General features: G+C 73.4%; 48 protein-coding genes and 1 riboswitch (2 of these 49 running past the window's edge). Of the genes, 25 read left to right on the forward strand and 23 right to left on the reverse strand.

The genetic code is table 11. The features are described from left to right. Nucleotides 1-1,414, forward strand: the 3' portion of a protein-coding gene (locus GA0070623_RS08885; protein ID WP_067303414.1) for a bifunctional cytidylyltransferase/SDR family oxidoreductase. 101 nt of this gene lie to the left of the window's left edge; the window shows 1,414 of its 1,515 coding nt (coding positions 102-1,515); its start codon lies off the left edge, out of view; its stop codon occupies nucleotides 1,412-1,414. Nucleotides 1,415-1,438: 24 nt separating this feature from the next. Then, nucleotides 1,439-3,139, forward strand: coding sequence for a CDP-glycerol glycerophosphotransferase family protein (locus tag GA0070623_RS08890; RefSeq protein WP_089003971.1), 1,701 nt, complete (start codon nucleotides 1,439-1,441; stop codon nucleotides 3,137-3,139). 281 nt (nucleotides 3,140-3,420) lie between these two features. Here the strand turns inward: GA0070623_RS08890 and GA0070623_RS08895 are convergent, their stop codons facing one another. The 4 genes from GA0070623_RS08895 to GA0070623_RS08910 all read right to left on the reverse strand — a co-directional run bounded on the left by GA0070623_RS08895 (nucleotide 3,421) and on the right by GA0070623_RS08910 (nucleotide 7,810). After that, a complete protein-coding gene (locus GA0070623_RS08895) occupies nucleotides 3,421-4,287 on the reverse strand; it encodes a C39 family peptidase (protein ID WP_067311928.1) in 867 nt (288 codons plus the stop codon). 261 nt (nucleotides 4,288-4,548) lie between these two features. Beyond that, nucleotides 4,549-4,692: riboswitch (cyclic di-AMP (ydaO/yuaA leader) on the reverse strand. 413 nt (nucleotides 4,693-5,105) lie between these two features. After that, entirely contained in the window at nucleotides 5,106-5,864 is a 759-nt protein-coding gene (locus GA0070623_RS08900; protein WP_089004288.1) for a hypothetical protein, read from the reverse strand. Nucleotides 5,865-5,990: 126 nt separating this feature from the next. Next, complete coding sequence (locus tag GA0070623_RS08905; protein WP_067311888.1) at nucleotides 5,991-6,389, reverse strand: hypothetical protein; 399 nt, start codon at nucleotides 6,387-6,389, stop codon at nucleotides 5,991-5,993. A gap of 203 nt (nucleotides 6,390-6,592) precedes the next feature. Continuing rightward, nucleotides 6,593-7,810: an acyltransferase family protein gene (locus tag GA0070623_RS08910; RefSeq protein WP_084261456.1), complete on the reverse strand. Its 1,218-nt coding sequence runs from the start codon at nucleotides 7,808-7,810 to the stop codon at nucleotides 6,593-6,595. 182 nt (nucleotides 7,811-7,992) lie between these two features. Between GA0070623_RS08910 and GA0070623_RS08915 the strand changes: the two genes are divergently transcribed. The 3 genes from GA0070623_RS08915 to pseI all read left to right on the forward strand — a co-directional run bounded on the left by GA0070623_RS08915 (nucleotide 7,993) and on the right by pseI (nucleotide 11,884). Further along, nucleotides 7,993-9,318 (forward strand): polysaccharide pyruvyl transferase family protein, encoded by a 1,326-nt coding sequence (locus GA0070623_RS08915; protein WP_067311890.1) that lies wholly within the window; start codon nucleotides 7,993-7,995, stop codon nucleotides 9,316-9,318. Between the two features lie 65 nt (nucleotides 9,319-9,383). Continuing rightward, nucleotides 9,384-10,562 carry a glycosyltransferase family 2 protein gene (locus tag GA0070623_RS08920; protein ID WP_084261457.1) on the forward strand — a complete coding sequence of 393 codons (1,179 nt, stop codon included), beginning with the start codon at nucleotides 9,384-9,386 and terminating at the stop codon, nucleotides 10,560-10,562. 269 nt (nucleotides 10,563-10,831) lie between these two features. Continuing rightward, nucleotides 10,832-11,884 carry a pseudaminic acid synthase gene (pseI, locus tag GA0070623_RS08925; RefSeq protein WP_067311893.1) on the forward strand — a complete coding sequence of 351 codons (1,053 nt, stop codon included), beginning with the start codon at nucleotides 10,832-10,834 and terminating at the stop codon, nucleotides 11,882-11,884. A gap of 267 nt (nucleotides 11,885-12,151) precedes the next feature. Here the strand turns inward: pseI and GA0070623_RS08930 are convergent, their stop codons facing one another. From GA0070623_RS08930 to GA0070623_RS08945, 4 genes are all read right to left on the reverse strand, one after another. Continuing rightward, the gene (locus GA0070623_RS08930; RefSeq protein WP_231932722.1) at nucleotides 12,152-12,571 is read right to left on the reverse strand and encodes a hypothetical protein; all 420 of its coding nucleotides are present in this window, start codon (nucleotides 12,569-12,571) and stop codon (nucleotides 12,152-12,154) included. Between the two features lie 166 nt (nucleotides 12,572-12,737). Continuing rightward, a complete protein-coding gene (locus tag GA0070623_RS08935) occupies nucleotides 12,738-13,484 on the reverse strand; it encodes an SDR family NAD(P)-dependent oxidoreductase (protein ID WP_067311896.1) in 747 nt (248 codons plus the stop codon). Beyond that, entirely contained in the window at nucleotides 13,477-14,916 is a 1,440-nt protein-coding gene (locus GA0070623_RS08940; RefSeq protein WP_067311899.1) for an AMP-binding protein, read from the reverse strand. The genes GA0070623_RS08935 and GA0070623_RS08940 overlap by 8 nt, the downstream gene beginning before the upstream one ends. Beyond that, complete coding sequence (locus GA0070623_RS08945) at nucleotides 14,913-15,164, reverse strand: acyl carrier protein (RefSeq protein WP_067311903.1); 252 nt, start codon at nucleotides 15,162-15,164, stop codon at nucleotides 14,913-14,915. Before GA0070623_RS08945 ends, GA0070623_RS08940 begins: the two co-directional genes overlap by 4 nt. A gap of 89 nt (nucleotides 15,165-15,253) precedes the next feature. Between GA0070623_RS08945 and GA0070623_RS08950 the strand changes: the two genes are divergently transcribed. Next, nucleotides 15,254-15,763, forward strand: coding sequence for a GNAT family N-acetyltransferase (locus tag GA0070623_RS08950; RefSeq protein WP_067311907.1), 510 nt, complete (start codon nucleotides 15,254-15,256; stop codon nucleotides 15,761-15,763). A gap of 74 nt (nucleotides 15,764-15,837) precedes the next feature. On the opposite strand, the gene GA0070623_RS08955 is transcribed toward GA0070623_RS08950, so the two are convergent. Continuing rightward, the gene (locus tag GA0070623_RS08955) at nucleotides 15,838-17,724 is read right to left on the reverse strand and encodes a hypothetical protein (protein WP_067311911.1); all 1,887 of its coding nucleotides are present in this window, start codon (nucleotides 17,722-17,724) and stop codon (nucleotides 15,838-15,840) included. Nucleotides 17,725-18,109: 385 nt separating this feature from the next. On the opposite strand from GA0070623_RS08955, the gene pseB reads away from it, so the two are divergent. The 7 genes from pseB to GA0070623_RS08990 all read left to right on the forward strand — a co-directional run bounded on the left by pseB (nucleotide 18,110) and on the right by GA0070623_RS08990 (nucleotide 25,486). After that, nucleotides 18,110-19,093, forward strand: a complete 984-nt coding sequence (pseB, locus tag GA0070623_RS08960) for a UDP-N-acetylglucosamine 4,6-dehydratase (inverting) (protein ID WP_067311915.1) — start codon at nucleotides 18,110-18,112, stop codon at nucleotides 19,091-19,093. Further along, complete coding sequence (locus GA0070623_RS08965) at nucleotides 19,090-20,247, forward strand: DegT/DnrJ/EryC1/StrS family aminotransferase (RefSeq protein ID WP_067311918.1); 1,158 nt, start codon at nucleotides 19,090-19,092, stop codon at nucleotides 20,245-20,247. The genes pseB and GA0070623_RS08965 overlap by 4 nt, the downstream gene beginning before the upstream one ends. A 12-nt stretch (nucleotides 20,248-20,259) precedes the next feature. Then, a complete protein-coding gene (locus tag GA0070623_RS08970; RefSeq protein WP_067311922.1) occupies nucleotides 20,260-21,096 on the forward strand; it encodes a hypothetical protein in 837 nt (278 codons plus the stop codon). Further along, nucleotides 21,093-22,901 (forward strand): class I SAM-dependent methyltransferase, encoded by a 1,809-nt coding sequence (locus tag GA0070623_RS08975; protein ID WP_407937971.1) that lies wholly within the window; start codon nucleotides 21,093-21,095, stop codon nucleotides 22,899-22,901. The genes GA0070623_RS08970 and GA0070623_RS08975 overlap by 4 nt, the downstream gene beginning before the upstream one ends. A 167-nt stretch (nucleotides 22,902-23,068) precedes the next feature. Continuing rightward, complete coding sequence (locus tag GA0070623_RS08980; RefSeq protein ID WP_067311720.1) at nucleotides 23,069-23,767, forward strand: cytidylyltransferase domain-containing protein; 699 nt, start codon at nucleotides 23,069-23,071, stop codon at nucleotides 23,765-23,767. Continuing rightward, nucleotides 23,764-24,840 (forward strand): PseG/SpsG family protein, encoded by a 1,077-nt coding sequence (locus tag GA0070623_RS08985; protein WP_067311723.1) that lies wholly within the window; start codon nucleotides 23,764-23,766, stop codon nucleotides 24,838-24,840. The genes GA0070623_RS08980 and GA0070623_RS08985 overlap by 4 nt, the downstream gene beginning before the upstream one ends. Before the next feature lie 13 nt (nucleotides 24,841-24,853). Continuing rightward, on the forward strand, nucleotides 24,854-25,486 hold the full coding sequence (locus GA0070623_RS08990; RefSeq protein ID WP_067311678.1) for an alpha-ketoglutarate-dependent dioxygenase AlkB: 633 nt from the start codon (nucleotides 24,854-24,856) through the stop codon (nucleotides 25,484-25,486). A 48-nt stretch (nucleotides 25,487-25,534) separates the two neighbouring features. Here the strand turns inward: GA0070623_RS08990 and GA0070623_RS08995 are convergent, their stop codons facing one another. Both GA0070623_RS08995 and GA0070623_RS09000 read right to left on the reverse strand, forming a co-directional pair. Further along, entirely contained in the window at nucleotides 25,535-28,024 is a 2,490-nt protein-coding gene (locus tag GA0070623_RS08995) for a DNA gyrase/topoisomerase IV subunit A (RefSeq protein WP_067311682.1), read from the reverse strand. Between the two features lie 68 nt (nucleotides 28,025-28,092). Continuing rightward, nucleotides 28,093-30,150, reverse strand: a complete 2,058-nt coding sequence (locus GA0070623_RS09000) for a DNA gyrase/topoisomerase IV subunit B (RefSeq protein WP_067311685.1) — start codon at nucleotides 30,148-30,150, stop codon at nucleotides 28,093-28,095. A 312-nt stretch (nucleotides 30,151-30,462) separates the two neighbouring features. On the opposite strand from GA0070623_RS09000, the gene GA0070623_RS09005 reads away from it, so the two are divergent. Then, the gene (locus GA0070623_RS09005; RefSeq protein ID WP_067311726.1) at nucleotides 30,463-31,719 is read left to right on the forward strand and encodes an SGNH/GDSL hydrolase family protein; all 1,257 of its coding nucleotides are present in this window, start codon (nucleotides 30,463-30,465) and stop codon (nucleotides 31,717-31,719) included. A gap of 100 nt (nucleotides 31,720-31,819) precedes the next feature. Here the strand turns inward: GA0070623_RS09005 and GA0070623_RS09010 are convergent, their stop codons facing one another. Further along, a complete protein-coding gene (locus tag GA0070623_RS09010) occupies nucleotides 31,820-32,260 on the reverse strand; it encodes an RrF2 family transcriptional regulator (protein ID WP_067311688.1) in 441 nt (146 codons plus the stop codon). A gap of 146 nt (nucleotides 32,261-32,406) precedes the next feature. Here GA0070623_RS09010 and GA0070623_RS09015 point away from each other — a divergent pair, with 146 nt between their 5' ends. The 4 genes from GA0070623_RS09015 (at nucleotide 32,407) to GA0070623_RS09030 (ending at nucleotide 36,760) form a co-directional block, all read left to right on the forward strand. Then, nucleotides 32,407-33,627 (forward strand): globin domain-containing protein, encoded by a 1,221-nt coding sequence (locus tag GA0070623_RS09015; protein ID WP_067311691.1) that lies wholly within the window; start codon nucleotides 32,407-32,409, stop codon nucleotides 33,625-33,627. Nucleotides 33,628-33,780: 153 nt separating this feature from the next. Beyond that, nucleotides 33,781-35,025, forward strand: a complete 1,245-nt coding sequence (locus GA0070623_RS09020; RefSeq protein ID WP_067311694.1) for a glycosyltransferase — start codon at nucleotides 33,781-33,783, stop codon at nucleotides 35,023-35,025. Nucleotides 35,026-35,100: 75 nt separating this feature from the next. After that, nucleotides 35,101-35,964 (forward strand): alpha/beta hydrolase family protein, encoded by an 864-nt coding sequence (locus GA0070623_RS09025; RefSeq protein ID WP_067311697.1) that lies wholly within the window; start codon nucleotides 35,101-35,103, stop codon nucleotides 35,962-35,964. Nucleotides 35,965-36,136: 172 nt separating this feature from the next. Beyond that, nucleotides 36,137-36,760, forward strand: a complete 624-nt coding sequence (locus tag GA0070623_RS09030) for a hypothetical protein (protein WP_067311729.1) — start codon at nucleotides 36,137-36,139, stop codon at nucleotides 36,758-36,760. A 104-nt stretch (nucleotides 36,761-36,864) separates the two neighbouring features. On the opposite strand, the gene GA0070623_RS09035 is transcribed toward GA0070623_RS09030, so the two are convergent. Continuing rightward, nucleotides 36,865-37,758, reverse strand: coding sequence for a DUF72 domain-containing protein (locus tag GA0070623_RS09035; RefSeq protein WP_067311700.1), 894 nt, complete (start codon nucleotides 37,756-37,758; stop codon nucleotides 36,865-36,867). 114 nt (nucleotides 37,759-37,872) lie between these two features. On the opposite strand from GA0070623_RS09035, the gene GA0070623_RS09040 reads away from it, so the two are divergent. Next, the gene (locus GA0070623_RS09040; RefSeq protein WP_067311703.1) at nucleotides 37,873-38,379 is read left to right on the forward strand and encodes a DinB family protein; all 507 of its coding nucleotides are present in this window, start codon (nucleotides 37,873-37,875) and stop codon (nucleotides 38,377-38,379) included. 131 nt (nucleotides 38,380-38,510) lie between these two features. Then, a complete protein-coding gene (locus tag GA0070623_RS09045) occupies nucleotides 38,511-38,759 on the forward strand; it encodes a hypothetical protein (protein ID WP_067311706.1) in 249 nt (82 codons plus the stop codon). Between the two features lie 30 nt (nucleotides 38,760-38,789). Here GA0070623_RS09045 and GA0070623_RS09050 read toward each other — a convergent pair whose 3' ends face one another. Then, nucleotides 38,790-39,296 (reverse strand): mycothiol transferase, encoded by a 507-nt coding sequence (locus tag GA0070623_RS09050; protein WP_067311709.1) that lies wholly within the window; start codon nucleotides 39,294-39,296, stop codon nucleotides 38,790-38,792. A gap of 119 nt (nucleotides 39,297-39,415) precedes the next feature. Further along, nucleotides 39,416-39,787, reverse strand: a complete 372-nt coding sequence (locus tag GA0070623_RS09055) for a VOC family protein (RefSeq protein ID WP_089004290.1) — start codon at nucleotides 39,785-39,787, stop codon at nucleotides 39,416-39,418. Between the two features lie 215 nt (nucleotides 39,788-40,002). Here GA0070623_RS09055 and GA0070623_RS09060 point away from each other — a divergent pair, with 215 nt between their 5' ends. Then, nucleotides 40,003-41,421, forward strand: a complete 1,419-nt coding sequence (locus tag GA0070623_RS09060; RefSeq protein ID WP_407937994.1) for an acyl-CoA synthetase — start codon at nucleotides 40,003-40,005, stop codon at nucleotides 41,419-41,421. A 4-nt stretch (nucleotides 41,422-41,425) separates the two neighbouring features. Here GA0070623_RS09060 and GA0070623_RS09065 read toward each other — a convergent pair whose 3' ends face one another. The 4 genes from GA0070623_RS09065 to GA0070623_RS09080 are packed head-to-tail and all read right to left on the reverse strand — an operon-like array spanning nucleotide 41,426 to nucleotide 45,883. Further along, on the reverse strand, nucleotides 41,426-42,265 hold the full coding sequence (locus tag GA0070623_RS09065) for a metallophosphoesterase family protein (protein WP_067311715.1): 840 nt from the start codon (nucleotides 42,263-42,265) through the stop codon (nucleotides 41,426-41,428). A gap of 48 nt (nucleotides 42,266-42,313) precedes the next feature. Continuing rightward, on the reverse strand, nucleotides 42,314-42,952 hold the full coding sequence (locus GA0070623_RS09070) for a 4'-phosphopantetheinyl transferase family protein (RefSeq protein ID WP_067311717.1): 639 nt from the start codon (nucleotides 42,950-42,952) through the stop codon (nucleotides 42,314-42,316). After that, nucleotides 42,949-43,989, reverse strand: coding sequence for a 2-oxoacid:ferredoxin oxidoreductase subunit beta (locus GA0070623_RS09075; RefSeq protein ID WP_089003973.1), 1,041 nt, complete (start codon nucleotides 43,987-43,989; stop codon nucleotides 42,949-42,951). Before GA0070623_RS09075 ends, GA0070623_RS09070 begins: the two co-directional genes overlap by 4 nt. Then, nucleotides 43,982-45,883 carry a 2-oxoacid:acceptor oxidoreductase subunit alpha gene (locus tag GA0070623_RS09080; protein ID WP_089003974.1) on the reverse strand — a complete coding sequence of 634 codons (1,902 nt, stop codon included), beginning with the start codon at nucleotides 45,881-45,883 and terminating at the stop codon, nucleotides 43,982-43,984. The genes GA0070623_RS09075 and GA0070623_RS09080 overlap by 8 nt, the downstream gene beginning before the upstream one ends. A 389-nt stretch (nucleotides 45,884-46,272) precedes the next feature. Between GA0070623_RS09080 and GA0070623_RS09085 the strand changes: the two genes are divergently transcribed. From GA0070623_RS09085 to GA0070623_RS09095, 3 genes are read left to right on the forward strand one after another with little or no spacing between them, the layout of a single operon-like run. Further along, nucleotides 46,273-47,784, forward strand: a complete 1,512-nt coding sequence (locus GA0070623_RS09085; RefSeq protein WP_067311842.1) for a serine/threonine-protein kinase — start codon at nucleotides 46,273-46,275, stop codon at nucleotides 47,782-47,784. Between the two features lie 18 nt (nucleotides 47,785-47,802). After that, nucleotides 47,803-49,107, forward strand: coding sequence for a sensor histidine kinase (locus tag GA0070623_RS09090; RefSeq protein WP_089003975.1), 1,305 nt, complete (start codon nucleotides 47,803-47,805; stop codon nucleotides 49,105-49,107). After that, nucleotides 49,071-49,733 (forward strand): response regulator, encoded by a 663-nt coding sequence (locus tag GA0070623_RS09095; RefSeq protein WP_067311849.1) that lies wholly within the window; start codon nucleotides 49,071-49,073, stop codon nucleotides 49,731-49,733. Before GA0070623_RS09090 ends, GA0070623_RS09095 begins: the two co-directional genes overlap by 37 nt. A gap of 126 nt (nucleotides 49,734-49,859) precedes the next feature. Here the strand turns inward: GA0070623_RS09095 and GA0070623_RS09100 are convergent, their stop codons facing one another. From GA0070623_RS09100 to GA0070623_RS09110, 3 genes are all read right to left on the reverse strand, one after another. Further along, nucleotides 49,860-52,424 carry an FtsX-like permease family protein gene (locus GA0070623_RS09100; RefSeq protein WP_067311853.1) on the reverse strand — a complete coding sequence of 855 codons (2,565 nt, stop codon included), beginning with the start codon at nucleotides 52,422-52,424 and terminating at the stop codon, nucleotides 49,860-49,862. Next, nucleotides 52,424-53,233: an ABC transporter ATP-binding protein gene (locus GA0070623_RS09105; RefSeq protein ID WP_067311856.1), complete on the reverse strand. Its 810-nt coding sequence runs from the start codon at nucleotides 53,231-53,233 to the stop codon at nucleotides 52,424-52,426. Before GA0070623_RS09105 ends, GA0070623_RS09100 begins: the two co-directional genes overlap by 1 nt. Nucleotides 53,234-53,380: 147 nt before the next feature. Beyond that, nucleotides 53,381-56,212, reverse strand: coding sequence for a helix-turn-helix transcriptional regulator (locus GA0070623_RS09110; protein WP_067311860.1), 2,832 nt, complete (start codon nucleotides 56,210-56,212; stop codon nucleotides 53,381-53,383). Between the two features lie 832 nt (nucleotides 56,213-57,044). Here GA0070623_RS09110 and GA0070623_RS09115 point away from each other — a divergent pair. Then, nucleotides 57,045-57,302, forward strand: coding sequence for a DUF5988 family protein (locus GA0070623_RS09115; RefSeq protein WP_067311864.1), 258 nt, complete (start codon nucleotides 57,045-57,047; stop codon nucleotides 57,300-57,302). 58 nt (nucleotides 57,303-57,360) lie between these two features. Here the strand turns inward: GA0070623_RS09115 and GA0070623_RS09120 are convergent, their stop codons facing one another. Beyond that, nucleotides 57,361-57,671, reverse strand: the 3' end of a protein-coding gene (locus tag GA0070623_RS09120) for a thioesterase II family protein (RefSeq protein ID WP_067311868.1). 466 nt of this gene lie beyond the right edge of the window; the window shows 311 of its 777 coding nt (coding positions 467-777); its start codon lies off the right edge, out of view — the gene reads right to left on this strand; it ends in the stop codon at nucleotides 57,361-57,363.

Here is a 57,671-nt window from a genome sequence, read left to right on the forward strand (position 1 = left end):
GACCAGGCTGGGCCTGGGCATCCCGAAGCAGTTGCTGAAGATCGCCGGCAAACCGATCATCGAGCACACCCTGGCCGTCTTCGAGGCCGCCCCGGAGATCGACGAGATCATCGTGCTGATGGCCACCGGCCACGTCGCCGACGCCCAGCAGATCGTCGACAAGGCCGGCTTCCGCAAGGTCAGCAAGGTGATCGAGGGCGGCGACACCCGCAACGCCACCACCCGGATCGCCCTGGACGCGGTCGGCGGCGGCGACGTCAACATCCTCTTCCACGACGCGGTACGCCCGCTGGTCAGCGCCCGGATCGTCCGCGAGTGCGTGAACGCGCTGTGGAGCTACTCCGCCGTCGACGTGGCCATCCCCTCGGCCGACACGATCATCCAGGTCGACGAGGACGAGTGCATCACCGACATCCCGGTCCGGTCCCGGCTGCGCCGGGGGCAGACGCCGCAGGCGTTCCGGTCCGGGACCATCCGGGAGGCGTACCGGCGGGCCGAGGGCGACCCGGACTTCGCCGCCACCGACGACTGCGGCGTGGTGCTGCGCTACCTGCCCGGCACCCCGATCAAGGTGATCGACGGGTCGGACGAGAACATCAAGGTCACCCACCCGGTCGACGTGCACCTCGCCGACAAGCTGTTCCAGCTGGCCGCCGCCCAGGCCCCCCGGCTGTCGCACCGCAGCTACACCGAGGAGCTGGCCGGGCGGACGATCGTCATCTTCGGCGGCAGCTACGGCATCGGGCACGACCTGGCCGAGCTGGCCCGCGGGTACGGCGCGCAGGTCTTCCCGTTCAGCCGCTCCAGCACCGGCACCCACGTCGAGCAGACCGGCGACGTCGAGGCCGCGCTGAAGACCGCCTTCGAGGCCACCGGCCGGATCGACCATGTGGTGGTCACCGCCGGCATCCTGGAGAAGGGCGCGCTGGCCGAGATGGACGAGGAGACCATGGACCGGGTGCTCCAGGTCAACTTCGTCGGGCCGGTGATCGCCGCCCGGCAGTCCCTGCCGTACCTCCAGCAGACCAAGGGTCAGCTGCTGCTCTACACGTCCAGCTCCTACACCCGGGGCCGGGCCCAGTACGCGCTCTACTCGTCGACCAAGGCGGCGCTGGTCAACCTGACCCAGGCGCTCTCCGACGAGTGGGCCGAGTTCGGGGTACGGGTCAACTGCATCAACCCGGAGCGCACCGCCACCCCGATGCGTACCAAGGCGTTCGGCGAGGAGCCGGAGCACACCCTGCTGGCCGCCGAGGCGGTCGCCCAGTCCTCGCTCGACGTGCTGATCTCCGACCTCACCGGCCAGGTGATCGACGTCCGCCGGGCCCCCGGCGAGCCGGCCCCGGCCCCGGTGCCGGCCCAGCCGACCACCGCCGAGCACGACCGGCTGCCCAACGGCGTCGACGCCGGCTGACCCCGAGCCCGGAGACGGTACGACATGCGTGGTGACCTGGTCAGGAAACTGATCGCACGGTGCCTGACCACCGGCCTGGCCGTGGTCGCCTTCCTGGTGGTGGCGCTCACCGGGGCCACCGGCTGGGGTCTGGCCCTGGCGGTGGCCGCGCTGGCCGCCGCCGGCTACGAACGCCGGGTCCGCCCGGACGCCGACATCGTCGCCGAGACGGTGCTGCTGGCCGCCGGCATCCTGGTCGGTCACGCCCGCCGGCTCGACGACGGGTTCGACCCGGTGCTGGCGCTGACCGCGCTGGTGCTGCTGGGCCTGGTGCTGCTGGTGGGGCCGCTGCGCGACGCCGGCAACCTGGAGATCCGGGCGGCGAACCTGCCGGTACGGACGTGGACCCCGCTGGTCGCCGCCCGGCTCGACAGCGTACTGCTGGGGCTGCTCGCCGTGGTGGCGGTGGCCGCCGCGTTCGCGCTGCCCGCCGGGGTCGCGCTGGCCGTCGTCCTGCTGGTGGCGGCCGGCTGTGGCGCGGTCGGCCTGGACCTGGCCCGGCGGCGGTTCCGGCCGTCGGGCGGCGGCGGCCCGGTGACCCGGGCGCTGCGGGCGCACCAGCCGGAGTTCCTGCTCTACTTCTCGGCCCCGCCCGGCTCGGAGTACCAGGTCACCATGTGGCTGCCCTACCTGGAACGGCTGGGCCGACCGTTCCTGGTGCTGCTGCGGGAGCCGGAGTTCCTGCCGACGATTGCCGCCGCCACCCGCGCCCCGGTGGTCTACTGCCCCACCCTCAAGGCGATGGACGAGGCGCTGGTGCCCAGCCTGCGGTTGGCGTTCTACGTCAACCACGGGGCGAAGAACAGCCACTGCATCCGGTTCACCCAGCTCACCCACGTGCAGCTGCACCACGGTGACAGCGACAAGGCCCCCAGCGCCAACCCGGTCTCGGCCATCTTCGACAAGATCTTCGTGGCGGGTTCGGCGGCGATCGAGCGGTACGCGCGGGCCGGCGTGGAGATCCCCGCCGAGAAGTTCGTCGTGGTCGGTCGACCCCAGGTCGAGGGCATCGAGGTACGCCAGGCGGCCCGCCCGCTGACCGCCCCGACCGTGCTCTACACCCCCACCTGGACCGGCCACCACGCCGACGCCAACTACTGCTCGCTGCCGGTGGCCGAGCCGCTGCTACGCCGGCTGCTCGACCGGGGGGCCACGGTGATCCTGCGCGCCCATCCGTACACCGGGCAGAACCCGGCCTCGGCCCGGCAGCTGGCCCGGCTCACCGAACTGCTCGCCGCCGACCGGTCCCGCACCGGCCGCGAGCACCTGTGGGGCGCGGCGGCCAGCCGCGAGCTGAGCCTGACCGACTGCGTCAACCGCTCCGACGCGCTGATCTCCGACGTCTCCGGGGTGATCTCGGACTACCTCTACTCGGGCAAGCCGTACGCGGTGACCGACCTGGGTGTCGACGGGGACGAGTTCGTGGCCCGCTTCCCGCTGGCCGCCTCCGGCTACGTGCTGCGCCGGGACATGGCCAACCTCGACGAGGTGCTGGCCGGGCTGCTGGACACCGACCCGCTGATGGCGGCCCGTTGGCAGACCCGCCGTCGCTACCTGGGTGACTTCCCGGCCGACTCGTACGCCGACGGTTTCCTCGACGCCGCCCGGCGGGAACTGGAGCCGGACTGGAACCCGCCGACCCCCCGGGGCGCGTCGGACACCGCCTCCCTCTCCCCCCGCCCCTGACCCACCCACCCCCGCCCGCCCCCACTCGCGCCCGCCCCTGACCTCCCGCCCGCCCGCGCCCGCCGCTGACCCCCCGCCCGCGCCCGCCCGCCCCCGCGCGCCTTCCTCGGCAAGATCACGCTCGATCCATGGTCGAGTGGCATCGCGAGCGCCGGATGCCACTGGAACATGGATCCGACCTCGTTCGTCCGCCGGCGGGATTGGTCCTGCGACAGCGGACCGCCCCGGTGCCCACGGGCGGGCGGCCGGGGCGGTCCGGTTCGCGGATGCGGGGCGGCCGGTCAGGCCGAGTAGCCCCGGGTGGCGATCCAGTTGGCCAGGGTGGTCACGCCGACCCAGTACGCCGGCAGCGACGGGTCCGCCGAGTCGGCGATCCGCACGGTACGACCGTTGTCCCGGTAGCCGACCACGGCGACGTAGTGGCCGCCGGGGAAGGAGTGCCAGCCACCGTCGAGGTCGGTGACGTCACCGGCCACGTTGGCGACCACGGCCCGCTTGGCGGCGACCGTCTCGACCACGTCGGCCCGCAGCCGCTCGACCTGCGCGTCGCTCGGGGTGCCGGCGAACATCCGGGTCCGGTACGGGTCGCCCTTCACCACGGCGTTGAGCACCCGGGTGGTGTCCTCGGCCGAGTTGGTACCCATCTCGGTGGTGCCCAACTGGGCGGCGAGGTCGTCCTGGCCGCGCTCGATGCCGGCCGCGCTGAGCGCGTTGCGCACCGCAGCCGGACCGCAGTAGTAGTAGGTCGTCTGGGCCTGGTAGTCGTAGCGGAGCAGCTTCGACGACGGCGGCTTCGGGGCCACCACCCGGCGGGCCAGGTCCGGGTCGGCGGGGGGCCGGGCCTTCGCCCGGGTGGCCCGCGGCGACGGTGTGGGGCTCGCCGACGGGCTGGTCGTGGGGGTGGCCGACGGGTTGGTCGGGGCGGGGGCGGCGACCCGGGCCTCAGCCCGGCTGGCGATGTCGTCGAGGCGGGGGGCGGTCCCGGCGACGGCGGTCGTTCGCGGCTGGTCGGTCGGGGCGTCGTCGACGCCGGCAGCCAGCGCGGCGGCACCGGTGGCCAGGACGAGGACCGCGGCCGAACCGACCACCACCTGGTACTGACGCTGGCTGGTCAGGCGGCGTAGCTGACGCTTCATGTGGTGCTTCACGGGGTGTTCCTCCACGGGGCGAAGCGGCGGCACGCCGGACCGGCACGCGGTGGGCTACACCACGCGCGGATCGTCGGATGCGCCGCTCGTGCGGTCGGGACCGCCCGACGGGGGGCCGGACGGATCGGCGGGGGCCGCCCGACGAGGGCCGGGCGGCGGGGCGGACGGCCGGGTCAGCGCATCGGGCGCGACACTCCGGCGGTGCTCCGGCGCCGAGGTGGAGGAACTACCGAGGGGGTGGGGTCATGCTGCACGAGGAGGAACTCCTTCCGCTGCCGCCGACCGGGTTAGCTGACGGATTCGGGCGGGAAGATCGCCCTACCCCGGGCCGTGGCCCGGCGATTCACCCCAGTGGTACGTGTGGGTCCCCGGTTCGTGACTAGCACGATTGAGCGGGTCGGCGCGGCGTCGCCTTCGGCGATCGAAAACCGCACCGGACCGCAGCGACACTACTGGTCGCCTTCCTTCTCGCCAACCCCTGTGAGCTGCGCAAACATGCTCCGATGAGCCCTCCTGCGGGGCACTCGGGCACCGACCTGCCGCGGCGGGTCCGATGGTGCGTCCGGCCCCGTCCGGGCGGCAACCGGACAGGTCGCCGGCAACCACCGATGATCGCCACGCTCGATGTCACCGGGTGTGACCACCTGTCCGGATCCCGGGTCGGGGTGACGCCGGCCACACCCGGCAGGTAACAATTCGGTCGCCCACCTGCCACCGAGCCGAGTCGGCCCCTGCCGGCCTACCGGGTACCGGCCGACCGCCCTTCGGGCCGGGAGCGCCGGTGAGCGGGCCGGGATCTCGGGCGGGGCGCCGCCGGGTCAGTTCACCCGGGCCGGTCGCCAGCGGGCGGCGGCGGTCGGACGGGCCGCCGACGTCGCGGGGCGGGGCGAGGGCACCAGGGTCGGGAGCAACCGCTGTGTCGCCGCGTACGCCTCGACGGCCAGCGACCGGGCCGCCTCGGCGGCCAGTTCGGCGTCCCGCCACGCCGCCCGCTCCCACCCGGCCGCGGCCCGGTACGCCGTACGACGGTCCTCACGGACGGCACGGGCGAGCATCACCTCGTGTTCGACGGGGTGCCGACGCGGATCCCACCCGTCGCGGTGCGCGAAGACGTCCCGCAGCCGTTCGACCGACAACTCCCCCCGCCAGTGCGCCGCCACCGCCTCCTGGTGCAACCACCGCTCCCGGTCGGCGTACTCGGCGGGGGTGCGGGGGGTGCGCGGGCGGGGCAGTGCGCCGGCACCGGCGAACCGACGGGCCACCGTGTCCGCCTCGTCGTACGCCTGCCAGGCCCGGTCCAGGGTGTCCTGCGCGGCCAGCCAGGCGGCCCGGCGACGGCGGGCGGTCTGGGCCGCCCCGGAAGCGGCCACCGCCACCTCCTCGGCGTAGCGGCGCAGGTCGGCGACCGGGGGTGGGGCGTCCGGCGGCGGGCCGGCGGCCGTCACGTCGGTCGGCTGGTCCCGCTCGGGGCGGGCGACCAGGACGGCGAGCCCGGTCAGCGCCAGGACGAGCAGCAGGGACCAGATCACGGTGGCGGTCGGGACCTCGATCAGGAACCGGGAGAGCACGGTGTTCACGGTCGACACCTCGTGGGCGGGATGCGGAGAAGCGGAGGCCGTACCGGCGGCGGGACCGGCCGGGCGGTGCGGGGTGAGGTTCGTCGTCGGTGGCGGCGCGGATGGGTCGGCCCCGCGCGGGCCGGGTCAGCCCGCCGGGGGCGCCCGGGGGCCGGCAGCGGCGGCGGGCACCCGGTCGGTCGCCCTCGCCAGGGTCGCCGCCGACCGGCTCCGGGTGGTGCCGACCGGCACCGCGAGCGCCACGGTGCCCACCGGCTCCACCGTCACCGCGGTCGCCCGGTCGACCCGTGGGTCACCGGTGCGGAGGATGTCGGAGCTGCCGCCCGGGGCGGCCGGGGCGGTGGCGGCGGGAACGGACCGGGACGCGTCGAGCGACAGGGCGGTCGCGGCCGGCCCGAACAGCGCGGGGCCGGGCAGCCCGGGGGCGGCGGCGGCGAACGCGAGCGCGACGGCGAGGCTGGTCAGGAGCCGGGACATCCCGCGCACGACCCACCACAGGGGACTGACGGACGCGACCGGGGACACGCGACCACGCTACCGCCGGGGTGACCGGCCCGCAGCACCGCCGGGCGTGTCGCCGCGCCCACCACCGTGGACCCGGTCCGTCCCGCCGGAGGAAGCCCGATCGCCCGCTGTCGGCCCCGCCCGGGGCGGCGGCCGCCGGTGGGACGGCGAATGCCGGGTGCCGGTGGTTGCGGGTGCCGATCGGGTGGCGGGCACCGGTGGGATCAGCGCGGGTCGCGCGGCCCGACGTACTCGACGGGACGTCCGCCGTCGGCCGCCCTCGGCCCCGGCACGACGACCGGCCCGGCGGCTTCGGGGACGGCAGCGCCGGAGACGGCGGCACCGGCGGCGGCCGGCGCGGGTGGGGGGCGGCGGCGGGGGGCGAGGCGGCGCATCATCGGGGTCTCCACCCAGCGGTGCAGGGCGGCGGCCAACGCCAGGTTCACCACCAGGAAGCCGAGCACGGCCAGCGGCCCCGACCAGCCGGGCAGCCCCACGCCCCAGTGCCCGGTGAGCCGCAGCACGGTCATCATCACCAGCACGTGCACCAGGTAGAAGGCGAACGACACCTCGCCGAGCCAGACCAGGGTCCGGTGCCGCCACGGTGACCAGCGACCCTGCACGTCCGCGCGGGCCGCCGCCGGGATGACCAGGATGTACGCCACCGACAGCAGCGCCGCCCACATCTCGGCCGGAATCCAGTGCGCCCCCACCCAGACGGCCACGAAGAGCAGGCTGGCCAGGGGCAGGCCAGGACCCCGCCAGTGGCCGCGGCGCAGCAGCTCGGCGGCGGCCACGCCCAACCAGAACTCGGTGGACCGCACCAGCGGGAAGACCTGGGTGAACCACCAGTTGGTGCCCTCGGGCAGCAACGCCTGCCCGGGCCAGAGTGCCAGGATCACCAGCGGCACCGCCACCACCACGGCCCAGAGCAGGCCGGAACGGGCCCGCCGGATCGCCGGCAGCACCAGCGGCAGGCAGAGATAGAAGAACAGCTCGCAGGAGAGCGACCAGCTCACGTTGTTGATGCTGTAGAAGTAGCCGGGGGTGGGATCCCAGGCCTGGACCAGGAAGAGGTTCTCCAACGCGGCGCGGGGCACCACCGGATCGGCGAACCACCACATCACCAGCAGCGCCGCTCCCCAGGTCAGCACGTGGTTGGGGTAGATCTTGGCGAGCCGGCGACGCCAGAAGTCCCGCCGCCGGTCGCCGTCCCGGGTCGACCAGACCAGCACGAAGCCGCTGAGGATGAAGAAGAACTGCACCCCGGACAGGCCGAGGGTGAACAACCAGTCGACCACCGCCTTGGCGTCCGGCTGGGCGACGATCCGCATGGTGCCGGCGTGGTAGCCGAAGACCAGCATGGCGGCGATCCACCGTAGGCCGGTCAGCGACGGCAGCCGGCTCGACGCCGGGGACGCGGTGGTGGGCACGCTGGTCACGCCGGGCACCCTACCGGCACACCCCCGCCCCGGTGACGCGCCGGGGTGGTACGGATGTGCGGAAGGTGTACGAAATCCCTCCACTGCCCTAACATCGCGGAACCCCCCGGTGCCGACGTAGCCGTGGGTGGGTCGGCGGCCCGTCGGAGGCACGCCCGGCCAACGAGGAACGGAGCAGACTGGTGCACCAGCGGATCCTGATACGGGCGAAGAAGGACCCGTTCGACGTACGCGGCCCGGAGGAGGCGTACGAGGGGAACTGGATCGGGGAGAACAACGGCAACCTGGTCTTCAGCCACGCCGCGCACAAGCTGCTGCGCACCTCCACCGCGCGGATCACCTCCACCGAGTTCAAGGTGGACCTGCGCGACGTCGACCGGATCAACGAGCAGCACGACGTGTACGTCATCCCGCTGGCCAACGCCTTCCGGCGCAGCTACGCCCACCGTATCGAGCTGATGACGAAGCTGGTCGAGCGGCTGCGGATCCCGGTGGTGGTCCTCGGTGTCGGCGTACAGACCGACGTCACCGGCGACCGGGGGTACCTGCGCCCGATCGACGACGTGGTCGCCCGGTTCGTGCGGGCGGCGCTCGACCGGGGGCCGAGCATCGGCGTCCGGGGGGAGATCACCGCGCAGTACCTGAAGACCCTGGGCTTCTCCGCCGTCGACGTGATCGGTTGCCCGTCGATGTTCCTGCACGGCGACCAGCTCCGGGTGGAGAAGTCCGCGGCGGCCCTGACGCCCGACGCCCGGGTGGCGTTGACCGTCTCCCCGTACGTCAAGTCGATGGCGAAGATCATCGCCTCGCACCAGGCCCGCTACCCGAACCTGCGCTACCTCCCGCAGGACCTCAAGACGCTGGGCACCCTGCTCTACGGCGACGCCCCCGAGGACCGGGGCAAGACCAGCGCCATCCCGATCCACACCTCGCACCCGCTGTTCACCGAGGACAAGGTGCGGATGTTCCTCGATCCGTGGACCTGGATGGACTACCTCGCCGGCTTCGACTTCGCCTTCGGCACCCGGATCCACGGCACCATCACCGCGCTGGTCTCCGGCACCCCGGGCTACCTGTTCGCCCACGACTCGCGCACCCTGGAACTGGCCCGGTACTTCGACATCCCGCACCGGCTGATGAAGGAGGTGCCGGCCGACGTGGACGCGGCGCAGCTCTACGCCGAGGCCGACTACACCGCGATGAACGCCGGGCACCAGGCCCGCTACGAGGTGATGCGGGCCTTCCTGGCCCGGCATGACCTGGGCAACGCCTTCGACGACGGGGACAGCGCGGCCCGCTTCGACGCACAGGTCCGCGAGACGCGGTTCCCCCCGGCCGTCCGACCGGCGGTGGCCTGCCCGCCCGAGGAGCTGCTGGCCCGCATCCAGTGGCTCCGGGACCGCAACACGGCCCTCGGTGACGACATACGGGAGCTGCGGGAACAGCGGCTGCGGGCGCGGGTCAAGCGGGCGGTTCCCGCACCGGTACGGCGGATCCTGAGCCGTTAACCCACCGCTCGGTCGCTGTTCAGCAACTCCATCTCCACCGGATACGTCACGTTCCGTGGCCGTCCATGCCCGTGCACCAGGGTGGCGGGGTGGTCAACCAGCCCGCGCCCACCCCGCTGCTCAGCGTCATCGTGCCCGTCCACGGGGTGGAGGCGTACCTGCACCAGTGCCTCGACTCGGTACGCACGGACGTCCCGGCCGACGCCGCGGGAGCGGTCGAGATCGTCGCCGTCGACGACGCCTCCCCGGACCGGTGCGGCGAACTGCTGCGCGCGTACGCGGCCACCCATCCGGGCGTACGAACCGTGCACCTGGAGCGCAACGTCGGGCTGGGTCCGGCCCGCAACGCGGGCCTGGACGTGGCCACCGGGGAGTACGTCTGGTTCGTCGACAGCGACGACTGGTTGCCGCCGGGCACCGTACCGGCGGTGCTGGACCGGCTCCGGGCGCACCGACCCGACGTGCTGATGCTCGACCACCTGCGGGTACGCGACGACGGCCGGCGGGAGGTGGACGCGAGCAGCCACCTGCTGCGCGGCATCCCCGGGGTGGTCCGCCTCGCCGACCGCCCCGGGCTGCTGCGGGTGCAGCACACCGCGTGGAACAAGGTGGTCCGCCGGTCGTACCTCAACGACCTGGAACTGCGCTTCCACCCCGGCTGGTACGAGGACATCCCGTTCAGCAACCCGCTGCTCATCGGCGCGGAGCGGATCTCGGTGCTGGACCGGGTCTGCTACCTCTACCGTCAGGGTCGGCAGGGCGCGATCACCTCCACCCGCAGCGGTCGCCACTTCGACGCCTTCGACCAGTACGACCGGCTGTTCGACTGGGTGGCCCGGCGGCATCCGGACCAGCGGCTGCGCGGTGAGCTGTTCACCCTGATGGTCAACCACATGCTGGTGGTGGTCGGCAACGACGGCCGGCTGCATCCGCACCTGCGGCGGAGGTTCTTCCACCGGGTCGCCGCGCACTACCGCCGGCACCTGCCGCCGGGCGGCTACCCGCGTCCGGGCGGCGTGGCCGGACTCAAGCACCGGCTGGTCGGCCGGGACAACTACCTCGCCTACGCGGTGCTGCGCCAGGCGCACCGACTGGCCGGGTGGCTGCGCCAGGGGCCTGGACTGGCCGGCTGGCTGCGCCGCCCGGTCGCTGGGCCGGAGCCGGCCGCGCTGGTCGACGAGCCGGCCCGCACGGCGGGCCCACCCGTCGAGCGGGACGCGCTGGCGGGCCGCAGCAGCCGGTGAGCGGACACCCCGCCAGCCGGCACGCACTGACGGGCCGCGGCAGCCGGTGAGCGGACACCCCCGCCAGCCGGCACGCACTGACGGGCCGCGGCAGCCGGTACCGGCCACCGCCCACACGGCGGCGATCCGCCCCGGCGGCCGGTGCCGGCGCACGGTCACCGCGGCCGGCGACGGCCCGCGATGACGGCTGCCAACGGCGGCGCGCGGTGCCAGCGTCCGGGTGACGACGACCGGGTACCAGGAACGAGCACAGGAAACAGGGGTCGGAGATGACGACGACAGTGAAGATCGGGCCGCACGTGGTGGGGGCCGGGGAACAGCCCTTCGTGGTGGCGGAGATGTCCGGCAACCACAACGGTGACCTGGGCCGGGCGCTGGCGATCGTGGACGCGGTGGCGGCCAGCGGGGCGCACGCGCTCAAGTTGCAGACCTACCGGCCGGACACCATCACCATCGACGTGGACACCCCGGCGTTCCGCATCTCCGGCGGGCACGAGCTGTGGGGCGGGCAGAACCTCTACCGCCTCTACGAGCGGGCGCACACCCCGTACGAGTGGCACGAGCCGATCTTCACGCGCGCCCGGGAGCGGGGGCTGACGGTCTTCTCGTCCCCGTTCGACCCGTCGGCGGTGGAGCTGCTGGAGGGGCTGGACGTCCCGGCGTACAAGATCGCCTCGTCGGAGCTGGTCGACCTGCCGCTGATCCGGTTGGTCGCGGGCACCGGCAAGCCGCTGGTCATCTCCACCGGGATGGCCACGGTCGCCGAGATCGACGCCGCGGTACGCACCGCCCGCGACGGCGGGGCCGGCGGCATCGTGCTGCTGGCCTGCACCGCCTCCTACCCGGCCCCACCGGCGGACAGCAACCTGCGCCGGATCCCGGTGCTGGCCGACGCGTTCGGGGTACCGGTCGGCCTCTCCGACCACACCCCCGGCATCGGGGTGCCGGTCGCCTCGGTGGCGCTGGGTGCCTGCTTCATCGAGAAGCACGTCACCCTCGACCGGACCGACGGCGGCGTCGACTCCGACTTCTCGCTGAACCCCGACGAGCTGGCCGCCCTGGTGGTCGAGTCCGCGCGGGCGCACGCCGCGCTCGGCGGCACCGCCATCGGTCCCACCCCCGCCGAACGGGAGGGACTGCGCTTCCGCCGTTCGCTGTTCGTGGTGGCCGACGTACGGGCCGGTGACAAGGTGACCGCCGCCAACGTCCGCTCGATCCGGCCGGCCGGCGGCCTGCCCCCGGTGGAGATCGACCGGGTACTCGGCCGCACCTTCACCACCGATGTCCCCCGCGGCACCCCCCTCACCTGGGACCTCGTCTGAGCACACCCCGCACCCCAAAACGGATACCCACCCACACCCTCACCCCCGACGTCCCCCGCGCCCCCTCGCCTGAGCACACCCCCGCAACCCAAGATCAGATTGCCGAAAAGCACACGACACGCCGAAGAAACTCACCATAACCGCAATATGATCATGCTGATCATGATCAACTGCGGCGCGGCAGGCGGAGCCGCGGGCGAAGCAGGGCCACGGGCAAAGCAGGGCGGGGGCGGCCGCCAGGGGGCGGGGCACTGGGCGGGCGGCCGCTCAGGGCGCGAAGGCGACCGTGATCACCAGGTCGGCCAGCTGCAGGGTGCGCCACACCGCCCGGGTGTGCGGGGGTACGGCCAGACCGTGCCGCCGCCACCAGGCGGCCACCGGCACATCGGCCAGCTTGCACAGGCACTCCGCCCGGGTCCACCGCGACCAGAAGTCGACCGGCCCGAACCGCGCGGCCAGCGCGGGCGGGACCTCGGCGGCAGCCCGTTCGGCGTCGATCGCCACCCGCCAGCCGGGGGCGACCGGGCCGTGCCAACCGACACAGCGCCCGTCGTCGAGGTGGCTCCGGGTCACCGCTTGCCGCAGCTCGGCGGGGGTGCCCAGGCGCAGGTGCCGCTCGGCGGCGCGCAGCAGCGCCGGCACCGGCCGCGCCCCCACCGGCGGATACGGGTCGTCACCGGCCGCCACGAACCCGGGCGAACCGCCACCGACCGCCGCCGAAGCTGGCCGGCCACCGCCGATCGTCGCCAAAGCCGGCGCGCCGCCGTCGGCCCCCACGCACCCGAACCAGCCGCCGCCCACCGCCACGGAACCGGGCGGGCCGTGCTCCGGGGGGTGGCCGGATCCGGCGAGGTCAGATCGAGGCGGCACCGTCGACCACGATGACCTGGCCGTTGATGTTGGTCTGCTCGCGCAGCAGCATCCGCACCACCGGTACCACCTCGGCCGGCTCGGTCAGGTGCCCGGTCGGGGTACGCCGGACGATCTGGTCGAGCTGGGTGCTGCCCAGCACGGCGGACATCTCCGAGGCGAAGAAGCCCGGGGCCACCGCGTTGACCAGCAGCCGTCCGCCCAGCTCACGGGCCAGTGACCGGGTCGCCGCGTCCATGCCGCCCTTGGTGGCCGAGTACGCCACCAGGCCGGGGAAGCCACGCTGCGCGCAGATCGAGGTGACGTTGACGATCCGTCCGCGTCGCCCCTGGCCCAGCATCCGCCGGACCACCAGACGGGTGAGCTGCAACGGCGCGGTCAGGTTGGTCTCGACGATCCGGGCGATGTCGGCGGTGGCGGTGTGCGTGTGCATCGAGTCCTGCCCGACGGCGGCGTTGTTCACCAGACCGTCGATCGGGCCGAACCGCGCCTCCACCGCCCGGACGAAGCCCTGTGCGGCGGCGAGGTCGGTGACGTCCACCGCGCCGACGTGCACCCGGTCGGGGTGCTCGACGGCCAGTTTCTCCAGCTCCGGGGTGACGGTACGGGCGAAGGCGGCCACCGTGAGCCCGGCGTCGAGCAGGTCGGTGACGATGGCCAGGCCCAACCCCCGAGACCCGCCGGAGACGAGGACGACGGTGCTGGGTGGCACGGGTACGAAGTCAGACATCGCTCTTCAGGGTCTCCTTGACGGGAATCTCGGTCAGCAGCCGGATCCGGCGCGGTACGGCGTACTCGGGGAGCCGCTCGGCGCACCACCGCACCAGGGTGCCCTCGTCGGGCCACGCCGCCGTCGCCGCCGGCTCGGGCGACACGGCAGACGACACGGCGGGCGACACGGGCGACACGGCGGACGACACGGGCGCGGTAGGCGAAGCGCTGGGCGAGTCCGTAGCCGGGGCGGACGACACGGCGGACGGGTCGGACCAAGCCGCAGACGGGTCGGAAGAAGCAGCGGACAGGGCAGGCGAAGCGGCGGGCGGGGTGGGCTCCGGCGCGGTGGTCGGGACGACCTCGGCGACCACCATCCGGCCGAGGACCGGGGCACGCCGGCCGGTCACCCGCGCCCAGGCGACCCCGGGGTGGGCGGTGAGCACGTCGCGCACCAGCCCGGCGGAGACCTTGCTGCCGCCGACGTTGATCTCGTCGGAGTCCAGCCGACCGGTGATCACGACCCGGTCGTCGACGATCTGCGCCCGGTCGCCGGTACGGACCGGCCCGCCGTGCCCGACCCCGTGGTGGGGTGAGGTGATCACCAGCTCGCCGTCGCGCACCGAGAGGGTGGGGCGGCCGGGGGTCACCCGGTCGAGCCAGTCGACCGGGAAGCCGGCGCGGCCGTCGTGCACCACGATCGACGCGCCCACCTCGGAGGAGGCGTAGATCCAGGAGATCCGGGCGGCCGGGAAGATCGCCCGGAGCCGGTCCAGGACGGTCTGGTCGACGGGTTCGCCGCCGAGGGTGAGCTGCCGCAGCGGCACCCGGGCCAGCGCCTGCGGATCGCGGTGCAGGGTGCGCCGCCAGAAGGTGGGGGTGCCGGAGACGGCGTCGACCCCGTGCGCGGCGGCGATCGCCGGCCAGTCGTCCAGTTCCTCCGGGTCGACCACCACCAGATGCTGACCGGGCTGGGTCAGCGACAGCGTGACCACCTGCCACCAGGCGTAACTGCCGGGGGCGTACGGGCAGAGCCAGGTCCGCTCCGGTTGGACCCCGCGCACCGTGGTCAACGAGTCGAGGGTGTGACCGACCCGCTTGGGCCGGCCGGTCGAGCCGGAGGTGAGCAGCCAGAGCCGGCCGTTCTCCGCTGCCCTGGGCACGGCCGGCGGCACGGTCCGCGCCACCCCGTCGGTGAGTACGGTGACGGCGAAGCCGGCGGCGCTCAGGTCGTCGCGCATCGCCGCGTCGATCCGGCCGGGGCCGGCGAGCAGCAGTTCGGTGCCGGACGCGGCGTGTTGCCGGGCGACGGCGAGCGCGTCGGCGGCACCGGCGGCGACGACCGCACCGGGTGACGGCACCGTCGGGGTGGGCAGGTCCCGCCAGCTCCGGGCCACCCCGGCGACGACGACCCGGTTGTCCAGCCCGGCCGGTGAGGTCGTGACGGTCACTGCCGCTGGAGTTCGGCGAGGAAGTCGAGGACGTCCCCGACGGTGGCGATCCGCCGCAGGCCGGGGGCGTCGAAGTTCAGTTCCTCCCCGGTGACGTCCTCCACCCGCAGGGCGAGTTCCGAGAAGTCCAGCGAACGGAAGCCGATCTCCCGCAGGTCTGCGGAGTCGTCGTCGGGCAACGCCCGACCCTGGTTCTGCAACACCTGCGCCATGAGGTCGCGGACCTGTGCGCGACTCAATTCTTCCATGCGGCGCAGTGTACAGCCCGGCAATTCCCCGGCCCATTTACCCGGGTATGGTCCGTAGGGATCCATGCGGTTAACACAAAGGGGTACCAGTGCTGCGCGAGGCCACCGAGGACGACGTTAACCTGATGTTGTCCTGGCGTAATCAGGAAACCAACCGGCAGGTCAGCAAGACCAGTCACCGGATCACCGCCGAGGAGCACGCCGCGTGGTGGGCACGGGTCCGCGCCGACCCGGCCCATCGCATCCTGATGTACGTCCACGACGGCCTGACCGCCGGCGTGGTGACCTTCTCCGACCTGCGCCTCGACGGTCCACGGACCGCCTCCTGGGGGTTCTACCTGGACGCCGACGGACTAGCCGGGCGGGGTGCCACCCTGCCCGCCTGGCTGGGCGTGATGCGGGCGGCGGTGGACTACGCCTTCGACGTGCTCGCGCTGGACCGGCTCGACGGCGAGGTGTTGGCGCACAACACGGTCGTCCGGCAGATGAACCGTCGTTTCCGGTTCGTCGAGGGCACCGTAGGCCGAGCGTCACACAACGGACGGGAAGTCGATGTCGTACCCATTTCTCTGACTCGCGAGAATCGCCGCCGGCGGTAATTTCCACCATTGTCCGACGACCATTCACCGGGCGGCCATCCGACGTTAACCGGCCGCTGTCGGGGCCGTGCGGATCAGCGGCGACGCCAGGCGGCCCAGTGCTGTTCCACGTTGCCGCCCAACCGGACGAACCCGTGCCGGGCACCGTCCCAGTCGTCCGGCTCGCCCGGTGCCCACCGGACGAAGACCACGTCGGCGTCGGCCGGCGGGTTGTCCACGAACCACCGCACGTCGGCCCAGGTGACCTGGTGGCTGAGGTTGAACCGGAGCACCCACTGCACGCCGAGGGACGCCCAGACCCGGTCGCCGGGGCGTACCCCGACGTCGGCCACCCGGGGGGTCGGCGCGGTCGCGGCGACCATCGGGCGGACCAGCCGGTCGGTGATCACCTGCATGGTGCCGAGGTTCACCGCCACCAGGGCGGCGAGCACCGGCACCCGCCACCGGGGACGCCGTACCGCGACGACCAGCAGCAGGCAGCCGACCAACCCGACGACCGCCCCGGTGAACGGCCGGAACTCGCGCCAGCCACCGGTCAGCGCCATCAGGTCCGGAGCGCCGAACCCGCCGTAGCGCAGTTCGTGCCCCCGGCTGGCCACCCAGGCCAGCCGGGCGGCGATCAGCGTCGCGCCGGCGAACAGCACCCCCGCCGCGACCGCCGCACGACGCCACCGTGACCGGGGCGTCGCGGTCACCAGCATCCCCACCCCGACCAGCAGCCAGAACGGGGCGAGCATCTGCACGTACCGACCGTAGATCGCATCCAGCGGCTTGGTGGTGATGCCGGCCAGGATCACCGACGCGCCGGCGGCCACCCCGACGCTGGTCACCAGCGCCACGCCGAACGTCCACCGGGCCGCCCCCACGTCGGCCGCCGACCGGCTCCCCCCGGCGGCGACGGCCGCGCCCGGAGCCGGGGTCACGGCCAGGTCCGGGGCTACGGCCAGGTCCGGGGCTACGGCCGGAACCGGGGTGGTGGCGGTGGAGGTGTCCACGGCGGGGCGGCGGAGCAGGGCGGTGACGGCACCGGCCCAGGCGACGCCGGCCAGCCCGAAGGTGATGACCACCAGGTACCAGAGCTGGGTGGCGACCGCCGCGCCGACCCGCAGCAGCCCCGGCCCGGAGGCGACGGCCCGTACCGTACCGCCGCCGGGTGGGTCGCCCAGCAGGTACACCCGGTCGCCGAGCAGCCGGATGACCACCGCGTTGAGCAGTGCCGCCGCCAGCACCGGCAGCACCGCGGCGAGCACCTGCGCCGGGCTGATCCGCCGGCGCAGGAACAGCAGCAGCACCAGACCGACGTGCACCCCCACGATCACCAGGCCCCGGGAGTGCAGCAGGTGGAACGCCCCGACCAGGGCACCCGCCCCGGCGGCGACCAGCGGGCCGGGTCGGCGTACCCAGTGGTGCACAGCCAGCAGCCAGGCCAGCACCAGCGGCGCCAGCACCGCGTCGATCATCGCCACCCCGGCGTAGAAGACGGTCGCCGGCAGGGTCGCCGCGACGACGGCGGCGGCCAGCGCGACCGCCCGGCGCACCGGCACCAGCCGACGGACCAGCAGGTACGCCAGCGGCAGGACCGTCGCGTTCACCGCCGCGTTGATCAGTTGCACCAGCCGGTAACTGTCGGCGAAGTCCCGCTCGCCGAGGAACGCCGGGGAGATCAGCAGCGGGTAGCCGACCCGGCGCAGCGGCCCGTTCTCGCTGCTGAATCCGCCCGGCCCGCCGGCCAACGCGCGGGCGGTGTGCAGGTAGCTGTCCTCGTCGGTGTGCGCGATGGGCAGCGGCACGTGCCGGGACAGCCACATCCGCCAACCGACGCCCAGCAGCCAGCCCACCGCCAGCAGCACCGGCACCAGCCAGCGGCGTCGGCCGGCCGGCCGCGCGGGCGAGCCGACGACCACCTCTCGCCTGACCTCGGTGCCGGACACCATCGTCGCCTCCCGCTCGTCGGAGTGCACCCGTCTGCCCGCCGGCCACGGCCCGGCAGGACCCCGGACCGGCAGAACCCCGGGCCAGCCGGAACCCGGACCGGTGGCCAGCCACGACCGGAGCCCGGACCGGCAGCGGACCGGCCGGGCGCGCGGTGACGGCCCCCGAGGTGCCGGACGCGGCCCGGCGGGTGCCCACCGGTCGCGCCGGGCCACTGTAGTCAGCACCGTCTCCGCTGGTCAGCCCGGTCGGGGCCGGGTCGGAAGTGTTCGCCTGGCGGAGGTCCGGCATTCACGGGAGCAGCGCGGGCGGTTCACCCGGGAGCGTCGGGGTGTTAACCCGGCCTGGTTAGCGTCCGTCCGGTCGCCTGGCCCGAGCCGGTGGCGCAACGACCACGAGTTGGGGAGCACCAAATTGAGTGAGTTGAATGGGTCCTCCATTCTGATCACCGGCGGGACGGGGTCCTTCGGGAAGGCCTTCCTCCGGCACGTCCTCACCGTCGCCGACCCGGCCCGGGTGGTGGTGTTCTCCCGCGACGAACTCAAGCAGTACGAGCTGCGTCAGCAACTCGGCGACGACCCCCGGCTGCGCTGGTTCATCGGCGACATCCGGGACCGGCACCGGCTCACCCGGGCCATGCACGGGGTTGACCACGTGGTGCACGCCGCCGCGCTCAAGCAGGTGGACACCGCCGAGTACAACCCGTCGGAGTTCATCGCCACCAACATCACCGGCTCGCAGCACGTGGTCGACGCGGCCATCGAGGCCGGCGTCCGGAAGGTCATCGCGCTCTCCACCGACAAGGCGTCCAGTCCGATCAACCTGTACGGCGCGACCAAGCTCGTCGGCGACAAGCTCTTCGTCTCGGCCAACCACTACGCCGCCCAGCACCCCACCCGCTTCGCCGTGGTCCGCTACGGCAACGTGGTGGGCAGTCGGGGCTCGGTGGTGCCGCTGTTCCGGCGACTCGCCGACGAGGGCAGGAGCCTGCCGATCACCGACAAGCGGATGACCCGCTTCTGGATCACCCTGGACCAGGCGGTGCAGTTCGTCCTGGACAGCTTCGACCAGATGCAGGGCGGCGAGCTGTTCGTGCCCCGGATCCCCAGCATGCGGATCCTCGACCTGGTCGAGGCGGTCGCCCCGGAGGCCACCACGCACGAGATCGGCATCCGGCCCGGCGAGAAGCTGCACGAGGAGATGATCGCCCCGGACGACAGCCGCCGGACGCTGCGCGCGAAGGACCGCTTCATCGTCCAGCCGACGATCGCCACCTGGGGCTACCAGCCGCCGGTCGACTGCGAGCCGGTGCCGGACGGCTTCGCCTACCAGTCCGACGGCAACGACGAGTGGTTGAGCGTCCGGCAGCTGCGCGACATGCTGGGCATCACGGCGTGACGGCGATGCTCCCGTACGGCCGGCAGTCGATCACCGACGACGACGTCGCCGCCGTGGTCGCCACCCTGCGCAGCGACTGGCTCACCACCGGCCCCCAGGTCGACGCGTTCGAGGCGGACCTCGCGGGCTGGACCGGCGGGGCCGGCTGCGCGGCCGTGGCCAACGGCACGGCCGCCCTGCACGTGGCGTACGCGGCGGCCGGGGTGGGGCCCGGCGACGAGGTGGTGGTGCCGCCGATGACCTTCGTGGCGACCGCCAGCAGCGCGGTCGCCCTCGGCGCGCGGATCGTCTTCGCCGACGTCGAGGACGAGACGTTCACCCTGGACCCGGCGGCGGCAGCCGCCGCGACCACCGCCCGGACGAAGGTGGTCGCCGCCGTCGACTACGCCGGCCACCCGGCCGACTACGACGCCCTGCGCGCCGCGCTGGCCGGCTCGGACGCGCTGCTGCTCGCCGACGCGGCGCACTCCATCGGGGCCACCTACCGGGGTCGGCCGGTCGGGTCGCTGGCCGACCTGACCACCTTCTCGTTCTTCCCCACCAAGAACCTCACCACCGCCGAGGGCGGCGCGGTCGCCACCGCCGACCCGGAGCTGCTGAAGCGGGCCCGCCGGTTCCGCAACATCGGCCTCGTCCGGGAGCGTGCCGAGCTGCGCGCGCCGGACGAGGGCGGCTGGCACCAGGAGGTGCACGAGTTCGGGTTGAACTACCGGCTGCCGGACGTACTCTGCGCGCTGGGCCGTAGCCAGCTGCGCCGGCTCGGTGACTTCCTCGCCGCCCGCGCCCGGCTGGTGGCCCGCTACGACGAGGCCCTGGCCGGCCTGGACGGGGTGCTCCCCCCGGCCCGCCGGTCGTGGGCCGCCCCCGCCTGGCACCTCTACCCGGTCCGGGTCCTCGACGGCCGCCGCCGCGAGGTGTACGACCGGATGCGCGCCGCCGGCATCGGCGTACAGGTCAACTACCTGCCGGTGCACTGGCACCCGGCCTTCGCCGACCTCGGTTACCGGCGCGGGTCCTGCCCGGTGGCCGAGTCGTTCTACGGTCAGCAGCTCTCGCTGCCGCTGTACCCGGGCCTCACCGACGCGGACCAGGACCGGGTGATCGACGCGCTCGGCGCGGCGCTGCGCGGCGTCACGGCGTCCGCCGCCGCCTGACCGGGGGAACCGATGCACCACGCGAACCACTTCTACGGGCACGCCCACGTGCTGGCCCGCTACTGCGGGCTGGGCGACGGCCACCCGCCCCGGATCAACGGGTACGTCCAGCACGGCTGGAACATCGGCGACGGGCTCGCCCCCGGCCACCCGTACGCCGAGCGCACCCCCAGCCTGCTCTGGTCGGAGCAGACCCGGCGACGGGCCTGGTCGGTGGGGCGGCGCAACGTGGTGGTCACCGGTGCGCCCTTCGCGTACCTGCTCGACCTGCGCCGCGACGACCCGCCGCCGCCCGTGCGGGAGGGCACCATCTGGTACCCCTTCCACGGCTGGGAGGGCCAGCACGTCAAGGGCGACCACCGGGAGCTGATCGCCCGGATCCGGGACACCGAGCCCGGCCCGGTCACCGTCTGCCTCTACTGGCACGAGTACGGCATGCGCCGGGTCCGGCGGCTCTACGAGAACGCCGGCTTCCGGGTGATCTGCCACGGCTACCGGGGACACTGGTGGCGCGACACCGACCCGCTCTTCCTCGACAAGCAGCTCACCGAACTGCGCCGGCACGCCCGGGTGGCGTCCAACCGGTTGACCAGCGCCATCTTCTACGGCATCGCCGCCGGCTGTGAGCCGGCCGTCTACGGCGACCCGATGATCCTGGCCAAGGAGGACCCCACCTTCGGCGGCACCGCCCGGATCCGCCGGCAGTGGCCGGAGCTGCACGGCGAGTCGGTGGACCTGCCGACCGCCGTCGCGACCGCCCGCGCCGAGCTGGGCACCGACCACCGCTGCACCCCGGCCGAGCTTCGTGAACTGCTCGGCTGGGCACGTCCCGCAGGAGGCACGAGTTGACCACTGGAACCACCGCTCCCGTCGTCCTGCCCGGCGGGGAGATGCTGGCCTGGTCCGACCTGCCGGAGCAGCGGCTGGCCGACGGGGGGCCGCTGGGCGCGCTGGCCGCCCGGGTCGTGCCGGCCGGAGCGCGGGTGCTGCTCGCCGGGCCGCACGACCCGGCGCTGCTGGACCGGCTCGCCCACGCCGAGGTGACCTGCCTGCTGCGCAGCCACCCGGACGCGGTGGCGCTGGCCGACCGGGCGGCCCGGGTGATCGTCGGCGGGCCGGCCAGGCTCGACCCGGCCGACACCTTCGACGTGGTGGTGGCCGGGGCCGGGCTGGACGCCGTCGAGTCGGTCGAGGGCACCCGGCTGGGTTGGCCGGGGGTGCTGGCCCGGCTGGCCGCCGTGCTGCGCCCCGGCGGCACGCTGCTGCTGTGGCTGGACAATCCGCTCGGGGTGGCCCGGCTGGTCGCCACCTCCCCCTGGTACGCCGACCGGGCCGACGCGGCGTGGACCATCGGCGGGGTGCTGGACGCCGGCCGCCCGGCCAACCGGGAGCAGCTGTCCGCCCGGCTCACCGAGGCGGGGCTGACCCCGGACGCCGGCTACGCCGGGTATCCCGGCGCGGGTGCCCCGACGGCCCTGGTCGCCGCCGACGCGCTGGAGCAGCGCCCCACCTCGGGGCTGCTCGACGCGGTGCTGCACGGGGCCTGTGCCGGTGGTTTCGCCACCGGCGCGGTGCTCCAGGACCCGGCCCGGCTGGCGGTCGACGCGCTGCACGCCGGGCTCGGCGCGACGCTGGCCCCGGGCTGGCTGGTCACCGCCCACCGCCCCACCGACCACGACCGACCCGCCCCCGCGGCGCTGCCGGTGGTGCTGGTGCAGACCGGACCGCCCGGGGTCGGGGTGGTCGAGGTGCACGATGGGCCGGGCGGCTGGCGCTGGGCGGTCACCGGGGGCGGGGGCACCCGGGGGCGACCAGCGCCCTTCGCCAGCCGGGAGGCGGCCCACCGGGATCCGGCCGCGCTCACCGGGCCGGTGCCACCGGGGCGGCTGCTGCGGACCCTGCTGCTCGACGGCTGCCTGCGCCGTGACCTGGACGCCCTGCGCCGGCTGCTGGGCGGCTACGCGGGGTGGCTCACCGGGCAGGCCGACCCGGACGGGCGGCTCACCGGCGCGGCGGCGCTGGCCGATCCGGACAATGTGGTCGTCGACGGGGACGCCTTCGCGGTGCTCGACCCGAGCTGGCAGGCCACCGATCCGCTGGCCGGGCAGGTGGCGCTGGCCCGGGGGCTGCGGCGGTTCGCGGTCACCCTGCTCACCGGCGGCTACGCCCACCCGTGGCCGTCCACCCTGGACGTCGCCGGGTTGACCGTGGTGCTCGGCGGGGTCGCCGGGCACGACCTGGACCGGGCCACCGTCGACGCGGCCGTGCAGACCGAGGCGGCGGTCGCCGCCGCGCTGCGCGGCCTGGACGCCGACGGGCGGGGGGCGCTCGCCACCGCGCTGCGCACGGTCACCGCCACCGACCCGCCCGCCGGGCCGCGCAGCTACCAGCAGATGCGTGAGGCCTGGGTACGCCAGCGGGAGGAGCTGACCCGGCTCGCCGCGCTGCTGAAGTGGACCGAGGAGCTGCTCACCTCGCGGGAACGGGCGCTGCGCCGCGCCGACGCCACGATCAACCTGCTCAGCGGTTCGCTCAGCTACCGGGTGGGCCGGCTCGCCATCACCCCGGCCCGGCTGGCCAAGCGGGGTGCCCGGGCGGCGAAACGGCGGGCCCGTGAGGCGCTCGGCCCCAAACCGCAGGAGGAGCAGCAGTGACCACCCCGGCCACCCCGCCGACGGGCCGACCCGGCGGCACCGGCATGGCGGCGGGCCGGTCCGGCGTCCGGACGCCGGACCGGCCCGGCCACGCCGACCTCGTCGGACCCGACGCGGTCGCACCGGTCGGCTCCGACCTGCGGATCGTCGGGATCGTGCAGGCCCGGATGGGCTCGTCCCGGCTGCCCGGCAAGGTGCTGCGCCCGCTGGCCGGGCGCAGCGTCCTCGGCCGGGTGGTCCGGGCCGCCCGGGACAGTGGGGTCCTCGCCGGCCTGGTGGTCGCCACCAGCGTCGACCCGGTCGACGACGCGGTGGTCACCGAGTGCGCGCGGCTCGACGTGCCCGTGCACCGGGGACCGGTGGACGACGTGCTGGGCCGGTTCGTCGGCGCCCTCGACGCCCACCCCGGCGACGCCGTCATGCGGTTCACCGCCGACTGCCCGCTCCTCGACCCGGCGATCGTCAGCCTGGTGGCGGCGGTGTACCGGGCGGTCCCCGGACTCGACTACGCCAGCACCTCGATCGCCCGTACCCTGCCCCGGGGGCTGGACGTGGAGATCATCCGGGCGGACGCGCTGCGTACCCTGGACCGGCTCGCCACCGGGCACCACCGGGTGCACGTCACCTCGTACGCGTACACCCGGCCGGAGCTGTTCCGGGTGCTCGGGGTGACCCTCGCCCCGGACCGATCGGCGCTGCGGCTCACCCTCGACACCGACCAGGACTGGGCGCTGGTCAGCGCGGTCGTCGACCACTTCGGCGACGTCAGCGTGCCACTGGCCGAGCTCGCCGCCTGGCTGGACGGGCGGCCCGACCTGCGTACCCTCAACGCCTCGGTACGCCAGAAGCGGCTGGAGGAGTCCTGAAGCCGCCCCGGATCGGACTGCGCTGTGACGCCGGCCCGCGCACCGGCGTCGGGCACCTGGTCCGCTGCCTGGCCCTGGGCGAGGAGTTCCTGGCCCGGGGCGCCCGGGTCGAGCTGTTCGGGACCGTCGAGCGGGTCGGCTGGGCCAGCACCCAGCTCACCGCGCGGGGCATCCCGGTCCGGCCCGGCCCGGACACCCCCGCCGGGCTGGTCGAGGCGGCCCGCCGGCACGCCCTGGACGCGCTGGTGCTCGACTCGTACGAGCTGGACCCGGCGGGGGCCGGGGCGCTGCGGACGGCCGGCGTGGTCACCCTGGCCATCGTCGACGGCGACACCCGGGGGCAGGACGCCGACCTCTACCTGGACCAGAACTTCGGCGCGGACACCCTCGACCCGGCCCACCGCCCCGGCGGGCGGATGCTGGCCGGCGTCCGGTACGCGTTGCTGCGCGACGCGGTGACCGCCGCCCGGCCGGCCGCCCCACCGCCGGCCAGCCCGACGCAGCGCCCCCGGGTGCTGGCCTTCTTCGGCGGCACCGACGCCGTCGGCGCGGCCCCGGTGCTGGCCCGGGTGCTCTTCGGCACCGGCCACCCGCTGGAGCTGACCGTGGTGGTCGGGCGGCCGGAGATCGGGGCCGAGCTGGCGCAGGTCGTCCCGGGGCGGGGGCAGTCGCTGCACCCCGTCGCGCCGACCGACGCCCTGCCCACGCTGATCGGCGCGGCGGACCTGGTGGTCAGCGCCGCCGGCACCTCCACCTGGGAGCTGTGCTGCCTGGGTGCGCCCGCCGCGCTGGTCTGCGTGGTGGACAACCAGCGTGACTCGTACCGCCGGGTGGTGGCGCACGGGCTCGCCGCCGGCCTCGGTGAGCTGCCGGACCTGGTCGCGCCGGGGCTGGCCGGCCGGACCGCGCGGGCGGACGCGGCCCGGACGCTGCGGACGCTGCTGGCCTCCCCACGCCGACGGGCGGCGCTCGCGGCCCGCGCCTGGGCCACCGTCGACGGGCACGGCCGGACCCGGGTCGCGGAGGCCGTCCTCACCCGGATCGCCGATCGTACGGGTGTACTAAACCCCTGATAGGGTGCCGGGTATGCCGCAGGCCGCCTACCAGCCGTCGATGCTCGACCTCGCCGACGCCGGCCCGACACTGACCCCGCTGGCCGGGCTGCGCCGCCGGGTGCTCACCCGGGGCGCGTGGGTCGACCACCTGCCCGGCTGGGTGCACGGCTCCGACGCGGTGCTCGACACGCTGCGCACCAGGGTGCCCTGGCGGGCCGAACGCCGCACCATGTACGACACCGAGGTCGACGTCCCGCGCCTGCTCTGCTGGTACGGCCCCGACCGGCCGCTGCCGCACCCGCTGCTCGCCGCCGCCCGCACGGCGCTCAGCCGGCACTACGCGGCCGAGTTGGGCGAGCCGTTCGTCACCGCCGGCATGTGCCTCTACCGCGACGGCCGGGACAGCGTCGCCTGGCACGGCGACACCATCGGCCGCTCCGCGCACACCGACACGATGGTGGCGATCGTCTCCTTCGGGTCGCCCCGCCCGCTGCTGCTGCGCCCCCGGGGCGGCGGCGAGACGCTGCGCTTCCCGCTGGGCCACGGCGACCTGGTGGTGATGGGCGGCTCGTGCCAACGCACCTGGGAGCACGCCGTCCCCAAGACCGCCCGTGCCGTCGGCCCACGGGTCAGCGTCCAGTTCCGCCCCGTCGACGTCGCCTGACACCGACGGGGCGGCCGGTGCTCAGCCCTCGCGGCGACCGGGGCGACCTCAGTCGCGTTCGATGAGGTGCCCGACGACGGTGGGGCCAAGCATCACGGCGAAGCCGGAGCCGTCGCGGCGCGGATCGGCGGGCGGCAGCTCCACCGGGTCACCGGTCGCGGTCGCCCCGACCGGCCGCGCGCCGATCCAGGCCACCACCAGGTCCGTCTCGCCCTTGAGGAAGCGCTGCGCCCGCACCCCGCCGGTCGCCCTCCCCTTCGCCGGGTACGACGCGAACGGGGTCACCTTGACCGTCGCCCCCGTCGAGGTGACCACCATCGGCTCCCCGTGCGCGGCGTCGTCGGTGCGGACCGCGCCGAAGAACACCACCCGGGCACCCGCCGGCAGGCTGACCCCGGCCATCCCGCCGCCCTTGAGCCCCTGCGGGCGGACCAGCGAGGCGGCGAACCGCAGCAGAGACGCCTCGCTGGTGACGAAGGTCAGCGTCTCGGCGTCGTCGGCGAGCCAGCTCGCCCCGACCACCTCGTCGCCCGCCCGCAACGAGATCACCTCGAACTCGTCCGAGCGGACCGGCCACTCCGGGGTGCAGACCTTGACCACGCCCTGCCGGGTGCCCACCGCCAGGCCCGGTGAGCCCTGCGCGGTCGGGCCGAGCGGGGCCAGCCCGATCACCGTCTCCCCCGCCGCCAGCGGGACCAGCTCGGCGGCGGCCATCCCGCCCCGCAGCGACACCGTGCCGGCCTGCTCGGGCAGCACCGGCAGCGGCAACACGTCGACCTTGAAGGCCCGGCCGGCGCTGGTGACCAGGAGCACCCGACCCCGGGCCGTGGTGTGCACGACCGCGCGTACGGTGTCGTGCTTGACCCGGCCGTTGCGCCGACGCCCCTCGGACGCCTCCTCCGACTCGGCCGCCGTCCGGGCGACCAGCCCGGTCGCCGAGAGGATCACCTGACACGGGTCGTCGGCCACCTCCAACGGCCCGGCCGGCACCGACGCCGCCAGTACCTCCTTGAGATCCCCGTCGACCAGGGTGGTCCGCCGCGACCCGGAGAACTGCTTCACCACGGCCGCCAGCTCGTCGGAGACGACCTTCCGGAGCACCTTCGGGTCGTCGAGGATCTTCGACAGGTCGGCGATCTCCCCGCGCAGCTTCTCCTGCTCGGCCTCCAGCTCGATCCGGTCGTACTTCGTCAGCCGGCGCAGCGGGGTGTCCAGGATGTAGGTCGCCTGGATCTCGGAGAGCTTGAACTTCTGCATCAGGCCGTCCTTGGCGGCCTGGGCGTCCTCGCTGGCCCGGATCAGCTTGACCACCCGGTCGATGTCGAGCAGGGCGATCAGCAGCCCGTCGACCAGGTGCAGCCGCTCCTGGCGCTTGCGCCGCCGGTACGCGCTGCGCCGGGTCACCACCTCGTACCGGTGGGCCAGGAAGACCTCCAGCAGCGCCTTCAGCCCGAGGGTGCGCGGCTGGCCGTCGACCAGCACCAGGTTGTTGATGCCGAAGGACTGCTCCAGCGGAGTGAGCCGGTAGAGGTCGGCCAGCAACGCCTGCGGGTTGACCCCGACCTTGCACTCGACGACCAGCCGGGTGCCGCTCTCCCGGTCGGTGAGGTCCTTGACGTCGGCGATGCCGGTGAGCCGCTTGGTCTTGTTGACCTCGTTGGTGATCGCCGCGATGACCTTCTCCGCGCCGACGCCGTAGGGCAGCTCGACCACGGTGATGGCCTGCCGGCCCCGGCTGCCCTCCAGCGGGCCGATCTCGACCCGACCGCGCATCCGCACCACGCCGCGCCCGGTCTCGTACGCCCGGCGCACCTCGTCCAGCCCGAGCAGCAGGCCGCCGGTGGGCAGGTCGGGGCCGGGGACGAACTCCATCAGCTTGTCGAGGTCGGCGTCCGGGTGGTTGATCAGCCAGCGGGCGGCGGAGACCACCTCGCCGAGGTGGTGCGGGATCATGTTGGTCGCCATCCCGACCGCGATCCCGGACGCCCCGTTGACCAGCAGGTTGGGGAAGGCGGCGGGCAGCACGGTCGGCTGGGTCAGCGAGCCGTCGTAGTTGGGCTCGACGTCGACGGTGTCCTCGCCCAACTCCCCGACCAGCAGCATCGCCTCCCGGGCGAGCCGGGCCTCGGTGTAACGCGCCGCTGCCGGGCCATCGTCCGGGGAACCAAAATTTCCATGCCCATCGATGAGTGGGGCGTTGAGCGAGAAGTCCTGGGCGAGCCGGACCATCGCGTCGTAGATCGCCGTGTCGCCGTGCGGGTGGTACTTGCCCATCACGTCGCCGACGATCCGGGCCGACTTGACGTGCCCCCGGTCGGGGCGGTGACCCTGCTCGTGCATCGAGTACAGGATGCGGCGGTGCACCGGCTTGAGGCCGTCGCGGGCGTCGGGCAGGGCGCGGGAGTGGATGACCGAGAAGGCGTACTCCAGGTAGGAGTCGGACACCTCGGTGACCAGCGGGTTGTCGAAGACCCGCGCGCCGGCCTGGTCGAAGGCGGACAGGTCCACCTTGGCGCGGTCGTCCTTACGGCGTGCCATCGTTCAGCTCTCTTCCCGGTGTACGGCGGCCACGGTGCTCAGGCGTCGGATGCTCACGCCCTGGGTGCTCATGCGTCGATCGCGTCGCGGTCGACCCGGTCGGAGGAGTCGATCAGCCAGTTGCGGCGCGGCTCGACCTTCTCGCCCATCAGCAGTTCGAGGATGCGCTCGGCGGCGTCGACGTCGTCGAGGGTGATCCGGCGGACCGCCCGGGTGGCCGGGTTCATCGTGGTCTCCCACAACTCGTCGGCGTCCATCTCACCGAGACCCTTGAAGCGCGGGATCGGGGTGACGATCTGCCTGCCGGCCTTCTCCAGCTTGCGGACCGTCGCCTCCATCTCGGCCTGGGTGTAGGTGTAGGTGGTCTGCGGGCTGCGCCCCTTCGTGGTGATCTTGTGCAGCGGCGGCATCGCGGCGTAGAGCCGGCCGGCCTCGATCAGCGGTCGCATGTAGCGGGCGAACAGGGTGATCAACAGGGTCCGGATGTGCGCGCCGTCCACGTCGGCGTCCGCCATGATCAGCACCCGGCCGTAGCGCAGCGCGGACAGGTCGAAGGTACGCCCCGAGCCGGCCCCGAGCACCTGCACGATCGCCGCGCACTCGGCGTTGTCGAGCACCTGCTGGAGGTTGGCCTTCTGCACGTTGAGGATCTTGCCGCGGATCGGCAGCAGCGCCTGATATTCGGCAGAACGGGCAAGTCGCCCTGTGCCGAGGGCACTGTCCCCTTCCACGATGAATAATTCACTTCTGTCGATTCCCGCGGCGCGGCAGTCGACCAGTTTGGCGGGCATCGACGCGCCCTCCAGGGCGGTCTTGCGCCGGGCCGCGTCCTTCTGCTGCTTCTGGGTCAGCCGGACCCGGGCCGCGTCGACGATCTTCTGGAGCACCGTGCGCGCCTCGGCCTTGCTGCGCCGGTCCTCCAGCCAGGCCTTGACGTGCTGCTCGACCAGGGTCTGGAGCACCTTGGTGATGCCGGCGGTGGAGAGCTCGTCCTTGGTCTGCGAGGTGAACTGCGGCTCGGGGATGCGTACGTGCACCACCGCCGTCATCCCCTCCAGGACGTCGTCCAGGGTGGGCGGGTCCTCCTTGGGCTTGAGCAGGCCCCGGGTGTTGCGGACGGCGTCGGCCAGGGTCCGGGTCAGCGCCCGCTCGAAGCCCCGGCGGTGGGTGCCGCCGTGGGCGTTGCGGATGGTGTTGGTGAAGCACTCGACGGTGCGCTCGTAGCCGGTGCCCCAGCGGAAGGCGATCTCGACCTCGGCCCGGCGCTGCACGTTGGACTGCATCACGCCGTTGGCGTCGGCGGCGTTCTCCCGGTACGTCCCCTCGCCGGTGACCAGCAGGGTGCCGGAGACCGGCCGGTCACCGGCCGGGGCCAGGAATTCGACCATGTCGGTGAGCCCGTTGGGGTAGTGGAAGCGCTCCTCGGCCGGTTCCTCGGCGGTCTCGTCGCGCAGCCGGTAGTCGACCCCGGGGACCAGGAAGGCGGTGTTGCGCAGCTTCATCCGGACGGCCTCGACGTCGAGGCGCGCGCCGGTCTCGAAGTAGCGGGCGTCGTGCCAGTAGCGGATCGAGGTGCCGGTGCGCTGGCCCCGCTTCATCGCTCCGACGACCTGCAGGCCGGGGCCGGGGGTGAACGGGGCGTCCGGGCCGTCGCCGGCGAAGACGCCGGGCACGCCGTGCCGGAAGGACATCGCGTGCACCTTGCCACCGCGCCGGACGGTCACGTCGAACCGGCGGGACAGCGCGTTGACGGCGGAGGCGCCCACGCCGTGCAGGCCGCCGGAGGTCTTGTAGCCGGAGCCGCCGAACTTGCCGCCGGCGTGCAGCCGGGTGAGCACCAGCTCGACCCCGGAGATGCCGGACTTGGCGTGCACGTCGGTGGGGATGCCCCGGCCGTCGTCGTCGACCTGCACCGAGCCGTCGGCGTGCAGGATCACCTCGACCGTGGTGGCGTGACCGGCGACACCCTCGTCGGTGGAGTTGTCGAGGATCTCGTTGACGAGGTGACCCACGCCACGACTGTCGGTGGAGCCGATGTACATGCCGGGACGCTTGCGGACGGCGTCCAGGCCCTCCAGGTGGGTGAGGTCGTCGGCCCCGTAGAGGGTCTCAGGCTGTGCGGTCAACTGGTCGTACTCCCCGGTCTCGGCGGTGTGGTGCCGCTCACCGTCTAGATCTCCACGCGCGGCGTGCCGCAGCGAGCGTAGCCGTACGCCCCGACAGTGACGTGCAGCCCCACGTCGGACGGCGGTCGCGCGTCTCTCCGGGTCAACCACGCCGGCCGGCCGGGACTTCCCCGGTCGGGCCGCCGCCGGTCGGCGAAGACCATTTCCGCCATTCGACGATCGTGTTAAGAGGCATTGACGCCCATCTCGCCAGGTGATCTGATCGCGGCCGGCAAGGATCTTTCACATTTCCATGGACAGATGGGGGACGTCATGTCCAGGTTCCGTCGGAGCGCCCTCGCGGCGCTCCTCACCGTCGCCACGGCCGCCACACCGGTCGCCGTCGGCCCCGCCACGCCGGCCGCCGCCGCCCTGCCCACCGCCGCGGTCGCCCTCGGCGACAGCTTCATCAGCGGCGAGGGCGCCGGGGCGTACGCGCCGGTGCCCGACCTCAACGGGGTGGCCCAGCCCTTCCCCGGCTGGTCGGCGTCGAACAGCAACGCCTACTTCTGCCACCGATCACCGAACGCCTCACTGTTCAAGGCGGACCTGCCCGGGATCACCGACCGGTTCAACCTCGCCTGCTCCGGCGGCCAGCCGTACGACATCGCCAACGCCTCGGCCAGCCGGGCCAAGGGCCGGCAGGTGGCCGCCCAGCTCGACCAGCTCCGCGCGGTCGGGCAGACCCACGACATCGACCTGGTGCTGGTCGGCCTCGGTTCCAACAACAGCTCGTTCACCTTCGGCAGCGTTGCCGAGAAGTGCGCCAACCGGTTCATCGCCGACGCCTGGACCGGGTGGTGGGAGTTCTGGGCGTACCTGGGCGGGCCGGTGGAGCAGGAGCCCTGCTCGGACGCCGACCTGGCCACCGCCGCCCAGGTCGCCGCCGCGACGGCGGAGACCACCGCGGCGGTCCGGCAGATCCTGACCACGCTCGACCAGATCGACGCCGACGGCCAGCACCGGATCGTCTTCCAGGACTACACGAACCCGCTGCCGCCGGAGCTGGCCTCGACCTACTGGGAGGAGGACAGCCGGGACGACACCCGGGACAAGTTCCGTGACCTGGGTGCCGAGCGGTACGCCGCCGGCTGCCCGATCCACCGGGCCAGCCTCGCCCCCGGCCAGCGCTTCTCGCAGGGCCTGGGCACCCTGGTCAGCTCGGTCCGCAGCACGCTGGCCACCGAGTTCCCCGCCGCCGACCTGGTCTACCTCAACGTACAGCGGGCCTTCGACGGCGCCCGGCTCTGCGAGTCGGCGGGCAGCCCCGGCAACGCGCTGGCCACCCCGATCCGGCTCCAGGACGGTACCTCGGGTGTCTTCGTGACCAGCCTCTCCGGCTACGACAAGCTGGACATCCAGCGGATCGCCAACACCTGCGGGACGTACTTCCAGACCTGCCAGGAGTCCTGGCACCCGAGCGCCGCCGGGCACCAGGTGCTCGGCCGGTGCCTGACCGGGGCGGCGGCCACCGCGGCCCGCACGGTCGCCTGCGTCCGGTCGACGGACGGCACGGTCCGGGTCAGCTGAACCGCCGGCCGGTGGGAGCGACCCTGATGGCCGCTCCCACCGGCCGGACCCCTCCCGCCCACCGCCCCGGCCGGCACGCCCACCGGGGGCGGACGCCCGGTCAGGTCGCCACCGGGACGGTCGGGGCGAGGGTGAGCAGCGACGGCACCGCCGGGTCGTCGACCAGCTCGCCCACCGGCACCTCGTCGAGCGCGGCCAGGAAGGCGGCCTGGGCGCGGCGGAGCTGGACCCGCAGGCGGCAGCCGGCACGCAGGGCGCAGCCGGACTCCTCGCAGGCGACCACCTCGCCCTCCCCCTCGAAGGCCCGCACGATCCGCCCGACGGTGATCCGCTCGGCCCCCTCGGCGAAGGCCACCCCGCCCGCGCGGCCCCGGACGGTGACCAGCACCCCGATCCGCTGCAACCGCTGCACCACCTTGGCCACGTGGCTGCGGGGCAGGTCGAGCCGGTCGGCCAGCTCGTCGATGGTGGTCCGGTGCGACACGGGGGCGGTGAGCATGGCTATCCGCAGGGCCATGTCCGTCGACCGGTTGAGCTTCACGCCCCGACCCTAGCCAGCGGCACCGGCGCCGGACAGGGGCCGGACGGCGGTGACCACCACGACCACGGACCCGGGACCTTCGGCCCTGAAGAGGACTATCAGATTCCTGTTTGAGTGTCCCCAGTAGCCAAACAGGAGGAGGAGCCGTGCTCTCGGAGTCGTCAGCCGCCGTCGTCACCGCCACCCTGCCCGTGGTCCGGGCGCACGCCGACCAGATCACCGGCCGGTTCTACGCCCGGATGTTCGCCGCCCACCCGGAGCTGCTCGACCTGTTCAACCGGGGCAACCAGGCGACCGGCCGGCAGCAGTCCGCCCTGGCCGCCTCCGTCGTCGCGTACGCCGGCCACCTCACCGGCACCGACGGGGCGGCGTGGACGGCGATCCTGGACCGGATCGCGCACAAGCACGCCTCACTCGGCATCACCCCCGGGCAGTACCCGCTGGTGGGACGCCACCTGTTGGCCGCCGTCGGGGAGGTGCTCGGCGCGGCGGTGACCCCCGAGGTCGCCGCCGCCTGGGACGAGGTGTACTGGCTGATGGCCTGCGAACTCGTCGCCCGGGAGTCCCGCCTCTACACCACCGCCGGGGTGGCCGGGGACGGCACGGGGTGGCGCGACTGGCGGGTCGTCGGGGTGACCCCGGAGGCCACCGACACCGTCTCGTTCACCCTCGCCCCGGCCGACGGCGGCCCGGTGCCGGGCTTCGTCCCCGGGCAGTACGTCTCGGTCGCGGTGGGCCTCGACGGCGGGCTCGGCCGGCAGATCCGCCAGTACAGCCTCTCCGGAAGCCCCGACGCCGACCACTGGCGGATCACCGTGAAGCGGGTACGCGGCACCGGCGGAGCCCCGGACGGCCTGGTCTCGACGACCCTGCACGAGCGGGTCCGCCCCGGCGACACCATCCGGCTGAGCCCGCCCTTCGGCGAGGTGAGCGCGGTGCCCGGCACCGGGCCGCTGCTGCTGGTCAGCGCCGGGATCGGCCTCACCCCGGCGATGTCCGCCCTGCAACACCTGGCGGCCACCGCACCGGACCGGCCGGTGGTGCTGGCCCACGCCGACCGGGACGCCGCCGCCCACGCCCACCGGGCTGAGCTGGTCGACCTGCACTCCCGGCTGCCCGGGCTGCGGCTGCGGCTCTGGTACGAGACCCCCACCGCCGCCGGCGACGCCCTCCCCCCGGCCGCCGAGGTGGCCCGGGGACGGATCGACCCGGAGCTCATCCCGCTCTCCCCGGACGCGCACGTACACCTCTGCGGACCGCTGCCGTTCATGAACCAGGTGCGGGGCGGCCTGCTGCGCCGGGGCGTACCGGTGGAACGGATCGCCTACGAGGTGTTCGGGCCGGGGATGCTGCCCGGCGCGAGCTGACCGCCCACCGGGCCGGCACGGTCGGGTCGTGACCGGGCGACACGGTGGGGTCGTGGGTCGTCACCGGGCGGAACCACCGGGGGGCACGCAGAGCGGTGGGGCGGGCACGCAAAGTTGATGTTTACCGGTCCCCCGCCGGGCAACTGGTTCGGCATGCGTATCGCGATCGTCTCGGGGCACGCCAGCCCGCTCGCCGCTGCCGACGGACGAGCCGCCGGTGGTCAGCACCTGCACGTCGCGGAGCAGGCGGCGGCGCTGGCCGGCGAGGGGCACGAGGTGCGGATCTACACCCGCCGGGATTCCGCCGTGCTGCCCGACACCGTGCGGACCGACGCCGGCTACCAGGTGTGGCACGTCCCGGCCGGTCCCGCCCGACCACTGCCGCCCGACGACCTCCTGCCCCACCTGGGCGAGTTCGGCCGGTGGCTGGCCGGGCAGTGGCGACCGGACGGCTGGCGGCCCGACGTGACACACGCCCACTTCTGGCTCAGCGGCCTGGCCGCCCTGCACGCCGGTCGCCGTACCGGCACTCCGGTGGTGCTGACCTACCACGACCTGGGCAGCGCGCACCGACGCCGGGCCGGGGGCCGTGACCCCGGGCCCCGCGGGCGGATCGGCTACGAGCGGGCGCTCGGCCGGGCCGCCGACCGCGTCGTCGTCCAGTCGCACGACGAGCTGGGGGAACTGGTCCGGCTCGGGGTGCCGCGGTCGAAGCTGACCCTGGTGCCGGCGGGGGTGGACGGGACGATGTTCGGCCCGACCGGGCCGGTCGCGGCGCGTGACCCGGACCGCCCCCGGATCCTCACCGTCGGCCCGCTGCGGGAACGCCAGGGCTTCCAGGACCTCGTCCGGGCGCTGCCCACGGTGCCCGGAGCCGAGTGCGTGATGGTCGGCGGGCCGCCCGCCGAGCTGCTGCCGGCCGACACGGTGGCCCGCCGGTTGACCGCGCTCGCCTCGTCCTGTCGGGTCGCCGACCGGGTCCGGCTGGTCGGGGCGGTCCCCCGGGACGAGCTGGCGGCGTGGTACCGGTCCGCCGACGTCATGGTCGCCGCCCCCTGGTACGAGCCGTTCGGCCGGACCCCGCTGGAGGCGATGGCGTGCGGCGTGCCGGTGATCGGCACCGACGTCGGAGGGATCAGCGACAGCGTGGTCGACGGGCTGACCGGCGACCTGGTGCCGCCGCGTGACCCCCGGGCGCTGGGCACCGCGATCCGCCGGCTGCTCGCCGACCGGGTCCGCCGGTTCTCGTACGCCACGGCGGCGCTGGACCGGATCCGGGTCCGCTACTCCTGGCGGCACTGGGCGGAGCAGCTCACCGCCGTCTACACCGCGGTCAGCGGCGTCGGTCAGGTGGCCGGGGTGAACGTTGCCGGTCAGGCCGCCGCGGCGGCCGCCTGACCGACCGGACGGCGACCGGATCCGGCCGGGAGGGCGTCACCCGATCCGGTTATTACCGACCGGTAGGATGAGCCGGTGAGCGGGGACGCGGAATACACGCAGGAGTTCGTCGACGTCGACGGTGCCCGGATCGGCATCCAGGTCTACCCGGAGCCCGCCGGAGTCCCCGACGCCCCGGCGGTGGTGATCTGGCCGGCGATGGGGGTCCGTGCCCGGTACTACCGCCCGTTCGCCACCGGGCTGCGCGCCGCCGGCCTGGCCGTCGTCGTCGCCGACCTGCGGGGCACCGGGGCCAGCACGCCCGCCCCGTCGCGGGCCTGCCGGTACGGCTACCGCGAGCTGGCCACCGACGTCGGCGCGGTCCTCGACGCGCTGAAGCCCCGGCTGGACGGCCGACCGAGGCTGCTGCTCGGGCACTCCCTCGGCGGTCAGGCGGCCCTGCTGCACCTCGCCCTGCACGGTGCCGACCGGGTCGACGGTCTCGCCCTGCTCGCCGTCGGGATGCCGTACTGGCGCACCTATCCGGGCCGACGGAGGTACGGCGTGCTGCCGTACACCCAGGGGATCGCGGCGGTCGCCGGGGCGCTCGGGGTCTGGCCGGGCTGGGGGTTCGGCGGGCGGCAGGCACGCGGGGTGATCCGCGACTGGGCGCGCACCGGCCGGACCGGCCGGTTCCCCACCCTGGACGGGGTGGACGCCGAGGCGGCGGTGGGCCGGTTGACCCTCCCGGTGCTGGCGGTCAGCGTCGACGACGACCAGTACACCCCGCACCCGACCGTCGACCACCTCTGCGCCAAGCTCACCGCCGCGCCGGTCACCCGGCACCGGTACACGGTGGCCGAGGCGGGCGCCCCGCTGGACCACTTCGGCTGGGTCCGGGCCGGGCTGCCGTTGACCCGGCGGGTGGCCGACTTCGCGGCGGGCCTGCCCCGACGCTGACGCCGGACCACCCCCACCCGCCGCGCCGACGTGCCCGGTGGGCCTGCCTACCCGCCGCGCCGATGTGCGCTTTGGGCCGGGCGGCGGCACCGACGACCGTCCGGCGGCCGGGCGCGTAGCCGCCGCCGGGACGGGTATGCCGCTGCGCCCGAACACGGTGGAGGGGGATCAGATGTCCGAACGACACACCGCGCTGCGCTCGATGCACGATCTGGGCCTGGCGGCCTGGTTCGGTGGCTCTCTGATGGGAGCGCTGGGCGTCAACGGAGCGGCGGCACGGATCAGCGACTCGACCCAGCGGCTCCCGGTGGCCTCCGCCGGCTGGTCGCGGTGGACCCCGGTCAACGCGGCGGCGATCGGGGCACACCTGGCCGGCGCGGTGGGCGAACTGGCCACCGAGAGTCCCCGGATGATGGCCCAGTCCGGGGTGGGCCGGATGAGCGCGGTGAAGACGGCGCTGACCGTCGGCGCGCTCGCGGTGACCGGCTACAGCCGGCTGGTCGGCATGAAGTTGCAGAACGCCGGCAACCCGCCGGTGTCCGGGACCACCGAACCCAACTACCAGACGCCCGCCGAGGTGGCACACCGGCAGCGGCAGATGAAGGTTCTTCAGTGGACCGTCCCGGCGCTGACCGGGGCGCTGGTGGTGGTCACGGCGTACATGGGTGAGCAGCAGAAGCCGGGCCAGGTGTTCCGGGGGATGCTCGGTCGGGCCGGTGGTCTGATGGGTGCCCCGATGACGATGGGCCGCCTGGCCGCGACCGGCGCGCGGCGGCGGATGGCGATGGCCGGCTGACCGTCGGCCGGGGACCGCCCGGTGCGGGACCTGCCGTCGCGCCGTCGACGGCGGGCCCCGCACCAGCGCGTCGGCCCGACCCGACGGCAGACGTGGTGGCGCGCTCACCGGGCCGCCGCCGTGGTGGGGGTCACCCCGAGCAGCTCGGCCAGCCGGGCGGCGTCCCGCTGGGCCTGCCCCGCGCAGCAGTTGTTGAACAGCACGTGCAGCTCCCCGGACCGGTCGGCCAGGTCGGTCAGCAGGTCGGCCCACCGGCGCAGCTCGTCGTCGGCGTAGGCGTACCGGAACCGGTCCTCCTTGGAGCCGTCCGCCCAGTGCGCGCTGTGGCCGTGCATCCGCACCAGCGCCGGCTCCGCCGTGCCGACCAGCACCGGCGGCACCGAGGAGGGGTGTCCCTGCGGCATGTCGACGCCGACCAGGCTGAGGTCGTGGTCACGCAGGAAGGCCACCGTCTCGGCCGCGGCCGGGCCGTCGAACCAGGAGCCGTGCCGCACCTCCACCGCGACCCGCCACGGCCGGCACCGGTCGGCCAGCTCGACGATCCGCCGCCGGGCGCCCTCCCCCCGCACCAGCCACGGCGGGAACTGCAACAACACCGCGCCGAGCCGGTCGGCCGCCGCGAGCGGCTCCAGCGCCGCGCGGAACCGGGTCCACAGCTCGTCGTACGCCGCCTCGGGCAGGTCCCGGCGGCGGATCCGGGACGGCCCGCCGGCCGGACGCAGGTCCTTCGGCAGCACCTGCACCGGGGTCGGATGGCCGGTGAAGAGGCTGAACGCCTTGACGTCGAAGGTGAAACCCGGCGGGGTGGCCGCCGCCCAGCCGCTGGTGGTCGCCGGCACCGGGATGGCGTAGTACGAGGTGTCCACCTCGACCAGCCCGAACCGCCCGGCGTACCAGCCGAGCCGCTGGGCCGGGGTACGCGCCGACCGGGGATACCAGCCCGCCCGCAGCAGCGTCTGATCCGCCCAGGACGAGGTGCCGACCCTGATCACTCCCATGTGGTCCAGTGCACCGCCCGGCGACCGGATCGGCAACCGCTGGCGGGCACCGGGAGTGTCGGAGGGTGGGCCTAGCGTGATCCCCGACGACATCGACGATGGAGGGTTACCGCGATGACCACTACCGACCGGGTGCTCACCGGCGAACGGGCCGACCTGTTGCAGACCATCGGCAAGCACCGCGGTTTCCTGCGGCAGACCGTGCAGGGGCTGACCGACGAGCAGGCGGCGACCCGCAGCACCGCCAGCGAGCTGTGCCTGGGTGGCCTGATCAAGCATGTGACCTCGGTGGAGCACCGGTGGGCGCGGTTCATGGCCGGCGGGGCCGAGGCGATGGAGAGCGAGCCGGTGGACTGGGCCGGCATGTTCCGGATGTCCGCCGACGAGACCCTGACCGGCCTGCTCGCCGGCTACGCCGCGACGGCGGCCCGCACCGACGAGCTGATCGCCACCCTCGACCTGGACGCGAGCCACCCGTTGCCGGTGGCCCCCTGGTTCGAGCCGGGCGCGAGCTGGTCGGTGCGCCGCACGCTGCTGCACGTGATCGCGGAGACCGCCCAGCACGCCGGGCACGCCGACATCATCCGCGAGTCGATCGACGGGGCCAAGACGATGGGCTGACCTCCCGGCCGGTCGGCGGGGGGCGGTCCCTGGTGGTTCCCACCGTCGCCGCCCGGCTCCGGTGTGACCGGGGTCACCGGTAACCGTGCGGGCGTGACGTCCCGCCCGGGGACGGCGCTGAGGAGCACGAGATGATCCGACACCCGCTGGACCCGGAAACCGCCGAACGGCTGCTCAGCGGGCCGACCGCCGGGCCGGAGGGCGGCCTGGGGGCGCTGCTCGCGGCGCTCCGCGCCGCTGCGACCCCGGCCGAGCTGCGCGGTGAGCCCGCCGTGATGTCGGCGTTCCGGGCCGCCCGGTCCGGCCGCCCGCAGCCCGCGTCGCCCGGTCCGGCCGGCGGTTCCTCTCCCCCTCCCGGTGTGCCCACCGGGCGATCGTGACCGGTGTGCCCGCCGGGGAGAGCGTGCCGGTCAGGGCCGGAGCAGGCCCCGCAGGTAGGCGGCCTGGCCGACGTGTTGCAGATCGTCGGAGACGATGCTGACCAGCCGGACCCCGAGGGTCACCGGGGGATCCCAGTGCTCGTCGACCACCCGGTCCAGGTCCGCCGGGCGCAGCCCGGCCAGGAACCCGCGGGTACGCTCCGCCACCGCCCCGTGGTAGCCGACCAGCGCCTCCGCGCTCTCCGGGCGCACCGCGGCGACCTGCTCCGGGGTGTGGCCGAAACCGGTGTCGGCGGGGTCGGCGGGCAGCCCGAACCGGGCCGCCCAGTCGCCGGTGGCCCAGACCTGGTCGGCCCCGGACAGCTCGGCGACCTGCTGGTCCTGGATCCGGGTGAGGTGCCAGACCAGCCAGCCGACCGGGTTGGCGCCCTCATCGGGTGCCCGGCGCAGCTCGTCGGGGCTGAGCCCGTCCACCGCCGCGCGGACCAGGTCGGGCAGTTGGCCGTAGGCTTCGGTCAGCAGGTCGTCGACGTTCACCGGTTCCTCCTCGGCACGGGGCTTACCAGACCGGGATACCGCTGACGGACCCCGGCAAACCGCGTCGGGGTGATCTTCTGCCCGCGGCGCCGTCGTCCTCCCGTCAGCCGGCCGGGCGCTCAGCTGGCCGGTTCGGGCCGGGTGATCGCCCAGCTACGGCCGTTCGGTGCCCGCAGCAGCACCTCCCGGGCCGGGCCGCCGGCCGCGCTGACCCCGCCACCGGCCGCCACCGCCCGGCGCAGCACCTCGTCCGGGTCGGTGACGTCGACGGTGAGCACCGGCAGTCCGCAGGTCGCCGCGAGCGGGTCGGCCCATTCGCTGACGGTGAACCAGTGGCCGTCGACCACGAGGTCGGCGGCGAGCACCCGGCCGTCGGGCAGACACTCCAGCCGGTGCGGCACGGCGTCGAAGACGCGGGTGTAGAACGCGATGGCGTCGGCCGCGTCGGTGACCGTGAGGCACGGCACGGCTGGGGGGAACGCGGAGGTCATGATGGCGGTGCCACCCTTCCCGTCGACCGGTGACGGATCGATCGTGGTCGACGGTAGGCGGACGGCGGGCACCCCGGCACCCTTACCCGACCCCTGACCCGCCCCGGGGGTGGTGGCGGACCGGTCGACCGCACTAGCGTCGGCGGGACCGGACCGCGTGCCCGCGGGCTCCGGCCGAGGGACCGGGAGGCGTGGACGTGTCACTGCTGGCCGCGATGTCGTCGTCGATGGACGAGCGCCCCGACCGGATCCGGATCGGCGACCGGTCGGCCTCCCCGCCCCGGCTGCGGGAGTGGGCCGCCGCGGTCGCCGACGACCTGCACGGCACGGACCGGGTCGCGATCGAGACCACCCCCACGATGGAGACCGTGGTCGGCGTGGTGGGCGCGCTGCTGGCCGGTACGGCGGTGGTGCCGGTGCCGCCGGACGCGGGCCCCCGCGAGCGGGAGCACATCCTGCGCGACTCGGGGGCGCGGGCACTGCTCGTGCCGGCGGGCGCGGGCACGGCGGGTACGACCCGGGGCGGCGGCCCGGCGGCGGACGGTTCCGGGCTGCCGGTCGTACCGGTCGACCTGCGGCGGACCTCGGCGACCAGGCATCCGGAGCCCGGGCCGGAGCGGACCGCCCTGATCCTCTACACCAGCGGGACCACCGGCGCCCCGAAGGGGGCGCTGCTCTCCCGGGGAGCGATCGCCACCTGCCTGGACGGGCTGGCCGAGGCCTGGCGGTGGACACCGGACGATCTGCTGGTGCACGGGTTGCCGCTGTTCCACGTGCACGGGCTGGTGCTCGGTGTGCTCGGTCCGCTGCGGATCGGCAGCCGCCTGCACCACGTGGGTCGGCCGCAGCCGGAGCGGTACGCGGCGGCCGGCGGGACGCTGTACTTCGGCGTACCGACGATCTGGTCCCGGATCGCCGCCACCCCGACCGCCGCGCGGGCGCTGCGGTCGGCCCGGCTGCTGGTGTCGGGCAGCGCGGCGCTGCCCACCGCGGTCTTCGACGGCCTGGCCGCGCTGACCGGGCACCGGATGGTCGAGCGGTACGGCATGACGGAGACCCTGATCACGGTGAGCGCCCGCGCGGACGGCCCACGCCGGCCGGGTGCCGTCGGGCTTGCCCTGCCCGGGGTCCGCACCCGGATCGTCGACGAGCAGGGCCGGGACCTGCCGGCCGACGGGACCGCCATGGGTGAGCTGCTGGTCGCCGGTCCGACCCTCTTCGACGGCTACCTGAACCGGCCGGACGCCGACGCGGCGAGCCGCAGCGCCGATGGCTGGTTCCGGACCGGTGACGTCGCCACCATCGGCCCGGACGGATGGCACCGGATCGTCGGGCGGGCGAGCACCGACCTGATCAAGAGCGGCGGCTACCGGATCGGGGCGGGTGAGGTCGAGGAGGCGTTGCTGGCCCACCCGGCGGTACGCGAGGCGGCGGTGGTGGGCCTGCCGCACCCGGACCTGGGGCAGCAGGTCACCGCGTTCGTGGTCGCCGACGGGGTGACCGGTGCCGAGCTGGTGGACTTCGTCGCCCGGCAGCTGTCGGTGCACAAGCGCCCCCGGGTGGTCCGGTTGGTCGACGCGCTGCCCCGTAACGCCCTGGGCAAGGTGCAGAAGAAGCGCCTCGTCGAGGGGTGACGGATCAGACCTGGGCGGGTGCGGGCAGCACCGGGCGCAGCCACGAGTCGAGGCGGGTCCGGTGCCGCCACTCCCGGGGGTAGCCGACGGAGACCTCCTCGAACCGGACCCCGTCGTGCCAGGTGACCCGGGGGATGTGCAGGTGGCCGTAGATCACCGTGCGGGCGTGGAAGCGGCGATGCCAGTCGGCGGTGAGTTCGGTCCCGCACCACTGGGCGAACTCGGGATAGCGCAGGATGTCGGTGGGCATCCGCACCAGCGGGTAGTGGTTGACCAGGACCTTCGGCACCGCCGGGTCGCAGTCGGCGAGCCGGGCCTCGGTGCGGGTCACCCGCGCCCGGCACCAGGCGTCCCGGCTCGGGTACGGGTCGGGGTGCAGGAAGACCTCGTCGGCGCAGACCACCCCGGCGGCGTGGGCGCGGGCCAGGGCCTGCTCCTTGCTGGTCACGCCCGGCTCGCGGAACGAGTAGTCGTAGCCGACGAACAGTGGCGCCACCAGCAGCGGGCCACCGGCCCCGGTCCAGACCGGGTAGTCGTCCTCGGGGGTGCTCACGCCCAGCTCCCGGCACTGCCGCACGATGGCCTGGTAGCGGGCCTCGCCGCGCAGCCGGACGGGATCCTGCGAGTGGGTCCACAGCTCGTGGTTGCCGGGCGCCCAGATGACCTTGGCGAACCGTTCGCTGAGCAGCTTCAGCGCCCAGGTGACGTCGGCGAAGAGTTCGGCGACGTCACCGGCGACGATCAGCCAGTCGCCGGCCGCGGCGGGCCGCAGGCTCTCCACGATCTTCCGGTTCTCCGGGTACGCCACGTGCAGGTCGCTGACCGCGTAGATGCCGGCGTTCATGTGTGGTCCCCTCGTTCAGCCAGGTCGGTTGCCGGGTCCTGGGGTGGCTCAGTTCGGTACGGCGACGACGGCCAGGGTCAGGCCGGCGTCGTGCAGGTAGCAGCCTCCGAAGTCCCGACCGCGACCGGGGACGAGGACGCGGGCGGTGAAGGTGCGGTCGGCCGGGTGGAGGGTGATCCGGGCCTCGTCGAAGCCGAGGAAGACCCCGGTCACCGGGAACCACGCCTTGTAGAGGGCCTCCTTGGCGCTGAACAGCAGCCGGTCCCAGTGCGGGCCGGGGGCGTCGGCGGTCAGCCGGCGCACCATGGCCCGCTCGTCGGGCAGGGCGATGGCGTCGAGCACGCCGTCGGGCAGCGGGGCGTCGGGTTCGGCGTCGATGCCGATGGTCTCGACGTCGTCCCGGCGGGCGACCACGGCAGCCCGGTAGCCGTCGCAGTGGGTGAGGCTGCCGACCACGCCGGCCGGCCAGACGGGCGCGCCCCGGTCCCCGGTGAGCACCGGGGCGGGCGGCTGACCGAGGGCGCGCAGGGCCCGGTGGGCACAGGTGCGGGCGGTGGTGAACTCGCGTCGCCGCTTCTCGACGGCGCGGGCCACCAGGGCCGCCTCCTCGGGGTGCAGCGGTTCGGTGTCGGTGTCGTCGAACGCCTCGACGGCGACGGCGCCGGTCGGCACGAGCTGCTCGATCATGCCTCGGCCAGCGGTCGGATCGTCCAGGTGTCGCCGGTGTGGAGGAGGTTGGTGAGTTGTTGTTCGGGGGTGTGGGTGGTGGTGTTTGTGGCGGTGGTGATTTGTTGTTGGACGGTGGTGTCGTAGGTGGGGCGGGTGGTTTGTCGGAGGATGCCGATGGGGGTGTGGTGTTCGGGGAGGCGGGTGAGGGCGTAGGCGTAGGTGGGGTCGGTGATGGTGGTGTCGTGGGTGATGATGTCGTGGGGTGGGGTGGTGGTGGTGTTGCTGGTGTGGAGGCCGAGTCCGTGGGGTGGGCGGGTGAGGCAGTGTTGGTTGTCGGGGCCGAAGGTGATGGGTTTGCCGTGTTCGAGGCGGATGAGGTGGTTGTCGCGGGTGTCGGGGTTTTTGAGGGGTTCGAAGGCGCCGTCGTTGAAGATGTTGCAGTTTTGGTAGATCTCGACGAAGGCGGTGCCGTGGTGTTGGGCGGCGGCGCGCAGGACGGTTTGGAGGTGTTTGCGGTCGGAGTCGATGGTGCGGGCGATGAAGGTGGCTTCGGCTCCGAGGGCGAGGGAGAGGGGGTTGAAGGGGGCGTCGGCGCTGCCGGTGGGGGTGGATTTGGTGATTTTGCCGGTTTCGCTGGTGGGGGAGTATTGGCCTTTGGTGAGGCCGTAGATGCGGTTGTTGAAGAGCAGGATTTTGAGGTTGATGTTGCGGCGGAGGGCGTGGATGAGGTGGTTGCCGCCGATGGACAGGGCGTCGCCGTCGCCGGTGACGACCCAGATGGACAGGTCGGGGCGGGTGACGGCGAGGCCGGTGGCGATGGCGGGGGCGCGGCCGTGGATGGAGTGCATCCCGTAGGTGTTCATGTAGTAGGGGAAGCGGGATGAGCAGCCGATGCCGGAGATGAAGACGGTGTTTTCGCGGGGGATGTTGAGTTCGGGCATGAATTGTTGGACGGCGGCGAGGATGGCGTAGTCGCCGCAGCCGGGGCACCAGCGGACTTCTTGGTCGGATTTGAAGTCTTTGGTGGTGAGTTTGATCGGGGTGGGTTCAGGCATTTTTGCAGACCTCTTCCAGGATCGTCTCCAGTTCGGCGGCGGTGAAGGGTAGGCCGCGGACCTGGTTGTAGGCGATCGCGTCGATCAGGTAGCGGGCGCGGATGACCTGGGCGAGTTGGCCGAGGTTCATCTCGGGGATGACGACCCGGTCGTAGGTGGTGAGGATGTCGCCGAGGTTGGCGGGCAGGGGGTTGAGGTGACGCAGGTGGGCCTGGGCGATGGGTAGGCCGCGGTGGCGTAGGCCTCGGCAGGCGGCGCCGATGGGTCCGTAGGTGGATCCCCAGCCGAGGACGAGGACGCGGGCGGTGCCGTCGGGGTCGTCGACGTCGATGTCGTCGACGTCGATGGCGTCGATGCGGGCGGCGCGGGTGCGGACCATGAAGTCGTGGTTGGCGGGGTCGTAGGAGATGTCGCCGGTCTTGTCGGCTTTCTCCAGGCCGCCGATGCGGTGTTCGAGTCCGGGGGTGCCGGGGACGGCCCAGGGGCGGGCCAGGGTGTCGGGGTCACGCAGGTAGGGCAGGAACGTGGTGCCGTCGTCGTGGTTGGGTGTGGTGGCGAAGTCGACGTGCAGGTCGGGGAGATCGGCGACGTCGGGTAGGAGCCAGGGTTCGGAGCCGTTGGCGACGTAGTTGTCCGACAGCAGGATCACCGGGGTGCGGTAGGTCACGGCGATCCGGGCGGCTTCCAGAGCGGCGTGGAAACAGTCCGAGGGGGACTTCGCGGCGATGACCGCCAGGGGGGCTTCCCCGTGGCGGCCGTGCAGGGCGATGTTCAGGTCGGCCTGTTCGGTTTTCGTGGGCAGCCCGGTCGACGGGCCGGCGCGTTGCACGTCCACGATGACCAACGGTAGTTCCAGGGCCACGGCCAGGGAGATCGTCTCGGACTTCAACGCCACCCCGGGGCCGCTGGTCGTGGTGACCCCGAGGGCACCGCCGTAGGAGGCGCCCAGGGCGGCGCCGACCGCGGCGATCTCGTCTTCGGCCTGCATGGTGACCACACCGAGGCTCTTGTGTTTCGACAACTCGTGCAGGATGTCCGACGCCGGGGTGATCGGGTACGCGCCGAGGAACACCGGCAGCCCCGACCGGACCCCCGCCGCGACCAGGCCCAACGACAGCGCGGCGTTACCGGTGATGTTGCGGTACGTCCCCGGCCGCATCGCCGCGGGTTTCACCTCGTAACGCACCGCGAACGAGTCGGTGGTCTCCCCGTAGTTCCAGCCCGCCCGAAACGCCGCGATGTTCGCCGCGACGAGATCCGGACGCTTGACGAACTTCCGCTCCAGGAACCGCAACGTCGACTCGTACGGCCGGGAGTACATCCACGACAACAACCCGAGCGCGAACATGTTCTTCGCCCGTTCCGCGTCTTTCTTCCCCACGTTCAACTCTGCCAGGGCACCCACCGTCATCGACGTCAACGCCACCGGATGCACCACGAACCCCGCCAGGGAGTCATCCTCCAGAGGACTGACCGCATACCCGACCTTGGTCAGGTTCCGCTTCGTGAACTCATCGGTGTTCACGATGATGTCCGCACCCCGACGCAGATCCGCCAGGTTCGCCTTCAACGCCGCCGGGTTCATCGCGACCAACACGTTCGGCGCGTCACCCGGCGTCAAAATGTCGTAATCAGCGAAATGAACCTGGAAACTCGACACCCCCGGCAACGTCCCCGCAGGCGCCCGGATCTCCGCCGGGAAATTCGGCAACGTCGAAATATCATTACCCAACTGCGCCGTCTCCGAGGTGAACCTGTCCCCCGTCAACTGCATCCCATCACCCGAGTCACCCGCAAAACGGATCACCACCCGGTCCAACTGACGGATCTGCTTGGTGGTGGGCACGGCGTCGCCGGCCGGCTGCCCGTCGTCGTACCATGCCGTAGTGCTCATGGGCGATCACGTCCCTCTCTCCTGCGCGGCGCGCACCACGACGGCACGGCGCCCCGACGCGACGGGACCGGCGCCCGGCCGGCGGGCGGCACCCCCGTCGGTCGTCGCGCCCTCGGTGCCCGGCGTCCGGACGCCCGTACCCCCGGGGTCGGCGACCCCGTCGTCAGCCGGCGGGGCCGCCGACCGCGGCACGCGCCGGTGAGCGCGTGCGACCACACGTTAGGTTCCGCCTCCGGCGGTGCCAACCCTCAGCACGGTAGTTCCACCCCCAGCGGTGCCAACCCTTAGCGGCCCCCTACCCGGCACCGTCGCGCGACGCCGGCCGGGTGCGTCCATCGGGGACGGCTGAGGGGGCGCGGGCCTCGATCCGGCATGGGACACTCGTCTACGTGGGCGAGCTGACCAGCGGCGCAGTGGCCGAGCCGGGGTCACCGCTGCGCCCGGGGGATCCGGAACGGATCGGGCCCTACCGGCTGCGCCGCCTGCTCGGCGCGGGCGGCATGGGGGTGGTCTTCCTGGCCGAGTCGCCCGACGGGGGCCGGGTGGCGGTGAAGGTCGTCCACGACGAGTTGCGGCCCCGGCCGGAGTTCCGCCGACGGTTCGCCCGGGAGGTCACCGCCGCCGGTCGGGTGGCCGACTTCTGCACCGCCCGGGTGCTCGACGCCGATCCGCAGGGGCCGGTCCCCTACCTCGTCACCGAGTACGTCACCGGGTCGTCCCTGCACGAGCACGTGGCCCGACACGGCTCGCTCTCCGGCCCCCAGGCCGAGGCGTTGGCGGTCGGCGTGGCGGCCGGGCTCACCGCCATCCACGCCGCCGGGCTGGCCCACGGCGACCTGACCCCCGGCAACGTGCTGCTGTCCCCGTTCGGGCCGAAGGTCATCGACTTCGGGCTGGCCAGCCTGATCGAGGCGCTCGACCCGACCACCGGTCCGTCGTACGGCACCCCGGGCTGGCTGGCCCCGGAACGCCTCGCCGGTTCGCCGCCGGCCCAGCCCGCCGACGTCTACGCCTGGGGTGTCCTGGTCGGCTGGGCCGCCACCGGTCGACTGCCGGTCGACCCCCGGGTCCATCCGCTCGGCGACCCCGAGCTGAGCGGGCTGCCCGCCGGCCTGGCGGCAGTGGTCGCGCGGGCGCTGCGCGCCGACCCCCGGCAGCGCCCCACCGCCCGGGAGGCGATGCTGACCCTGGTCGGCAGCGCCGACACGGCGAGCATCCGGTCGGCGATGGAGCCGGTGGCGACCACCGGGTCGCTCGACGCCACCCGGCGGTATCCCGTCGCCGGCCAGCCGGTCACCCGACCCGTCTCCGGGCCGCCGCGTCGACCGCCGCCGTCCTGGCCGGCGGTGCTGACCGGGGTGGTGGCGGTGGTGGCCGCCCTGGTCCTGGGCGGCGTCGTGCTGCGCCAGGGCGGACACCGGGACACCCCGCGCGCCGGCCCGAGCCCGTCCCCGCCGGCCGTCCCGAGCCCCACCCCGAGCCCGCCGCCCAGCCCCACCCCGAACCCGTCACCGGCCCGTGCCACCGGCCAGGACGGGTCGCTGGAGTTCACCGTCCGGGGGGTGCACTGCGGGCAACGCGAGATCGGCTTCTGGCCGCTGACCCAGCAGGCGGACGGGGTGTACTGCATGGTCGACGTCGACGTGGCCAACCGGGGCGACAAGGGCGCCATCGTCTGGCCGCTCAGCCAACGACTGGTCGACACGGACGGCCACGGTCACACACCGGACGCCCGCTCCCTGCTCTACTATCCGGACACCCAACGGTTGACGAAGAACATCAAGCCCGGCGCGACGGTCAGTGGATCCCTGGTCTACGACACGCCGGTCGGCACCGAGTTCCGTCAGCTCGTCGTCCACGACACACCGCTGAGTGCGGGCACCACCATCGATCTACCGTGACCGGGAGAGCCGGAGAACATGGACGTCGCCGTCGCCATCGGACTCACCGGGCGGGCACTGACCCGTGCCCTGTCCGCCACCGGACGGGGCGTGGTGCTCGTCACCACCGCCGCGCTCAGCCTGGCCCTCTTCATCACCACCGCCCTCGCCACGGCGTTCATCCTGCTCGGCGTCGGGGTGTTGCTGCTGCCGCTGGTCACCCCGCTGGTCCGCCGGCTGACCGGGCTGTGCCGGAGGGTCGCCGCCCGCAGCGGGGTGCCGATCGCCTCCCCCTACCTGCCGCTGCCGCCGCTCGAGGAGGGGATGTTCGGCTGGGTACAGCGCTGCCGGGCCATCCTCACCGATCCGGCGACCTGGCGCGACCTGCTGTTCCTGCTGCTCAACACGCTGGTCGGGTTCGCGCTGGGGCTGCTGCCGCTCACCCTGCTGGTCTACTCGGTGGAGGGGCTGGTGCTCTCCACCGGGTTCTGGATGCTGATGCGCGAGTCCGGGGTGCACTTCTGGTACGGCTTCACCGCGCTGGACTCCTGGCCGCACGCGGCGCTCGGCGCGCTGGTCAGCCTCGCGGTGTTCGGGATCTGGGCGGCCACCGCCCCGCACGTGCTCGCCGGGCACGCGCATTTCGCCAGGTCGCTCCTCGGGCCGAGTGAGCGGTCGGTGATCGCCTCCCGGATGCGGCACCTCTCCGAGACCCGCTCGGACGTGATCAACATCCAGGCCACCGAGCTGCGCCGGATCGAGCGGGACCTGCACGACGGCGCGCAGGCGCGGCTGGTCGCGATCGGCATGAAGCTCGGCGCGGCCAGCCGGCAGCTGCGCACCAATCCGGACGCGGCGGAGACCCTGCTGGTCGACGCGCGCACCGCCACCGCCACCGCGCTGGAGGAGCTGCGCTGCCTGATCCGGGGCATCCATCCACCGGTGCTCGCCGAGCGGGGCCTGGAGGACGCCATCCGGGCCATCGCGCTGGAGAGCCCGATCGAGGTCGAGGTCACCACCGACGTGCCCGGCCGGATGGCCGCCCCGACCGAGTCCGCCGTCTACTTCGCCCTCTCCGAACTGTTGAACAACGTGGTCAAGCACGCCAACGCCGACCGGGCCAGCATCGACCTGCGGCACACCGACGGGCTGCTACGGGCGGTGGTGATCGACAACGGTCAGGGCGGTGCGGACGCCTCGCGCGGCACCGGTCTCCGGGGCATCGAACGACGCTGTGCTACGTTCGACGGGACGCTCGTCCTCAGTAGTCCCGAAGGTGGGCCGACCGTCGCGATCCTGGAGCTGCCGTGCGCGTTGTTCTCGCCGAGGACCTCTTCCTTCTGAGACAGGGAATGGTCCAGCTCCTCGAATCCTACGACTTCGAGATCGTCGCGGCGGTCGACAACGGCCCGGCACTGCTCGACGCTCTGGTGACGCTGCGCCCGGAGGTCGCGGTGGTCGACGTGCGGCTCCCCCCGACGTTCACCGACGAGGGCCTCCAGGCTGCCCTGGAGGCTCGTCGCCGGGTGCCCGGCCTGCCCATCCTGGTGCTCTCCCAGCACGTCGAGCAGCTGTACGCCAAGGAGCTGCTCGCCGACGCCAGCGGCGGCATCGGTTACCTGCTGAAGGACCGGGTGCTCAACAGCGACCAGTTCGTCGACGCCATCCGGCGGGTCGCCGACGGGGGCACCGCGATGGACCCGCAGGTGATCTCGCAGCTCCTGGCCGGCAGGTCCCGCCGGGAGCCACTGTCCACCCTCACCCCCCGCGAGCGGGAGGTGCTGAAGTTGATGGCCGAGGGATGTTCGAATACGGCCATCGCGCAGCGCCTCATCGTCAGCCAGGGGGCGGTCGCCAAGTACACGACCAGCATCTTCACCAAGCTCGACCTCACACCGGCGGACGACAGCAACCGTCGGGTGCTGGCCGTGCTGGCCTACCTCAACGGCACCCGCGCCGACGTCTCCTGACGTCCACCACGCCACCGCGGCACGCCGCCCCGACACCACGTGCACGCGCAGCGCGCACCGACACCACGTGCACGCGCAGCGCCCCCGGCCGGTCGACCGGGGGCGCTGCGCGTGGTGCCTCCCGTGCTAGTCGACGGCGACCGCCGCCTCCGCCGGCCGGGAGAACATCGCCCGACGTCCCGGCAGCAGGGTGGCGGCGAAGGTGAGCGCCGCCGCACCGGCCACCACGGCGATGTAGATGAAGATCGACCCGGAGGGGACGGGCCGACCCAGCACCACGGCGCTGAACGGCAGCAGAGTGACGACGGAGGCGATGGTGCCGAGGATGACCCCGATGATGGTGATCATGCCGGCCTCGACCCCGAGCATCTGCAGAGCCTGTTGCCGGGTCGCCCCGATGAGCCGTTGCATGCCCAGCTCCCGGCGGCGACCGGCGGTCGCCACGATCAGGGTGTTCGCCACCGAGATCATGGTGTAGCCGGCGACCAGCGCGACGAGCAGGTAGTTGACCCAGGCCAGGGTCTTGGTCCGCTCGGCGAACGTGGTGATCGCGTCATGGTCCTCGATCAGGGTGCCGGGCTGGCCGGCGAGCTTCTGCCGCACGCTGGCCGCGAGCGCGTCCCGGTCGGTGCCGGGCGCGGCGGTGACCAGGATCTGACGGGCCAGCCCGGTGGTGCTGTGGGCGGCGAGCAGCTCGGCCGGCAGCATGATCGTCTCGAACCCCTCCTTGGCCGGGTAGAGCGCGACCACCCGCAGGTCCACCGCCGACCGGTCCCCGAGCCGCAGGGTGATCTGGTCGCCGACACCCACGCTGAGGTTCTTCCCGGCGACCTCGGGCAGCGCCACCGTGGCACCGGTGAGGTCGGCCAGGTTGCCGGCGGTCGTCCGCACCCCGGTGATGTCGGCGGCGCTGGCCCCGTTCACCCCCTGGAGGGGCCACGGCGACTCCACGTGCGACCCGTCGTACGGCTTGTTGATCCAGCCGGCGCTGGTGACGTACGCGGACACCGCCTGCACGCCCGGCGCGGAGCGGAGCGTCTCGACCGTGTCGGCGGGGAACCCGCCGGTGGTCGAGCTGAGCACCACGTCGGCGCGGAGGTTGTCGGAGTAGTAGCGCTCGGCGGCCTCGTTCTGCGTGGTCTGCAGGTAGAAGTTGGCCAGGGCCAGACCCACCGCCAGCATGATCGGGGTGACCGCGGAGGCCACCCGGACCGCGCGGACCCGCACGTTGATCGTGCCGAGGTAACCGGCCAGCCCGAAGAACGCCCGCGCCGGCACGCTGAGGATGGCGGCCAGCAGCCGGGTCAGCCCCGGGCTGATCAACGCGATGGCGATCGCCCAGCACATCACCGCCGGACCGGCGGTCGCCGAGGCCACCGCCCCGCGCATCGCGATCGCCGTCACCAGCAGCAGGGCGAACCCGCCGCCGAAGAAGAGGATGGCGAACACGACCCGGGGCCAGCTCACCCATTTGCGTTGCAGGGCGGCCTCGGCGATACCGGCCGTGGGCCGGGTCTTGGCCGGACGCCGACCGGCGACGTTGGCCGCCATCAGCGCGGCGAAGATCCCGACGACCGGACCGATGAGGTACGGCAGGAAACCCTGGTGGAACTCGACCACCGGCGAGATCACCCCGGCCTCCCCGACGATGTGGTAGAGCAGTGGCCCCAGCACCACACCGGGAACGACGCCGAGGATCGCCGCACCGACCGCGACCACCAGGGCCTCGCGGCGCACCATCTTGCGGATCTGCCGGGGCGTCGCACCGATGGAGCGCAGCAGCGCGATCTCCTTCTGCCGCTGCTGCACCGACAGGCCGAGGGTGCTGGCGACCACGAAGATCGCCACGAAGACCGTCATGCCGGCGAAGACACCGGAGAGCGGGATGAGCTGGGCCTGCCCACCGACCGCCTCGGGGAACTCGGCCGTTCCCCGGTCGTCGCCGGTCAGCACGACCAGCTTGCGGTCGGCGAGGGTGCGCTCGATCCGGCCGCGCAGGGCGTCCAGGTCGGTGCCGGGCTTGGCCATCACGCCGATCGCGTCGGCGCTGCCGGTGTGTGGGTTGAGCCGCCGCTCGTCGTCGCCGGAGAAGAACAGCGCCGTCTGGTCCACCTCACCCGGGGGCGTGGCTATCCCGCTGACCTGGAAGGAGGAGGTGACCCCGCCGGCCACCACGTCGACCCGGTCACCGACCTTGGCGCCGGCCAGCCGGGCCACCGCCCGGTCCAGCACGACCTGGCCCGACTGGGTGGGCGGCTGCCCGTCGAGCCGGTACGGCCCGAGCTGGGCCGAATCCCAGCCGTGGCCCAGGGACTGGGTACCGACGATCACCGGAGCGCCGTCCCGGACGACAGTGGCGGCGAAGGACGCCTCCGCGACCGCCCGTTCGACCCCGGGCACCTCCTGGATCCTGCTCACCAGGCCCGGGTCGATCCAGTACCGCTCGGCCAGCGGCACCGACTTGATGTCCTTGGTGTCCTGCGGGTCCTTCTTGGGCACCCCGTAGGTCTGCTTGCCGCTGACCACGACGTCGGCCGCCGCCAGGCGCTGCGGCGGGACGGCCAGCCGGATGCCCGTCTCCATCAACCCGCCACAGGCGACGATCAGCGCCACGCCGAAGAAGACCGCGACGAACGTCGCGATGAAGGCGAGCTTGCGGTAGCGCAGGGTGCGCCACGCGAGGTACGTCATCAGAAGCCACCCCTGCCGGTGGCCTGCGGAGCCCGGTTCTGCTGCCAGGCGGTCAGGTGGGTCATCCGCTCGGCCACCACGTCGGCGGTCGGGGCCTCCAGTTCGCCGATGAACTGGCCGTCGGCGAGGAACAGCACCCGGTGCGCGGCGGCGGCGGCCACCGGGTCGTGGGTCACCATGATGATCGTCTGGCCGCCGCTGGAGACCGTCTCGCGGAGCAGTTGCAGCACCTCGATGGTGGTCTGGGTGTCCAGCGCGCCGGTCGGCTCGTCGGCGAAGATGACCGCCGGCCGCATGATCAGCGCCCGGGCGATCGCGACCCGCTGCTGCTGACCACCGGAGAGCTCGCTCGGCAGGTGCTTGCGCCGCTCGGCCAGCCCCACCCGGCCCAGCACCTCCAGCACGGAGTGGCGGTCGGGCCGGCGGCCGGAGAGCCGGTAGGGCAGGCCGACGTTCTGCTCGACGTTGAGCGCCGACATCAGGTTGAACGCCTGGAAGATGAAGCCCACCCGCTCGCGGCGCAGGATGGTGAGCTGGTTCTCGTTCATGCCGCTGAGTTCCTTGCCGTCCAGCACCACCGAGCCGGACGAGGGCACGTCGAGCCCTGCCGCGCAGTGCAGGAAGGTGCTCTTACCGGAGCCGGACGGCCCCATCACCGCGGTGAAGCTGCCCCGCGGAAAGCTCATCGTCACGCCACGCAGCGCGTCCACCCGGTTCTCGCCACGCCCGTACGTCTTGCGGACGTCCCCCAGACGGACCGCGTCGACGGAACCGCTCATGGCCATCCGACCGTCTTTATTTCTGTTCACCCCATGCTCCCCGCAGAAGAACGTCGCCAACTGGCGGTGGTTATGTGTTCACCGTATGGACCGGTCGGTCGCCGCTCTATGGAGCTAATGACCCGACCGGGTAGGCCTAGGCCCACGTCCCGGGGTCGGGTTCCCCGCCCCGGCGGCTCAGCTCGCCTGGACCGCCGTGGACTCCCACTGCGGCCAGGAGCGCTCAGCCCCGCTCGGGGCCACCGCCAGCAGTCCGGACCCGGTGGCGTCCATCGGGAGCCCGAGCGACAGCTCGGTGCGCCGCCGGACGTTCAGCTTCCGGTAGACCCGGGTGAGATGCTGCTCGACGGTGCTCACCGTGATGTACAGCTTCTTGCCGATCTCCCGGTTGGTGTGACCGAGCGCCGCCAGCGTGGCGACCCGCTGCTCGGCGTCGCTGAGCCGGGACAGCTCCTCGTGCTCCGGCGCGGCGTCCGCCTCGTCGCCGCCGACCGGGTCGTTGCCGGGCAGCAGCCGGCGGCACAGCGCCTGCGCCTGGATGTCCTTGGCCAGCTGCGTCGCGCTGCGGGCCACCACCCGCGAGGTGTTGAACTCCCCTCGCCCGTAGTGCGCGCTGCTGAGCGCGGCGAGGGCGAGGAAGAGCTGGAAACGGTCGCCGGCCTCCTGGAGCAGGTTGGCCGCCTGGCGCAGGGTCTCCACCCGTTGCTTGACGTCGAGGGCCGACCCGAGCAACCGCAGCGAGATGCCCCTGGTCCGGGCGTTCGCCGCACCGGGCCGGGCGAGCTGCTCGGTCACCATGCCCCGGGCCCGGTCGGGGCGGCCCGAACGCAGGTAGACCTGGGCCAGGTCGCCGCGCCAGGGCAGCAGGGTGGGCAGGTCCAGCCCCCACCGGGTGGCCAGCTGCCCGCAGGTCTCGAAGTCGGCCAGGGCGGCGTGCACCCGTCCGCCGGCGAGGTGCAGGTGACCCCGGGCACGCAGGTACAGCGGCCAGAACCAGGTGTCCCGGATGGCGTCCGGGATGACGTGCTTGAGCTGTGCCTCGGCCTCGTCCAGCTTGTCCATGCCGATCTTGGCAAGCAGCAGGTTGGACAGCGGCGAACCGATCGCGACACCCCAGTTGTGCGGTGACAGCGCGTCCAGCGCCTCGCGGGCGAACCGCTCGCTGAGCGGCAGGTCGCCCTGCCGGAGCGCGATGTGCGACCGGACGTCGGAGAGAATGGCGTGCCAGGTGGTGGCGCCCCGCGCCCCGGCCTCGGCGCCGAGGACGTCACACCAGTGCACCGCCCGGTCCATCCGGTCGGCGTAGACCAGCGTCTGCAACGCGCACAACGCCGACTCCAGCCCGACGTCGACCAGCAGGTGGCTGCCGAGCACCTGCTCGGCCCGGGCGATCACCTCGTCGGTGACCCCATCGGCGAGCACGGCGGTCAGCGACGGGGTGGCCGGCCCGAGGGAGCCGTCGGACCGGGTCGGGGTGGCGGTGGAGGGGAAGCCGGGGGCGGCGTCGAGCTCGGCGAAGGCGACCGGGAAGTGCAGCCGCAGCCATTCGGCACACCCGGCCAGCTCGGCGGTGGTGGCGGCGTCCAGCCGCTGCCGCTCGTCGCGTAGGTGCCGCAGCGTCTCCTGGGCGTCCTGGCGGTGACCGTGCCAGAGCTGGTAGCGCAGCAGCGCCACGGCGTGCCGCTCCGAGAGGTGCCCGGCCCGCAACGCGTCGCGCTGGGACTGGAGGTGCTGGCTCACCGCCGCCGGGTTGACCCGCCACTGGCAATCGGCCAGCATCGCGGTCAGTGCCGCCCGACGAGGGGCGTCGTCACACATCTCGTGGGCCAGCTTCAGCGACTCCATCGCGTCGTCGACCCGGTCCTCGGCGAGGGCGTGCGTCGCCGATTCCTGGAGCACGGTGATGGCCCAGGGCTCGGCGAGGCCACCCGCCGCGAGCAGGTGGTCGCCGATGGCCGAGGCCGGTGCGCCCTCGGCGTGCAGCAGCTCCGCCGCGCGGGCGTGCATCTCGGCCAGGGCGTCCGGGGCCAGGTCGTGCAGCACCGCGGTACGCGCCGCCGGGTGACGGAACCGGCCCCCGCGCAGCAGACCGGAGGTGGTCAGCGCGTCGAGCACCCACTGGACCCGGGCCGGCTTGCTGGCCAGCAGCCGGCCCAGCAGCACCGGGCTGGCCAGGTCGCCGAGCAGGGCCAACCCGTGGGCGATCTCCAGGATCGCCGGATCCCACCGCCGCAGGCAGGCCAGGACCGCCTGGCCGAACTGGTCACCGACGACCGGCTCGGTGCCGTCCACCGCGCCGGCGACGCGCCGGTCCTGGCCGAGCGCGTGCAGCAGCAGCGGGTTGCCGCCGCTGATCCGGTGGTACGCCGGGGCGAGCGCCGCGGCGGTGTCCCGATCGGTCCACCCGGCCAGCAGCTCGGCGACCCCCTCCTCGGACAGGGGGGACAGCTGGATGTTGCAGAAGCAGGCGTGCCGGGTGAGTTCGGCGCGGAACTCCGGGTTGAACGGCTGGGGTTGGGGCGACTCGGTGAGCACCACCAGGATCTGCGCCGCGGTGAGCCGGCGTTGCAGGTAGAGCAGGGTCTGCAGGGTGGTCTCGTCGGCGAACTCGACGTCGTCGACGAGCAGCACGAGCGGCCGGTTCCGGGCGATGTCGAGCAGCTCGGCGCACATTCCGCGGATCACGCCGATGTCGGCGGCCCCCTCCGCGGTGGTGGTCGCGGGGTCGACGAACGCGCCGACGCGCCGCAGCGTCTCGGCCGGCAGCGGCACGCTGTGGAAGAGCTGCCCCATCACCGCGGCGGGCAGCAGCCGCTCCGCCCGCGAGCAGGCGGCGCTCAGCACCAGCCCACCGTCCGCCTCGACGTGCTCGGCGAAGGCCCGCAGCAGCTCGGTCTTACCCGTGGCGCCGGGGCCGCTGACCAGTGCGACCCGCCCCCGGCCTGTGGCGCTTCCGGAGTAAAGGCCCCGCAAGATGTCAAGCTCGCGGCTTCTCTCCACGAATTCCACCGGTCTCCCCCCAGGTCAGCGACGACGCATCGAACGGGGTGCTGTCGCCTGGCGGGACAGGCGCCCGACGCAACCGATCGGCTCGATGCCACGCGGTCCGTCGAGGCCCAACCGACCGCTGCCCACGTCAGCCCGCAAAGCGGGCCTTTCAATGAGGATGGTCAATTGAATGATGACTTTGGCCGCGCCTCGACGGCGGACACAGCATACATAGACACCCGTACAAGACGGTAGTGGGGTAGCGATACTTCGTCACCGATATTACGTAGCGGGGTGGCGTTTTGTCGGTTCTCGGTGCCAGCCATCAAATTACCAATCAGTAACGGCCACCTGATCCAGAAATCACCCCCGCCCTCCCACCTGCACAAACGACCGCAAGATCCATCCCACCGCAGGCCGCTGACCTGGAAAAGGACGCCCTCCCCGGCTCCACACCGGAGATTTTATGTCAATTCCTCTCTGATCACCATCCATCATAACGGCATCCACACACCACCACCGAAGGGAACAGAATTAATAAATCGGGCAAATTACTCTTGAGGAAAAATTGAGTTTCGAGTCCGCGACGGCACCATTACAGACACAATTCAAAGGCCACCGCAATCCTGTCGCCTCCCCGACATCGGCGACCGGCATCGCAAATGCGAAGGGCCAGGCCGGGAAAGTGGCCGCAGGTTGACCGGCCACTGAAATCTGGTTGCCCACCGGCTAGTTAGGGGTCGCTTCCGGGTATACGCCGAACCCGCCGGCCGCCAGGCTGGAACCATCCGAGGGCAGTGACGCACAACACGATTTTCCGGAAGCGTGTCCGCCCCCAGCCGAGGAGGAAAGCGTGGATGATCTCGCACCGGTGAGCGGCGCGCGGCGGTTCGGCGACGGCCACGTCGACGTGGTGCTCGAAGGCGGACCGGTCGGTCTGCCGGCCGTCGACCGGGCCCGCAGCGCGCTGGCCGGCACCGGCCGCATCAAGGTGCCCTACCTCGGCGGATACGAACACTTCGAACGCCGCGGCGACCACGACGGCCGCGCCGACGACGCGTCCCGGGTGGTGGTCTTCCACTGGACCATGCGGACGAAGATCGCCGAATGACGGCACGGCGGAGCGGGGGCACCGGTTCACCGGTGCCCCCGCTCCGCCGTCGCCCGACTCAGCCCGCCGGAGTCGCGGGCAGCTTCCGCCCCAGCTCGGCGCCGATCAGCCGGATCACCTCGGCGGCGTGCTCGTTGAGGAAGAAGTGCCCGCCCCGGAACACCCGCACGTCGCACTCGGCGCTGGTGTGCAGCCGCCAGTCGCGCGCCTCGTCCACGGTGGTCATCGGATCGCTGTCGCCGGTGAGCACGGTGACCGGCGCGTCCAACCGCCGCCCCTCCTCGGCCCGGTAGGTCTCCACCGCCTTGTAGTCCCCGCGCAGTGCGGGCAGGATCATCGGCAGCAGCTCCGGGTCACCCAGCACCCGCG

The sequence above is a fragment of the Micromonospora rifamycinica genome (assembly GCF_900090265.1).
GTDB lineage: Bacteria > Actinomycetota > Actinomycetes > Mycobacteriales > Micromonosporaceae > Micromonospora > Micromonospora rifamycinica.

Excerpts from the sequence above, each read along its gene's own strand:
- GA0070623_RS09060 (WP_407937994.1), top strand. The coding sequence starts at position 40,003 with ATGTCGTCGTCGATGGACGAGCGCCCCGACCGGATCCGGATCGGCGAC.
- GA0070623_RS08995 (WP_067311682.1), bottom strand. The coding sequence starts at position 28,024 with ATGGCACGCCGTAAGGACGACCGCGCCAAGGTGGACCTGTCCGCCTTC.
- GA0070623_RS08970 (WP_067311922.1), top strand. The coding sequence starts at position 20,260 with ATGCACCACGCGAACCACTTCTACGGGCACGCCCACGTGCTGGCCCGC.
- GA0070623_RS09070 (WP_067311717.1), bottom strand. The coding sequence starts at position 42,952 with ATGATCGAGCAGCTCGTGCCGACCGGCGCCGTCGCCGTCGAGGCGTTC.
- GA0070623_RS08980 (WP_067311720.1), top strand. The coding sequence starts at position 23,069 with ATGGGCTCGTCCCGGCTGCCCGGCAAGGTGCTGCGCCCGCTGGCCGGG.
- GA0070623_RS08990 (WP_067311678.1), top strand. The coding sequence starts at position 24,854 with ATGCCGCAGGCCGCCTACCAGCCGTCGATGCTCGACCTCGCCGACGCC.
- GA0070623_RS09065 (WP_067311715.1), bottom strand. The coding sequence starts at position 42,265 with ATGAACGCCGGCATCTACGCGGTCAGCGACCTGCACGTGGCGTACCCG.
- GA0070623_RS09080 (WP_089003974.1), bottom strand. The coding sequence starts at position 45,883 with ATGAGCACTACGGCATGGTACGACGACGGGCAGCCGGCCGGCGACGCC.
- GA0070623_RS09020 (WP_067311694.1), top strand. The coding sequence starts at position 33,781 with ATGCGTATCGCGATCGTCTCGGGGCACGCCAGCCCGCTCGCCGCTGCC.
- GA0070623_RS09005 (WP_067311726.1), top strand. The coding sequence starts at position 30,463 with ATGTCCAGGTTCCGTCGGAGCGCCCTCGCGGCGCTCCTCACCGTCGCC.
- GA0070623_RS09075 (WP_089003973.1), bottom strand. The coding sequence starts at position 43,989 with ATGCCTGAACCCACCCCGATCAAACTCACCACCAAAGACTTCAAATCC.
- GA0070623_RS09040 (WP_067311703.1), top strand. The coding sequence starts at position 37,873 with ATGACCACTACCGACCGGGTGCTCACCGGCGAACGGGCCGACCTGTTG.
- GA0070623_RS08935 (WP_067311896.1), bottom strand. The coding sequence starts at position 13,484 with ATGTCTGACTTCGTACCCGTGCCACCCAGCACCGTCGTCCTCGTCTCC.
- pseI (WP_067311893.1), top strand. The coding sequence starts at position 10,832 with ATGACGACGACAGTGAAGATCGGGCCGCACGTGGTGGGGGCCGGGGAA.
- GA0070623_RS09045 (WP_067311706.1), top strand. The coding sequence starts at position 38,511 with ATGATCCGACACCCGCTGGACCCGGAAACCGCCGAACGGCTGCTCAGC.
- GA0070623_RS08945 (WP_067311903.1), bottom strand. The coding sequence starts at position 15,164 with ATGGAAGAATTGAGTCGCGCACAGGTCCGCGACCTCATGGCGCAGGTG.
- GA0070623_RS08890 (WP_089003971.1), top strand. The coding sequence starts at position 1,439 with ATGCGTGGTGACCTGGTCAGGAAACTGATCGCACGGTGCCTGACCACC.
- GA0070623_RS09035 (WP_067311700.1), bottom strand. The coding sequence starts at position 37,758 with ATGGGAGTGATCAGGGTCGGCACCTCGTCCTGGGCGGATCAGACGCTG.
- GA0070623_RS09030 (WP_067311729.1), top strand. The coding sequence starts at position 36,137 with ATGTCCGAACGACACACCGCGCTGCGCTCGATGCACGATCTGGGCCTG.
- GA0070623_RS09100 (WP_067311853.1), bottom strand. The coding sequence starts at position 52,424 with ATGACGTACCTCGCGTGGCGCACCCTGCGCTACCGCAAGCTCGCCTTC.
- GA0070623_RS08920 (WP_084261457.1), top strand. The coding sequence starts at position 9,384 with ATGCCCGTGCACCAGGGTGGCGGGGTGGTCAACCAGCCCGCGCCCACC.
- GA0070623_RS09090 (WP_089003975.1), top strand. The coding sequence starts at position 47,803 with ATGGACGTCGCCGTCGCCATCGGACTCACCGGGCGGGCACTGACCCGT.
- GA0070623_RS09055 (WP_089004290.1), bottom strand. The coding sequence starts at position 39,787 with ATGACCTCCGCGTTCCCCCCAGCCGTGCCGTGCCTCACGGTCACCGAC.